This is a genomic window from Streptomyces sp. Isolate_45, from assembly GCF_024721315.2.
In the GTDB taxonomy this organism is placed as follows: Bacteria; Actinomycetota; Actinomycetes; order Streptomycetales; family Streptomycetaceae; genus Streptomyces.
In genome coordinates this window covers 1-57,074 of the sequence record NZ_JANFAK020000038.1, presented here as the reverse complement: position 1 = coordinate 57,074, position 57,074 = coordinate 1, and the positions used below count along the sequence as shown (strand labels likewise).

Below are 57,074 nucleotides of genomic sequence, written 5' to 3'. Positions count from 1 at the left end.
TGCCCCGTGGCGAACGCCCCGGGGCCCTTCCGTGTCCCTGGTACCGCCGGCCGGCGGCTACTCCGTTTTGATGGCGGTCAGCATGTTCAGCCGGGCGGCGCTGCGGGCCGGCCACATGGCGGCGAGGACGCCGACCACCGCGGCCAGCAGGAGGAAGATGCCGATCCGGTCGTAGGGCATGACCAGCTCGTAGTTCGGTACCGACTTGGTGAGCGTGGTGCCCACGGCCCAGGCGAGGAAGACACCGATGGCCACGCCGAGGACCGCGCCGAAGAGGGAGATCACCACGGCCTCCAGGCGGATCATGTTCTTGACCCGGCTCCGGTCGAGGCCGATCGCCCGCAGCATGCCGATCTCCTGCGTCCGCTCGAAGACGGACATCGCCAGGGTGTTGACCACGCCCAGCACCGAGATGATCAGCGCCATGCCGAGCAGGCCGTACATGATGTTCAGCGCGGTGTTGACCATGCCGCCCATCTCGTTGCGCATGTCCTGCTGGGTGGCGACGCTCATCGCCGGGTTCTTGCCGAGGGCGTCGACGACGGCCTGGTGGTTCGCCTTGGTCTCGCCGCCGGTGGTGTTGACGTACACCTCGCGGATGTACTGGTCCTCGCTGTGCTGGGCCAGGATCTTGTTGTCGAGGACGTACGGGGACAGCAGGCCCTCAAGGTCCTTGTAGACCGCGCCGACCTTCAGCGTGCCCTTCCGGCCGTCATCGAACTTGACGTCCAGGGTGGAGCCGGCCGTCAGCTTCTGCTCCTTCGCGGTGCTCTCGGCGACCGCGACCTCACCCTTGACGAGGCTGTCCAGCGAACCGCTGGTGACCTCGATGTTCAGCAGCCGGCCGATGGTGGCCGGGTTGACGCCCGAGGCCGACCGGAAGGACTCGCCGACCTTGAAGAAGCCCTCGGCCTGCGCGGAGACGGCCTCGACACCGGGGGTCCCGGCCAGCGTGTCGGCCACGGTCCTGTCCAGGCTGCCGATGCCGCCGGACATGGTGACCTTGTAGTCGGCCTTCAGCTTGTCCGTGCTCATCCGGTCCACGGCCTTGCCCATGGTGACGCCGAGCACCGACATGGTGGTGACGAGGGTCAGCCCGATGGCCAGCGAGGCGGCGGTGACGGCGGTGCGGCGCGGGTTGCGCACCGCGTTCTGCGCGGCCAGCTTGCCGGGGACGCCGAACACCTTCTGCAGCGCGGGGCGGACGGAGGCGATGACCGGCTTGGAGAGCAGCGGCAGCAGCACGATCATGCCGAGGAGCATGAAGAACGCGCCGCCGCCGATGATCATGCGGCCGTCGCTCTTCATGGAGACGCCGAGGAACACGACGCCGATGCCGAGGGCGCTGATGACGCAGCCGAGCACGTTGCGCAGCACCAGCGACTTGGCGCTCGCCGGCAGGTGGGCGCTGCCCATGGCGGCGACGGGGGCGATCCGGCCGGTGCGCCAGGCGGGCAGCAGGGCGGCGACGACGGTGACCACGATGCCGATGACCAGCGCGGCGACGATGGTGCCGGGTGCGATCACGAGCTCGCCGCCCGGGATCTTGGCGCCGATCGAGTCCATCAGGGACCGCATGCCGGCCGCCAGGCCGATGCCGCTGACCAGGCCGATGGCGGCCGAGAGGGCGCCGACGACCAGGGCCTCGGCGAGCACCGAGCGCATCACCTGGCCGCGGTTGGCGCCGACGGCGCGCAGCAGGGCCAGTTCCTTGGTGCGCTGGGTGACCAGCATGGTGAAGGTGTTGTAGATGAGGAAGACGCCGACGAAGAGGGAGATGCCGGCGAAGGCGAGCAGCATGGTGCTCATGCCGCTCATCTGCTTCTTGATGTTCTCGGCCTCCTCGGCGGCGAGCGCGACGCCGGTCTGCGCCTTGGCGTTCTTGGCGAGGAGGGGCTTGACGTCGGCCAGCAGTCGGTCGGCGGAGGTGCCGGCCTTGGCGGCGATGGAGAGCTCGTCGTAGAAGTCGGGCTGGAGGTAGAGCTCCTGGGCGACCTTGGTGTCGAAGAGCACCAGGCTGCCGCCCGCGTTCACGGCGCCGTCCTCGGTGGTGAAGACGCCGGTGAGGGCGAACTCCCGGACCGGGCCGTTGGTGGCGACGCGGACCTTGTCGCCGACCTCGTACCTGCCCTTGGCGGCGGTCTCCTTGTCGAGGGCGATCTGGTCGTCCTTGGTGGGGCCGGTGCCGCCGGTGAAGGTGTAGCGGGGGTCCTTGCCGTCCTTGACGGGGGCGTAGTTGGAGCCCTTGTTGGCCCAGCCCGAACCGATCAGCTTGCCGTCCTCGTCGCCGACGCCGGCGAAGCCGGACACGCGGCCGGAGACGGAGTCGACGCCCTTGACGGCCTTGACCTTGTCGAGGGTCTCCCGGCTGATGCCCGGGTCGCCCTCCTTCTGGCCCTCCTCGTTGCGGCCCTGGCCGTACGAGGTGACGGAGACGGCGACGCCGTCGTAGCTCTTGGCCGACTGGCCCGACAGGGCCTTGCTGAGCGTGTCGGTGAAGATGAGGGTGCCGGAGACGAAGGCGACGCCGAGGGTGACGGCGAGCACCGTCATCAACAGCCTGGCCTTGTGCGCGAGGACGTTGCGCAGGGCGGTACGGAACATGGGGATATCAGTCCTGGTGGGCTGGAAGTCTGGAGGAGGTCTTCGTGGGCTGCGGGGGCCCGGGCCGTGCGGGCTTCGCGGGGCGCGCGGGCTTCGCGGGGCGCCCCCGGGTTCAGCTGGTGCGGCCCTTGGCGTCGAAGGCCTTCATCCGGTCGAGCACGCCGTCGGCGCTGGGGTGCGGCATCTCGTCGACGATCTCGCCGTCGGCGAGGAATATGACGCGGTCGGCGTAGGAGGCGGCGACCGGGTCGTGGGTGACCATGACGACGGTCTGCCCGAGCTCGCGCACCGAGTTCCGCAGGAAGCCGAGGACCTCGGCGCCGGAGCGGGAGTCGAGGTTTCCGGTCGGCTCGTCACCGAAGATGATCTCGGGACGGGAGGCCAGGGCACGGGCCACGGCCACGCGCTGCTGCTGGCCGCCGGAGAGCTGGGTCGGCCGGTGGGAGAGCCGCTCGGAGAGGCCGACCATGGCGATCACGGTGTCCAGCCACTGCTTGTCGGGCTTGCGGCCCGCGATGTCCATGGGCAGCGTGATGTTCTCCAGGGCCGTCAGGGTCGGCAGCAGGTTGAACGCCTGGAAGATGAAGCCGATCTTGTCCCGGCGCAGCTGGGTCAGCTGCTTGTCCTTGAGGGAGCCGAGCTCGGTGTCGCCGATGCGGACCGAGCCGGAGGAGAAGGTGTCCAGTCCGGCGACGCAGTGCATCAGCGTGGACTTGCCCGAGCCGGAGGGGCCCATGATCGCGGTGAACTCGCCCCGCGCGAACTCGACGGAGACGTTGTTCAGGGCGACCACCCGGGTCTCGCCCTGGCCGTACACCTTGGACAACTGCGTCGCACGGGCGGCCGCGGCCCGGAGGGTGTGCGGGGCGTAGTTCATGGCGGTCAAGGGGTGACTCCTGTCGGGCGGACTGCGGAACGGCGGGACGGTTCCATCCTCACGGCGACCACCCGGGTTCCGGATCAGCCGAGGTGCCCGTTCGCAGGCCCACTGGAGTCTGACCGGGCGTCGGTCGGACTCCTCCTTTGGTATGACACCCCGTCCTGGGTGTGCGCATGTCACCCAGGCCGGCCGGGGGCGGCCCGGGGTGGCGGAAGGGGTGGCGGGAGGCGGCGAAATCACGTCAATCCCACCCGGACGAAGGGCGTCCCCCGGAACGGTGCCGACCGTGACTTATCAGCCCTGACGCTCCCTCAATCACCAATAAAATCAGACAACATCGGATAGACGGCCGTCTGGGGCGGAGGGTGTTCCGGATAGGCTCGCGTCAGCGTTCAAGGCTTTTAACGGGGGCCCGCGGCGCCTTGCCCGGATGGTGGAATGCAGACACGGCGAGCTTAAACCTCGCTGGCCCTCGGGCCGTGCCGGTTCAAGTCCGGCTCCGGGCACTCAAGCAGCCGTTCCGCTTATCCTCTGCGCCCGACCGCGCCTTCTCCTAAGATCCTCCTCCAGCGGTAGGGTGCTTTTTTTGCGAGCGCATTACTCTTGAAGACAAGGCTGCGCACGGTGGCCATGGAGGAGTGAGATGAGGAGCAGTAACCCGGTCTTCTCGCGACGGGGGTTCAGCCGCGACAACGGCGGCTACGCGGGCTTCGAGGCGCAGCACGCGCAGGCCGGGACCGCGACCAACCCGTACGCGACGAACCCCTACGCCACCGACCCCACCACGGGGATGCCGGCGGCGCCGGTCAACAGCAACGCGATGACCATCGACGACGTCGTGAGCCGTACGGCCATGACGCTCGGCACCCTGGTGGTCACGGCGGCGATGGCCTGGATCTTCCTCCCGGTCGACGCCGCCAACCTGAACGTGTCGTACGGCATCGCCATCGGCGCGATGCTCGTGGCGTTCGTCTTCGCGATGATCCAGTCGTTCAAGGCCAAGGCCTCGCCGGGTCTCATCCTGGCGTACGCCGCCTTCGAGGGCGTCTTCCTCGGAGTCATCAGCTCGGCCACCAGCACGTACTTCGGTGCCGGTGTGGTCATCCAGGCCGTCATGGGCACGATGTGCGTCTTCGCGGGCGTGCTCTTCGCCTACAAGATGCGCTGGATCCGCGTCACCCGCCGGTTCACCGGCTTCGTGATGGCCGCGGCCGTGGGCTTCATGCTGCTGATGCTGACCAACCTGCTCGTCACGCTCATCGTGGGCGGTGACGGCCTGGGCCTGCGCAGCGGTCCCCTGGGCATCCTGTTCGGCGTCATCGGCATCATCCTCGGTGCCTGCTTCCTCGCCCTCGACTTCAAGCAGGTCGAGGACGGCGTCGCCTACGGCGCCCCGCGCGAGGAGGCCTGGCTGGCCGCCTTCGGGCTCACCACCACCCTCGTGTGGATCTACATCGAGATGCTCCGCATCTTCCAGATCCTCTCGGGCAACGACTAGCCGGAACGCCTCACGGCACCCCGGCACCCCAGTACCGCGAAGGCCCCGCGAGCACACCGCTCGCGGGGCCTTCCCGCGCTTCAGGACGGACGGGGAGTCGGGGATCGGGCTTCGGGGGGACGGGAGGCCGTGACGGCGGCCTCAGCCGAACCGGCGGGCGGCTCTGCGCAGGTCGTGCTCGTGGATGATCGCCTTGGCCTGGCCGTGCGACAGTTCGTGCGCGCCGCGCAGCCAGCTGACCTTCTCCTCGAACCGGAGGAGGGACGGGCCCTCGTCGACGGCACGCAGCCAGTCGGAGATCTCACGACCGGTGCTCTGCGGGATTCTGTCGATCATGTTGCGGTGGGTCTGCTCGGAGAACTCTACGGACATGGGCGCCTCCGGAGGTGTTGCCGTGCTGTTCTCTTCACGCCACCGTGCCGGAGAGTTCGCCCGTTGGCAATGGCGCCGCAGCGGCGCGTAAGGTCGGCCGGGTGCTCGATACCTCACCCCTGACCGTGGCCGTGGAACGATTCGCCGACCGCCTGAGGGCGGCGCCGCAGAGCCGTCTCCAGCGCGGCGCGGCGGCCGAGGCGCTGGCCCTGGCCCGCGAGCTGGCCGTACGGGCACAGCGGCTGGAGGAGCCCGACCGGCAGGCCCCGCGGGGGGCGGCTCCGGCGCCCGAACGCGAGGTGCCGGACGCGGGGATCTTCGTCGTGGGGGACCAGCTGTCGGTGACCGGCCTGGACCTCGCGGAGGCCCTGCGCACCTGCCCGGACACCGGAACGGCCCCGTCCGTACTGCTGGACGAGGCCGTGGCGCTGGTGGGGCTGGCGGAAGTCAGAGCGATGCGATGACGCGGTCCGCCAGGATGTAGACGTTGCTGTCCGGGTCCTCGGAGTCACCGCAGGAGAAGGTCAGCGCGTACGCGCCGGAGATGCCGGAGCCGCCCAGCAGGACCGGAGCGGTGCCCGCCCGCAGGGCCTCGGAGAGGCGCTCGGCCGTCTCCCGGTGCCCCGGGGTCATGCAGAGCGTGGTGCCGTCCGTGAAGACGTAAACGTCCAGGGTGCCCAGCGGGCCGGGCCGGACGTCCGCGAGGGCCGTACGGGCCTCCGCGAGCTCCTCCAGGCGGCTCACCGTGCGCTCGTGGTCCGCGCCGTGGTGCGACTGGACCGGTACGAAGTCGGGGTGAGAGGGGTGGCGCCGGCGGGCGGCGGCCAGTTCGGCCGAATCCTCCGGGTACTCGTCGGCGAATTCCTCGCCGAGCACCGGCTCCAGCCCGACCAGGTCCGCCTGCCGGGGCAGGAAGACGGGGCTGTCCTCGCCGAGCCCGGGCAGACCGCCGAGCAGCGAGGGCGCGTCGGCGGCGTCACGGGCCTCCTGCGCGGCCCAGAAGGCCCGCGCCTCGGCCAGCTCGCGCTCGCGCTCCTCGGCGAGGGCCTCGGCCACGGCGGCTCGTATCTCGGCGGCGGGGGACTCCACGGCGCTGCGGGCGTGCGGGACGGCTGCGGTGCGCGGACGGGCCGGCAGGGCCAGCTCACCGCGCAGGGCGGTGACCTGCTTGCGCAGCCCGTGTACGGCGTGCAGCGCAGCAGCGCCCACGGCCGTGGCAGCGGCCGTGGTCAGCAGCAGGGCAAGAGACATGGCGCTCACTGACTAACTCCCGATTGATTCGATCCCCCGACTTCCTACATCAGCTTGTCCTCTGCTGGGAATGGCGTGCAGTGCATTACGTCATGAATTGGACAGGTCTTTCGTCCTCGGGGCACCGGGGGGAGGGTGCCTGAGCTGGGCAAATACCGATCCCCCAGGACAAAGGTCACATCCTGGGGGAGATTCGGTCACAGGTCGGCCGCGACGGGGTTAGATCCGGCGTCAGTAGAGCGCACTCATCTGGAGTATCCCTTGCGGCATCAGGGGTTCCGCCTTGATCGCCACCAGCGGGCGACCAATCGTGACGAAACCCCTACCCTCCGCTGTGGCTCGGCTCAGCCGCTCGTTTCTTCGGTCGCGTTCCGCTTCGCCGTCGCTGCGGGCGGGTGCCGTCCCTCGTTCCTCGGGGCGGCCCCCACCCTCCGCTGTGGCTCAGCTCAGCCGCTCGATGACCATGGCCATGCCCTGGCCGCCGCCCACGCACATCGTCTCCAGGCCGAACTGCTTGTCGTGGAACTGGAGGCTGTTGATCAGGGTTCCGGTGATGCGCGCGCCGGTCATCCCGAACGGGTGACCGACGGCGATGGCCCCGCCGTTGACGTTCAGCTTGTCCAGCGGGATCCCCAGGTCCCGGTAGGACGGGATGACCTGGGCCGCGAAGGCCTCGTTGATCTCGAACAGGTCGATGTCGTCGACGGTCAGGCCGGCCCGCTTCAGGGCCTGCTTGGACGCCTCGACCGGGCCCAGGCCCATGATCTCGGGGGAGAGGCCGGTGACGCCGGTGGAGACGATCCGGGCCAGCGGGGTCAGACCCAGGTCCCGGGCCTTCGTGTCGCTCATGATGACCAGCGCGGCGGCGCCGTCGTTCAGCGGGCAACAGTTGGCCGCGGTGATCCGGCCGTCGGGGCGGAAGACCGGCTTCAGGCCCTGCACGCCCTCCAGGGTGACGCCGGCGCGCGGGCCGTCGTCCAGGGAGACGACCGTGCCGTCGGGCGTGGTGACCGGGGTGATCTCGCGGGCCCAGAAGCCGTTCTTGATGGCTTCCTCGGCCAGGTTCTGGGAGCGGACGCCGAACTCGTCCATGTCCTGACGGGTCACGCCCTTCAGGCGGGCCAGGTTCTCGGCGGTCTGGCCCATCGAGATGTACGCGTCCGGCACCAGGCCGCCCTCGCGCGGGTCCTGCCAGGAGGCGCCCGTGCTCTGCGCGACCTCGGCCGTACGGGCCTCCGCGTCGGCGAAGAACGGGTTGTGGGTGCCCGGCATGCCGTCCGAGGAGCCGTTCGCGAACCGGGAGACGGTCTCGACGCCCGCGGAGATGAAGACGTCGCCCTCGCCCGCCTTGATCGCGTGCAGGGCCATCCGGGAGGTCTGCAGGGACGAGGAGCAGTAGCGGGTGACGGTGAGGCCCGGCAGGTGGTCCATGCCCATCTGCACGGCCACGATGCGGCCAAGGTTGTGGCCCTGCTCGCCGCCCGGGAGGCCGCAGCCCAGCATCAGGTCGTCGATCTCGCGCGGGTCCAGCCCGGGGACCTTGGCGAGCGCGGCCTGGATGATCTGCGCGGTCAGGTCGTCCGGGCGGACGTCCTTGAGCGACCCCTTGCCGGCGCGCCCGATGGGGGAACGGGCGGTGGAAACGATGACGGCTTCGGGCATCGGGACTCCAAGGGGTGCGTCGTTGCGGGACCGCATGCGAAGTTACCGCCCCGTACGGTCGAGGTCACGGGCCTCGGCGTGTGATGCGGGTCGCTCCGCGGGGCGTCGCGGCCGCGAAGCCCGTCCGGACTACCGGGACTCCGGGACCGGGGCCGCGGGAGTCGTGGGTGCGTCGGCCGGTGTCGGGGCGAGTTCCTCGCCCGCGACCCGCCGCCGGCGCCGGTGCTTGAGCAGGGCCCACGGGCCCCGCGCGCCCGTGACCTCGGTGCCGGCCTCCCCCGCCGCCGCGGACGCCGCCTTGGCGACGGGCAGCATGTCCTCGTCCCGCGAGACGTCCAGCCGGTCGGACTCCGGCCACAGGCCCAGCGCCGCGCACATCGTGGGCAGCATGGCCATGGCGGCCGTCGCGTACCCCTCCGCCGACGGGTGGTAGGAGTCGGGGCCGAACATCTCCCGGGGGTTCGCCGCGAACTCGGGTCCCAGCAGGTCGCCCATCGAGATGGTGCGGGCCCCCAGGGCCAGCACGCCGATCGTCTGGGCCGCCGCCAGCTGCCGCGAGACCCGTCGGGCCATCCAGCGCAGCGGCTGGTAGACCGGCTCGATGGTGCCCAGGTCCGGGCAGGTGCCCACGACGACCTCGGCCCCGGCCAGCCGTAGCCGCCGGACCGCCGAGGTCAGCAGCCGGACGGACTGGGTCGGCGGCATCCGCCGCGTCACGTCGTTCGCGCCGATCATGATCACGCACACGTCCGGCGGTGGCGCGTCCCCGTCGAGGAGGAGCCCCACCTGACGGTCGAGGTCGTCGGACATGGCCCCGGACAGCGCGACGTTGCGCAGCTCCACCGGCCGTTCGGCCACCGCGGCCAGCCCCGACGCCAGCAGCGCGCCCGGTGTCTGGCGGGCCCGGCGCACCCCGAGCCCGGCCGCCGTGGAGTCGCCCAGCATGCCGAGGCGCAGGGGCCCCGGGCTCAGCTCGGGGCCGCCGAACTCGCTCCCGTACAGGCCGTCGGCCCGCGGCGGGTCCGGCAGGCCCGTGCCCACGGTTCGTTTCGCGAACTGGACCTCGGCCAGCACCAGACCCACCGCGGCGACCCCGACGAGCCCCAGCCCGCCGCCGCCGTACGCCGCTCCCGCCGCGATCCGGCGGGCCGTCCTCGCCCTGGACACCCTTCAAGCCACCTCGATCCGCGCTCTGGTCCCGATGACCTACCTGCCCCGTAGTGCGGGTCGGCCAATCCCTTTCCGCATAGTCTGGCCGGACCTCCCGGAGAACCCGTGGAGTCCCCTCCTTGGAGAACATGGTGCAATTCCACGACTCGATGATCAGCCTCGTCGGCAACACCCCGCTGGTGAAGCTCAACCGTGTGACCGAAGGCCTGCAGGCCACCGTCCTTGCGAAGGTCGAGTACTTCAACCCGGGCGGGTCCGTGAAGGACCGGATCGCCGTCCGGATGATCGAGGCCGCCGAGCAGAGCGGTGCCCTCAAGCCCGGTGGCACCATCGTGGAGCCCACCAGCGGCAACACCGGTGTAGGACTCGCCATCGTGGCCCAGCAGAAGGGCTACAAGTGCATCTTCGTCTGCCCTGACAAGGTGTCCACGGACAAGATCAACGTAATGCGCGCGTACGGCGCCGAGGTCGTGGTCTGCCCGACCGCCGTCGACCCCGAGCACCCGGACTCGTACTACAACGTGTCCGACCGCCTCGCGCGCGAGCCCGGCGCCTGGAAGCCCGACCAGTACAGCAACCCGAACAACCCCCGTTCGCACTACGAGACCACCGGTCCCGAGCTGTGGGAGCAGACGGACGGGAAGATCACCCACTTCGTCACGGGCGTCGGCACCGGCGGCACCATCTCCGGCACCGGCAACTACCTCAAGGAGGTGTCCGGCGGCAAGGTCAAGGTCATCGGCGCCGACCCCGAGGGTTCGGTCTACTCCGGCGGCAGCGGCCGTCCGTACCTCGTCGAGGGCGTCGGCGAGGACTTCTGGCCCACCGCCTACGACCCCAACGTGACGGACGAGATCATCGCGGTGTCCGACAAGGACTCCTTCCAGATGACCCGCCGCCTCGCCAAGGAGGAGGGCCTCCTCGTCGGCGGCTCCTGCGGCATGGCCGTGGTCGCCGCGCTGCGCGCCGCCGAGGGCCTCGGCCCCGACGACGTCGTCGTGGTCCTGCTGCCCGACAGCGGCCGCGGCTACCTCAGCAAGATCTTCAGCGACGAGTGGATGGCCGGGCACGGCTTCCTGGAGGAAGCGGGCCCGTCGGCGCGCATCGGTGACGTCCTCGCGGACAAGGAGGGCGGTATCCCCTCCCTCGTGCACATGCACCCCGAGGAGACCGTCGGCCAGGCCATCGAGGTGCTGCGCGAGTACGGCGTCTCCCAGATGCCGATCGTCAAGCCGGGCGCCGGCCACCCCGACGTGATGGCCGCCGAGGTCATCGGCTCCGTCGTCGAGAAGGAGCTCCTCGCGGCGCTCTTCGCGCAGCGCGCCTCCCTCGGCGACCCGCTGGAGAAGCACATGAGCGCGCCGCTGCCGCAGGTCGGCTCCGGCGAGCCCGTCTCCGAGCTGATGGCGGTGCTCGGCGAGGCCGACGCGGCGATCGTGCTGGTCGAGGGCAAGCCCACCGGCGTCGTCAGCCGCCAGGACCTGCTCGCGTTCCTGGCCAAGGGCGCCAAGTAGTCGCCGCGTCCCCCGGCCGGAGCGTTTTCGGCCGGGGGACGTTCGGTCCGCGCCGGGGGCGGGGCCGTTCGCGCCGGGCGCCGTACTGTTTCCGGCCGGTCGTGCAAACGGTACGGGCCCGTCACGTCACGGCAGCACCGGCTTAACACGCGTTCGGCACAGTGGTGGTCGTCGGCAGGGAGGACCGGGTGACCGGAAATCCCGACCGGCACCCAGAACGGCGTCGGCGCGCCTCCGGAGCGGCTCCCGGACCGCGCGGACGCCCAAGGACGCGGACGGCCCTGACCCGGCCCGTGTCCCACGCGGGGACCGCCGTCGTCCCGCCCCCCGGGAAACCGGGGGTGCGGCGGTTCCCGCGCAAGCTTCCCTCCGGATCGCCGGTGCGGCCCGGAGCCGTCGGGGCGGCCCGCCGGTCAGCCGGCGGGGCCGCTCACTCGGCGGGGCCCTTCCCGCGGCTCCCGAGGCCCTTCCTGGACGCGTGGATGAAGTTCACGCCGAGGATCCCCGCCCAGGCGACGAGCAGCCCGCTCAGGTGGGCCTGCGTCGCGGCGATGGCCGACAGGGGGATGGCCAGCACGAGGGTGATCACGGCGAAGCCGAAGCGTTCCCCGAAGTTCCCGACGGCCGTCACGGCCGGGTCGGGGGAGCCGCCGCGGGCCGCGCTCAGGCGTTCCTCCGCGAGTCGGCGTCGCACCTGGGTGTCGACCTTCTCCACGAACGATTCCACGAGCGCCGCCTCGTACTCCGGCCCGAGCTCCCGCCGGGCGTCGAGGGTGGCGCCGAGTTCCTTCTTCAGGTCTTCGGCCTGGGGGGAATGGGCTGTCATACCCCCACGGTAGGAACCGGAGCGCGTTCCGGCACTGGGGCTATCCCCCGTATCGGAGGGTCCGGATCGCGGGCGCGGCTTGCCGAGCTGCATAACCACATGCAGAGTGCACCGTGACTGAATATCTCACCGGTGACGGGACGGAACGGAGGGGACGGCGATGAGCGACGGCCCGGCCGCACGGCTGCAGAAGCTGTTCGAGGGGCACCGGCTGACGCCGACCCAGCGGCGGATCGCCCACTGCATGGTGCGCGGGGCGGCCGACGTGCCGTTCCTGTCCAGTGTGGAACTCGCCGAGCTGGCCGGGGTGAGCCAGCCGTCCGTGACCCGGTTCGCGGTGGCCCTCGGGTTCGACGGCTACCCGGCCCTGCGCCGCCACCTGCGCGAGGTGGCGCCCGCCGCCGGGCAGGAGCCGGCGCCGCGGGAGGACTCGTACAACGAGTACCAGCAGGCCGTCCGGGGCGAGATCGAGAACCTGACGCGGCTCGCCGAGATGCTGGCCGACCCCGCGCCCGTCGAGGAGGCCGGCCGGCTGCTCGCCGAGTCGGCGCCGCTGCCGGTGCTGGGGCTGCGGGCGGCGTCCTCGCAGGCCCGCGGCTTCGCGTACTTCGCGGCCAAGGTGCACCCCGACGTGCGGCTCCTCGACGAGGCCGGTTCGATGCTCGCCGACCGCATCGACGCGGCCGCCACGGCCGGGGCCACGGCCCTGCTGTGCTTCGCGCTGCCCCGCCACCCGCGTGAGGTCGTCGAGGCGCTGGACCACGCGCGGGCCGCCGGGCTGACCGTCGTGACCGTCGCCGATTCGGCGTTCGCGCCCGTCGCCCGGCACTCGGACCTGCTGATCCCGGCGCCCGTCGGCACCGGACTCGCCTTCGACACGGCCTGCGCGCCGATGCTGCTCGGCCGGGTGCTGCTGGAGGCAATGGCCGACGCCCTGCCCGACGCCCAGGCCCGCCTGGAGGCCTTCGACACCCGGGCCGCCGCCCGCGGGCTCTTCGTCGAGTAGCCCGTACCGGCGCGCGGCCCCGTACCGTCGAGTGGCCCCGTACCGGCGCGCGGCCCCCTACAGCAGGGCGTCCCGCAGGCCGCCGCCCGCCTCCGCGACGATGTCCGCGAGGGACTGCGCGGCGCGGAGCGGGGTGAAGCGCACCGCCCCCGCCGCCGTGATCGTGAACCCGTGCACCGGCGGCCGGGGCAGGCTGTTGTAGCCGTAGTGGGCCGTGAAGAAGTACGCGCCGGTGTCCGGTACGGCGATCAGGTCGCCCGGCGCCAACTCCGGCAGCTCCCGGGCGGTGGCCAGCAGGTCGCCCGCGAAGCAGGCGGGGCCCGCGACGTCCTGGGCGACGAGGGGCCCCGCCTTCGGGGCGCCCTTGGCGTCGTGGGCGAGGATCCGCAGCGGCCAGACCTCCGGCGCGTACACGGTCCGGGTCGCCAGTTGGACGCCGGCGTGGGTCAGCGCGACGGGCCGGCCCCCGGTCGTCTTCGTGTACTCGACGCGGGCCAGCACGAGCCCGTGCTTCGCGAGCAGGGACCGGCCGAACTCCGTCACCAGCCCGTACGAGCCGTCGAACAGGGCGGGCACGGCCCCGCGCAGGGCCGCGACGTACTGCCCGTAGGTCGGGGTCGGCTCGTCCGAGGCGAAGTTGACCGGCAGGCCGCCGCCGATGTCGAGGGTGTCGACCTGCCGGCGCCCGGCCGCCCCGTTGATCTCCTCGGCGAGCGCGTGCAGCTCCCGCACGCCTTGGGCGATCCGTTCCAGTGGCACCCCCTGTGAACCCGAGTGGACGTGCAGCCGCGTCAGCCACGGCCGGTCCAGGAAGGCCCGTACCAGCCATGCGCGCGCGCCCGGGTCGCGCAGCGGCACCCCGAACTTGGAGGTGGCGGTCGCCGTGGACAGGGCGTCGATGCGGCCCGCCCCGGTCTGCGGGTTGATCCGGACGCCGACCGCGGACCCCGTCGGGGCCGCCGGTACGAGGGCGTCGAGCCGCTCCAGCTCCTGGCGGTTGTCGGCGTTCACCGCGACCCCGAGGGCCAGCGCCTCCCGCAGCTCGGCCACCGTCTTGGCGGGGGAGTCCAGGACGATCCGGTCCGCCGGCAGCCCCGCCGCCCGGGCCAGGGCCAGCTCGCCCGGACCGGCCACCTCGCAGCCGATCCCCTCGGCGGCGAGCAGCCGCAGGACCGGGACGAGCGGGGTCGCCTTGGCCGCGAAGGTGTGCAGGACGGGCGTGCCGGGCGCCACGGCGGCGGCGAACGCGCCGGTCAGCGCGGCGGCGGAGGCGCGGATCCCGTCGGCGTCGAGCAGGCACACCAGCGGCTCCGCGCCCTCGCCCCCGCCGATCAGGCCCTCCTCGACGGCGGCCCGTACGGCCAGGTCGCGGCGGGCGGCGGGGTCGTGCGCGGGGAGCGGCGTGCGGGTCGGGGGATGCGTCTCGGCGGCCATGTCCGCCATCCCACCACCGGGCGGCTCCGCCCGCAGCTGTTGACTGGATCTATTCATGACGCGAGGATGTGAATGGATTGACCAACATCGGAGGAGGCACCCGCCATGTCAGGACCCCGCCCCGTACGGGCAGCGCGAGGCACCGAGCTCAGCACCCTGGGATGGCAGCAGGAGGCCGCCCTGCGGATGCTGCAGAACAACCTCGACGCCGAGGTCGCCGAGCACCCGGACAAGCTGGTGGTCTACGGCGGCACCGGCAAGGCCGCCCGTGACTGGCGCTCGTACGACGCCATGGTCCGCACCCTGCGCACCCTCAAGCAGGACGAGACGATGCTCGTCCAGTCCGGCCGCCCGGTCGGCGTCATGCAGACGCACGAATGGGCGCCGCGCGTCCTGCTCGCCAACTCCAACCTGGTCGGCGACTGGGCCAACTGGGAGGAGTTCCGCCGCCTGGAGCACCTCGGCCTGACCATGTACGGCCAGATGACCGCCGGATCGTGGATCTACATCGGCACCCAGGGCATCCTCCAGGGCACCTACGAGACCTTCGCCGCCGTCGCGGCGAAGAAGTTCGGCGGCACCCTCGCCGGCACCATCACCCTGACCGCCGGCCTCGGCGGCATGGGCGGCGCCCAGCCGCTCGCCGTCACGATGAACGACGGCGTCGCGATCTGCGTCGACGTCGACCCCCGCGCCATCGACCGCCGCATCGAGCACCGCTACCTCGACGTCAAGGCCGACAACCCGCGCCACGCCCTCCAGCTGGCCGTCGAGGCCCGCGACGCCCGCAAGCCGCTGTCCATCGGCCTCCTCGGCAACGCCGCCGAGCTGCTTCCCCAGCTGCTCGCCGAGGGCGCGCCGATCGACATCGTCACCGACCAGACGAGCGCCCACGACCCGCTCGCCTACCTGCCCGTCGGCGTCGCCTTCGACGACATGGCCGACCTGGCCGCCAAGGACCCGGCGGGCTTCACCACCCGCGCCCGTGAGTCCATGGCCAAGCACGTCGAGGCGATGGTCGGCTTCATGGACGCGGGCGCCGAGGTCTTCGACTACGGCAACTCCATCCGCGGCGAGGCCCAGCTGGCCGGCTACGACCGCGCGTTCGCCTTCCCCGGCTTCGTCCCCGCCTACATCCGCCCGCTGTTCTGCGAGGGCAAGGGCCCCTTCCGCTGGGCCGCGCTGTCCGGCGAGGCCTCGGACATCCACAAGACCGACAAGGCGATGCTGGAGCTGTTCCCGGAGAACGAGTCCCTGCACCGCTGGATCAAGATGGCGGGCGAGCGGGTCCACTTCCAGGGCCTGCCCGCGCGCATCTGCTGGCTCGGCTACGGCGAGCGCGACAAGGCCGGCGAGCGCTTCAACGAGATGGTCGCCGACGGCACCCTCGCCGCGCCCCTGGCCATCGGCCGCGACCACCTCGACTGCGGCTCGGTCGCCTCCCCGTACCGCGAGACCGAGGCCATGCTCGACGGCTCCGACGCCATCGCCGACTGGCCGCTGCTCAACGCCATGGTCAACGTCGCCTCCGGCGCCTCCTGGGTCTCCATCCACCACGGCGGCGGCGTCGGCATGGGCCGCTCGATCCACGCCGGCCAGGTCACCGTCGCCGACGGCACCCCGCTCGCCGGCGAGAAGATCCGCCGCGTCCTGACCAACGACCCCGGCATGGGCGTCATCCGACACGTCGACGCGGGCTACGACATCGCCGAGACCGTCGCCGACGAGCGCGACGTCCGCGTCCCGATGCGGGAGGGCGATTCCGCGTGAGCCACGGTTCCTTCCCCGGCCCCCGGGGCGAGACCCCGGGGGCCGGGGGGGCCGGTTTCCACACCATGTGGGCCGACCTCGCCCCCATCGGCCGCCACCCGGACTCCGGCGGCTACCGCCGCTACGCCTGGACCGGCGCCGACGCCGACTGCCGCACCTGGTTCCAGGAGCAGGCCCAGGCGCGCGGCCTGACGTACGAGACCGACCGCAACGGCAACCAGTGGGCCTGGCTCGGCGACCCCCTCGCGGGCGACGCCGTCGTCACCGGCTCCCACCTGGACTCCGTCCCCGACGGCGGGGCCTTCGACGGCCCGCTCGGCGTGGTGTCCTCCTTCGCCGCCCTCGACGAGCTCCGCGCCCGCGGCGCACGCCCCACCCGGCCGCTGGCCATCACCAACTTCGGTGACGAGGAGGGCGCCCGCTTCGGCCTCGCCTGCGTCGGCTCCCGGCTCGCCGCCGGACAGCTGACCAAGGAGAAGGCGTACGAACTCCGCGACGCGGACGGCATCAGCCTGCCCCAGGCCATGGAACAGGCCGGCTACGACCCGGGGACGATCGGCGCCGACCCCGAACGCCTCGCCCGGATCGGCGCCTTCGTCGAACTCCACGTCGAACAGGGCCGCGCCCTCGACCTCTCCGGCGACCGCGTCGGCATCGCCTCCGCGATCTGGCCGCACGGCCGCTGGCGGTACGACTTCCACGGCGAGGCCAACCACGCGGGCACCACCCGCCTGGTCGACCGCCGCGACCCCATGCTCACCTACGCGGCGACCGTCCTGGCCGCCCGCCAGGAGGCGACCCTCGCGGGCGCCGTCGCCACCTTCGGGAAGATCTCCGTCGAACCCAACGGGGTCAACGCCATCCCCTCCCTCGTCCGGGGCTGGCTCGACTCCCGGGCCGCCGACCAGACCACCCTCGACACGGTCGTCAACGCCATCGAGAAGGCCGCCCGCGAACGCGCCGACCAGGACGGCATCGACCTCGCCGTCGTCCGCGAGTCCTTCACCCCGGTCGTCGAGTTCGAGCACGCCCTGCGCGACGAGATGAACCGGATCCTCGGCGGAGCGGTCCCCGTCCTCGGCACCGGCGCGGGACACGACGCCGGAATCCTCTCCGCGACCGTCCCGACCGCGATGCTGTTCGTACGCAACCCCACCGGCGTCTCGCACTCCCCGAAGGAGTTCGCCGCCGAGGACGACTGCGAGGCCGGGGTCCTCGCCCTCGCCGACGTACTGGAAGGACTGGCGTGCAGGTGACCGCGCCCACGACGTACTGGCTGGAACACGCCTGGCTCGGCACCCACGTCGAGCCCGGCGTCATCCTGACGACCGGTCCGGACGGCCGGATCACCGACCTGCGCACCGGCGTCGACAGCCCGCCCCCCGGGGCGGAGGTACTGCGCGGGCTGACGATCCCGGGCCTGGCCAACGCGCACTCCCACGCCTTCCACCGGGCCCTGCGCTCCACCGTCCAAGTCGGCTCCGGCACCTTCTGGACCTGGCGCGACTTCATGTACAAGGTCGCCCAGAACCTCACCCCGGACACCTACTACGCGCTCGCCCGCGCCGCGTACGCGGAGATGGCGCTGGCCGGCATCACCAACGTCGGCGAGTTCCACTACGTCCACCACGCCCCCGGCGGCACCCCCTACGCCGACCCCAACGCCATGGGCGAGGCCCTCATCGAGGCGGCCGCCGCGGCGGGCATCCGCATCACCCTCCTGGACACGGCCTACCTGTCGGCCGGCTTCGGCGAGGCACCCGAGGCACACCAGCTGCGCTTCTCCGACGGCACCGCCGACGCCTGGGCCGAACGCGCCTCCGCCCTCAAGGGCGGCGGCCACGCCCGCATCGGCGCCGCGATCCACTCGGTGCGCGCCGTCCCCGCCGACCAACTGGCCACCGTCGCCCGCTGGGCCGAGGAACGGCGGGCACCCCTGCACGTCCACCTCTCCGAGCAGACCGCGGAGAACGACGCCTGCCGGGCCGCCCACGGCCGCACCCCGACCCAGCTCCTCGCGGACCACGGCGTCCTGGGGCCGCGCACCACCGGCGTCCACAACACGCACCTCACCGACGCAGACATCGCCCTGCTCGGCGGCACCGGCACCGGCACCTGCATGTGCCCCACCACCGAACGGGACCTCGCCGACGGCATCGGCCCGGCCGCCCGCCTCCAGCACGCGGGCAGCCCGCTGTCGCTCGGCAGCGACAGCCACGCCGTGATCGACCTGCTGGAGGAGGCCCGCGCGATGGAGCTGAACGAGCGCCTGCGCAGCCGTACCCGCGGCCACTGGACGGCCAACGCCCTGCTGACCGCTGCCACCGCCGACGGCCACGCCGCCCTCGGCCTGCCCGACGCCGGCCGCCTGGAGGCCGGCGCGCTCGCGGACTTCACCACGATCGCCCTGGACTCCGTCCGGACGGCCGGAGCGGTGCCGCGCCTGGGCGCCGAGACGGCGGTGTTCGCGGCGACGGCGTCGGACGTCCGGCACACCGTGGTCGCGGGCCGCCACATCGTCCGCGACGGCGCCCACACCCTCGTCCCGGACGTCCCGTCCGCCCTGTCCGAGTCCATCGCGGCCCTCCGCGCCTGACTCGCCTTCCCGGCCCCGACTCCTGTCCAGCCACGCCCGCGCCCCCTTCCCGGCACCACGGGGCTCCGCCCGGGCTCCGCGCCATCCAGCCCAGCCGGCGCTTGAGGCGCGGGTCCGGGGCGGAGCCCGGGAAACGGCGAAAGGGCGGGGTGGGGAAAGGCACTCCCCGAGAGGAACCATGACCACCACCGTCATCACCAACATCGGCAGCCTCGTCACCAACGACCCCTCCGTGGGCGACGGCTCCCCCCTCGGCCTGATCGAGAACGCGGCCGTCGTCATCGACGGCGACCGCGTCGCCTGGGTCGGCCCCGCCACCGACGCCCCGGCCGCGGACACCGCGTTCGACGCGACGGGCCGCGCCGTCATCCCCGGCTTCGTGGACTCCCACTCGCACCTCGTCTTCGCCGGCGACCGCACCGCCGAGTTCAACGCCCGCATGTCCGGCCGCCCGTACTCCGCCGGTGGCATCCGCACCACCGTCGCCGCGACCCGCGCCGCCACCGACGCCGCGCTGGAGGTCAACCTGCTGCGCCACCTCCACGAGGCGCGCCGCCAGGGCACCACCACCTTCGAGACCAAGTCCGGCTACGGCCTGACCGTCGCCGACGAGGCCCGCGCCCTGCGCATCGCCGCCGCGCACACCGAGGAGGTCACCTACCTCGGCGCGCACATCGTCTCCCCCGACTACGCCGACGACCCGGCGGCCTACGTCGACCTCGTCACCGGCGAGATGCTGGAGGCCTGCGCCCCGTACGCCCGCTGGGTGGACGTCTTCTGCGAGAAGGGCGCCTTCGACGGCGACCAGGCCCGCGCCATCCTCACCGCGGGCGCCGCCGCCGGGCTGATCCCGCGCATCCACGCCAACCAGCTCTCCCACGGACCCGGGGTCCAGCTCGCCGTGGAACTCGAAGCGGCCTCCGCCGACCACTGCACCCACCTCACCGACGCGGACGTCGACGCCCTCGCCCAGGCGGCCGCGACCACGGTGGCCACGCTGCTGCCCGGCGCCGAGTTCTCCACCCGCGCGCAGTGGCCCGACGCCCGGCGGCTGCTGGACGCGGGTGCCACCGTCGCCCTGTCCACGGACTGCAACCCCGGCTCCTCCTACACCAGCTCCATGCCGTTCTGCATCGCCCTCGCCGTACGGGACATGGGCATGACCCCCGACGAGGCCCTGTGGTCGGCCACCGCCGGCGGCGCCCGCGCCCTGCGCCGGGGCGACATCGGCACGCTCACCCCCGGCGCCCGCGCCGACCTGGCCCTCCTCGACGCCCCCAGCCACGTCCACCTCGCCTACCGCCCGGGCGTCCCGCTCGTCTCCGCGGTGTGGCAGCGCGGGGTCCGCGCGGCCTGAGGCGCGCGCCGACGCCCCGCTCGCGACGGCCCGGACGGGGCTTCGGACGGCCCCCGACCGGGCCGTCACCGCCCGCCGGCCGGGCCGTCCCGCCCCCCGACCGGGCCGCGACGGCGCTCCGACCAGGCCGTCACGGCACCCCGAACGGCCGGAAACAGTACGGCCGAAAGGGCCCCGATCCGGGCCGTCCCGTGTCTTCCCTCCGTAAGGCCCCGGGCGTACCTTGAGCCACCAATCTGATGTGTCGTCAGTAACTTGTGGCCGAGGGGAAGACGAAGGTGTCCGACCGGAAACGTTCCACCGCGCTCGCGCTGGCCTCCGCGGCGGCCGCATCGGCGGTCCTGCTCGCCGCCCCCGCGGCCCACGCCGACGTGATCGACGTCGAGTACAACTGCCAGACCCCGATCGGGGACAAGTCGGCGGTCTCGCCCATCGACATCAAGGCCGTCAAGGAGGGCGACGGCTACAAGCTGACGATGTCCTTCCAGAAGGGCGTCTCCTCCAGCCCCATCGAGCTGGGCAAGGGCGCCATGAGCCCCAGCGCGGCCATCCTGGCCGACGGGGCGGAGAAGGTCTCGGTGCCCGTCTCCGGCGCGCCCAACTCCGAGGCCGTGCCCGCCAACACCCCGATCAAGATCACCGACCTCTCGGGCACCTACACCCCGAAGAAGAGCGGCAAGGTCACCTTCACCGCCGGGGTCCTCACCATCAAGGCCATGGGGACCACCACCACCTGCACCCCCGGCAACAGCCCCAAGCCGTCCCTCGAACTGGAGGTCACGGCGGCAGGCGGCGCCAAGGACCCCGCCCCGCAGCCCGGCAACGGGCAGAGCTCCGCCCCGAGCACCCTCCCGCAGACCGGCCCCGCCGAGTCCGCCATCGCGCTCGGCACCCTCGGCGCCACCGTCGTGCTCTCGGGCGCCGCCGGCGTGCTCTGGCTGACCCGACGCGGCCGGCAGGCCCAGCGGACCCGGCCCTGAACGGAGCAGCCCCGGCCATGCCCGTGCTCCCCGTCCCCCCACGGACCGGCACCCTCCGGCGGCTCGACGCCGTCGGGCGGTCCGGCGTCCTCGCGCGGCTCGGCGCCGTGCGACGGCCCGGCATCCTCGCGCGGATCGGCGCCGCGCTCCTCGCCGCCGCCGCGCTCCTGTGCGGCGCCCCGGCCGCCGCCGACGAGCCCGGTTGGACCGTCGAACCGGCGTCCGGCCGGGCCGGCGCCGCCCGCCCCTACTTCTACCTCGCGGGCGCCCCCGGAGCCGTGCTGGAGGACCGCCTCGCGCTGGCCAACACCTCCGACCGGGAGCGCACCGTCACCCTGCGCGGGGCCGACGCCGACAACACGGCGGACGGCGCCCTCGCCGTGCGCCCGGCCCGGGAGTCGACCGACGCCGGGTCCTGGATCAGCTTCGGCGGCTCCGCCACGGTGCGGATCCCGCCCCGCACCCGCGCGGTGGTCCCGTTCACCGTCACCGTGCCGCCCGGCTCGTCCCCCGGCGACCACCCGGCCGCCGTCATCGCCACCGGGGACGGCCGCGAGGCGGGCGTACGGGTCCATCTGCGGGTCGGCGGCCCGACGGTGGCGGCCCTCACCGTCGAGGACGTCGCCGTGCGCGGCGAGGGCGCGACCACCGTCGTCGCGTACACCCTGGTCAACCGGGGCAACGTCGCCCTCGCCCCCGAGCTCGCGATCCGCGCCGACGGCGGCTTCGGCGAGGTCCCCGGCCGCGCCGCGCGCGCCCTGCCGGTGGAGCTGCTGCCCGGCCGGCGGGTCGAGCTGACCGAACCGTGGCCCGGCGCACCGGTCCTCGACCGGGTCTCCCTCACCGTCACGGTCACCGCGCCCGGCGCCGTCCCGGCCACCGCCACCGCCACCGCCTGGTTCGTGCCGTGGGACATCGCCGCCCTCACCGGCGGCGGCCTGCTCCTGCTCGGCGCCACGGCGGCGGCCGCGCTGTTCCTCGTACGCCGCACCCGCGGCGGCCCGGCCGATCCGCCGCCCCCGGAACCCGCCGCCGCAGCACCGGGCCGGTCACCGCACCACGAGCTGACGGGAGCATCCAGGTGAGCCGCACCGCGGGCGCGAAGGCCCGACCCCTCCTCGCGGCGGTCCTGGCGGCCCTCGCCCTGGCCCTGCTCCCCGCGGCGGCGCCCGCCGTCGCCGACGAGGGCAAGGCCGCGGCGGCGCTCTCCCTCCAGGAGGCGGCCAAGGGCACCGAGATCACCGTCACCGGCACCGGCTGGCGGGCCAGGACCATGGTCATGCTGCTGGTCTGCGGCCAGAACATGATCGGCGGCACCAACAGCTGCGCCAACGCCGACGGGGCCGCCGTCGCGGTCGCCGCCGACGGGGGCTTCACCGCCCGGCTCCAGGTCGTCGCACCGCCCAAGCCCTGCCCCTGCGTGGTCAACGTGGCCTCCGTCAACGGGGACCGGTCCACCGTCGCGCTCCCGCTGAGGATCACCGACCACGAGAGCGCCCCCCTGCCCGCCGAGTCCGGGACGGCCCGGCTCGCGATCCTCACCGGAGTCCGGCTCCAGGGCGAGGACGGGGTGCTGACCTGGTTCGGCGCCCCGCCCGGCCGGCGGTTCACCGTCACCGTCGGGAACCTGGGCTCGGCCCCCGTCAAGGACCCCGTGTTCCAACTCGGAACCTCCCGCGGGGTGTTCGCCCCGACCTGGGAGGAAGCCCGGTGGAAGGGCACCATCGCGCCCGGTGGCAAGGCCGAGATCGGCCTCGACGTGGCCCTGCCCGCCGGGGCCCACGGCGACCACACCGTCTCCCTCAAGTACGGGGACACGGTGCTCGCCACCCAGCCGTGGGGCGTGGACCGCCCGTACGGGGTGCTGCTGTTCTGGGGCCTGCTCCTGGTGGTGGTCCCGACCGCGCTGTTCCGGGTCGGCATGGCCGTCGTCGACCGGCTCCGACCGCCCGCCACGACGCCCGGCGGCGGCCGCCACCGCGGCGCGAAGGCCCTCGACGCGGCCACCGCGGTGACCGCCCGGCTGCCGAGGATCCCCGCCGCGCGGGGCTCCGCGCCGGCCGCCCCCCAGACCCCCACGGCGGTCCTGCCGTGGTTCACCCCCGAGGAGCAGGTGCCGGCGCGGGACGCGCCGGCGGAGCAACCGCAGACATCCGCACCGTCCGATCAAAGTCCGACAACGAAGGGACATTCGTGAACACCCAACGGAGGGCGAGCGCGGCCCTGGTCGCGCTGCTGCTCGGCGGCGCGGGCATCGCCATGGCGGCTTCCCCCGCCCAGGCCGCCGATGCCACCTACAAGGTCAAGTGCGTACCGCCCGCGGGCGGCGGCGACCCGGTGGAGGGCGAGAGCACCGTCAAGATCACGGCCCCGGCCACGGCCAAGGTGGGCGACGAGGTCGACGTGTCGTGGGAGACCGTCAAACCCGCCTCCAACAACACCGACCTCATGGTGATCCCGAAGGACTCAGTCGTGCCCACCGGCTGGTTCACGGTGGGCGGCGCGGGGGGCGAGCTGAAGGTCGTCGGGGAGAAGAAGAACCCGGAGATCCCGAAGAAGGCCCCCATGGTCATGTCGACGATGAAGGGCAAGCTGAAGCTGACCAAGGCGGGCAAGGTCACGCTGACACCGGGCCGGTACGAGGTCGCCGTCTCCTTCCCCTTCGGCACCTTCGTCACCAAGTGCGCCCCGGTGGGCACCGTCTCGGGGGGCGCCACCATCGACGTCTCCGAGGGCTCCACGGGCGGCGCGACGACCGGCGGCGCGACGACCGGTTCCACGACGGGCGGCGCGACCACGGGCGCGACCACCGGCGGCGCGACCACCGGCTCCACCACCGGCGGCGCGACCACCGGCGGCGCGACGACCGGCTCCACCACCGGCGGCGGGGGAGGACAGACCGACTTCCCGGGCAAGGCCGTCGAGGTCGCCTTCGACTGCGGTCCGGTCGTCCCCGGCGGCATCAAGACGCCGGTGACGATCAACGCCAAGAAGAGCGGCGGCGACTACCAGCTCACCGTCAAGACCGCCAAGGGGGCGATGGCCGCTCCCATGGCGCTGCCGGCCGGCGCGCTCAAGCCGTCGATGAACGTCAAGCTGGGCGGCGCCGACTCCGGCACGGTCAAGGTCACCGGCCCGGCCAACGCCGACCCCATCCCCGACAAGGCCCCGGTCAGCCTCAGCGACATGACCGGCACCTACAAGCCCGGGAAGTCGGGCAAGGTGACGCTGAGCCCCGACCAGCTGACGATCGACGTCACGATGGCCCCGGGATCCACCCCGATCAACGTGCCCTGCAAGGCGACCAGCAGCGGCGTCTCGCTGGAGCTGGACACCGCCGCCCAGCCGGGCGGCAGCGGCTCCACCACGGCCGGCACCACCGGAGCCACCACCGGCGGTTCGTCCGCCGCCTCGGGCGGGCTCGCCGAGACCGGCGCGGAGGACGAGGGCGGCATCAAGGCCCTCGCCCTGGTCGCCGGCACGGTGATCCTCCTCGGCGGCGCCGTGTTCGCCTTCACCCCGTGGCGCCGCCTGCGCGGCACGAGGTAGCCCCCCCCGGCACAGCGCAACGGCCCGGCACACCTTCCGGTGTGCCGGGCCGTTGGTCCTACGGGGCGGGGACGCCTCAGTTCACGTCGCCCATCAGCGCGTTGACCTTCTTGCGGTACATGTAGATCGCGACACCGGCGAGCACGGCGGCGGCCGCCTGGAAGAGGATCACCCCGACGCCGTTCAGCTTCACATCGGCCAGGCTGAGCAGACCGGTGATGCAGTCACCGGCGGTGACGGCCAGGAACCAGACGCCCATCATCTGGGACGCGTACTTCTGCGGCGCCATCTTCGTCGTGACCGACAGGCCGACGGGGGAAAGGAACAGCTCGGCGATCGTGTGCATCAGGAAGATCAGCACCAGCCACCACATGGTGACCTTGGTGTCGTTACCGGCGACCTGGCTCAGCGGCACGGCGAAGACGAAGAACGAGGCTCCGACGATGACCAGGGCCACCGAGAACTTCACGATGGTGCTGGGCTCACGCTTCCGGCGGGCCAGGGCCACCCACGCGGCGGCGAAGATCGGGGCCAGGGCCACCACGAAGAGCGGGTTCAGCGACTGGAAGAGGACGGTCGGAACCTCCCAGCCGAACAGGCTGCGCTCGGAGCTCTTGTCACCGAAGAGCGAGAGGGTCGAACCGCCCTGGTCGTAGATCATCCAGAAGACGGCGGCGGCCACGAAGAACCAGATGTAGGCACTCATCCGGGTCTGCTCACCGGCGGACAGGTCCTTGTCCCGCTTGATGCGCACGAGGACCGCGACCGGGATGATCAGGCCGGCGATCGTTATCGGGTACAGCGCCCACTTGATGGTGAACATGTCCGCCGAGACCACGGCGGCATAGAAGACGGCGACGACGGCCAGGACCGCGAGGGCCTTGACGCTCACGGCCTTGCGCTCGGCCGGGGTCAGCGGGTTCGGGACGATGCTGCTCTTCGGGCTCAAGGTGCTGCCGGCAAGCAGGAAGATGACCAGGCCGACGCCCATGCCGACAGCGGCGAGGAAGAAGCCGAGGTGCCAGTTGATGGTCTCGCCGATGGTGCCGATGGCGATCGGCGCCGCGAAGGCACCCACGTTGATGCCGATGTAGAAGATCGTGAAGCCACTGTCACGGCGCGAGTCGTCCGCGTCCTTGTACAGGTGGCCGACCATCGTGGAGATGTTGGCCTTCAGCAGACCGGAACCGACCGCGACCAGCAACAGGCCGACGAAGAACGCCAGCTGCCCGGGCACGGCGAGCGCCACGTGGCCCGCCATGATCACGAAGCTGGCGATGGCGACCGTCTTGCGGGCGCCCCAGACCCGGTCGCCGAACCAGCCGCCCGGCATGGCCATGAGGTAGACCATGGCCACGTACACGGAGTAGATCGCCGTGGCCGTCGCAGCTGTGAAGCCGAGCCCGCCGCCCTGGCTCCCGGTCGCGGCGTCCACACCGCCGGAGACCAAGTACAGAACGAGAAGCGCACGCATGCCGTAGTAGGAGAAGCGCTCCCACATCTCGGTCATGAACAGCGTGGCCAGGCCGATCGGGTGGCCGAAGAGGGTCTTCTCGTGAGCTGGGCTCGGAGAAGCCGTCGTCAGGCTGGAAGCCATGGTCGATCCTTGCTTGCTCGGGACGCTCGGCTTCGTGAGCCGAACTGCGCCCGGTGGGGGGTGGCCGGCACCGGCGACGGATGTCCCACCCCACGCCCGGGGGTCTCGCCCTCCGGGATGCCGGAGTCGAGGGGTCAGCCGTAACCGGGATCCACGCCCGGCGCGCACCTTCGCGCGCAGGGCCCGGCCCACAGGTCATTCACTGTCATCTGGGTCGGAGCAATCCGACCAGAGCAGAATTTGAGGTCCTTGGCTCGCTTTTCGGCACAAGGATCCCCGGAGTAGTGCATGAGGCGTCTCGCCACCATACGACACGACACTGCGGCATATGGAAGGACTTGAGATATGGATCACAGGTTCCGAGGGAACCGATCGACCATATTCGAAGGTGCCGGGCCGTACGCAAGCACAGATAGCGAGGGGCCCGCAGGAGGGCCTCTCCTTTGACCCGCCGCGGACTAACATCACCCACATGACGCGTGTACTGCTCGCCGAGGACGACGCATCCATCTCGGAACCCCTGGCCCGCGCCCTGCGCCGGGAGGGGTACGAGGTCGAGGTCCGGGAGGACGGCCCCACCGCCCTGGACGCCGGACTCCAGGGCGGTATCGACCTCGTCGTCCTGGACCTGGGTCTGCCCGGAATGGACGGCCTGGAGGTCGCCCGCCGGCTGCGCGCCGAAGGCCACGGCTTCCCGATCCTGGTCCTGACCGCCCGGGCCGACGAGGTCGACACGGTCGTCGGCCTCGACGCCGGCGCCGACGACTACGTGACCAAGCCCTTCCGGCTCGCCGAACTGCTCGCCCGCGTCCGGGCCCTGCTGCGGCGCGGCGCCGCCGAGACCGTCCAGCCCCCCGCCACCCACGGCGTGCGGATCGACGTCGAGTCGCACCGCGCCTGGATGGGGGAGGAGGAGCTCCAGCTCACCGCCAAGGAGTTCGACCTCCTGCGCGTCCTCGTCCGTGACGCCGGCCGGGTCGTCACCCGCGACCAGCTGATGCGCGAGGTCTGGGACACCACCTGGTGGTCCTCCACCAAGACCCTCGACATGCACATCTCCTGGCTCCGCAAGAAGCTCGGCGACGACGCGGCCAACCCCCGCTACATCGCCACCGTCCGAGGCGTCGGCTTCCGCTTCGAGAAGAGCTGAGGCCGCCCTCCGGGCGACGACGGGAGTTCGACGCCGGGCCCTGGGGCATCCTCTAAGGCATGCGCCGCCGCCTGATCAACTCCACGCTCGCCGTGGTGCTCGTCGTGATCGCCGTGTTCGGGGTCTCCCTGGTCATCGTGGAGACCCGGACCATCACCAGCAGTGCCCAGGACCGCATCGGGTCCGAGGCCCTGCGGCTGCTGGGCATCGTCGAGGCGGACGCCCTGGAACGCAAACCCGTCGACGCCGCCGCGCTCGCCGAGCAGCTGGACCTCGGCACGTACGCCCGCATCACCGTCCCCGGACAGCAGGTCGTCGAGGTCGGCCACCGCATCGAGGGCAGCGTCATCCGGGGCACCGCGCGCGGTGAGCAGGGCGAGACCGTCCTGGTGGAGGAGACCCGCTCCACGGTCACCAGGGAGGTCGGACGGACCCTGGCCGTGGTCGGCGCGGTGGCCCTGCTGGCCGTCGTGGCGGCCGTCCTGCTCGCCGTACGCCAGGCCAACCGACTGGCCTCCCCGCTCACCGACCTCGCCGAGACCGCCGAGCGCCTGGGATCGGGCGACCCGCGCCCCCGCCACAAGCGGTACGGAGTCCCCGAGCTGGACCGGGTCGCGGACGTGCTGGACGCCAGCGCCGAGCGGATCGGACGGATGCTCACGGCCGAACGGCGCCTCGCCGCCGACGCCTCCCACCAGCTGCGCACCCCGCTGACGGCCCTGTCGATGCGGCTGGAGGAGATCACGGTCACCGACGACCTGGAGACCGTACGGGAGGAGGCGACGATCGCCCTCACCCAGGTGGAGCGACTCACGGACGTCGTCCAGCGGCTGCTCACGAACTCGCGGGACCCGCGGACCGGCTCCGCGGTCCCCTTCGACCTGGACGAGGTCGTCAAACAGCAGGTGGAGGAGTGGCGGCCGGCCTACCGCAGCGCCGGACGGGCCATCGTGCGCTCCGGGAGGACGGGCATGCGCGCCGTGGGCACGCCCGGGGCGGTCTCCCAGGTCCTGGCGACCCTCGTCGAGAACGCGCTGATGCACGGGGGCGGCACGGTCGCGCTGCGCACCAGGGTCACGGGCAACCAGACCGTACTGGAGGTCACCGACGAGGGCCCCGGCGTTCCGCCGGACCTCGGCAACCGGATCTTCGAGCGGGCCATCAGCGGCCGCAACTCCACGGGCATCGGCCTGGCCGTCGCCCGGGACCTCGCCGAAGCGGACGGCGGCCGGCTGGAACTGCTCCAGACCCAGCCGCCGGTGTTCGCCCTCTTCCTCAGCACCACCGCTCCGGAAGGGACGGAACCGTCGCGGACGGTGCGGTGAGGGTTCGGGCGGTCGTACTAGTTGGTGGCCGCCGGCTCCGGGGCGAGCGCGGTCACCGGCGCCTCGTGGCCGTCACGCTGCTCCACGACCAGCGAGGGCACGGCCGGCGTGGGCAGGGCCTTGAAGACCCAGGTCCGGTAGGACCAGAAGCGGAAGACGGTCGCCACGCCCATGCCGAGGAACTTGAAGACGTTGTTCTGCAGCGAGCTGTCCCAGCCGAACCCGTACGTCGCCGCGTACAGCACACCGCTCTCGATGACCATGCCGATGCCGCTGAACAGCACGAACAGGAACATCTCGCGTCGACGGCCGCCGAGGTCGCGGTCACGGTAGGTGAAGTACCGGAAGCCGATGTAGTTGGTGATGATCGCCACCACGATGGCTATGACGTTCGCCCGCACGGTCTGGAGGTCGGTCGTGCTCCGGAGCAGGTTGAACACACCGAAATTGACCAGGACACCCAAGCCGCCGACCGCGCCGAACTTGATGATCTCCCGGGCGAGGCCGCGGAAGCGCTCGGTCAGCGGTGCTGCTTTCGGCGTGCTCATGTGATGGTTCAGTCCCTGTCCGTCGTCGTCGCCCCTCGCTGAGGCGTCACTCGATTTCGTCAACCCGTTCATGGTAAGTGTCGCCCGCGGGCTCCGTCCGTGCGTTGGCACCCCTTGCGACGCACGGCACACGGGCCCTCCGGCGGAACCGACGGGTCCGCCGGACGGGTCGTGCCGACGCGGGTCCGGATGGCGGAATACCGACGGATACCCTGGAGTGGTGACGTTCCCGGTAGTCGGCATGGTCGGCGGCGGACAGCTCGCCCGCATGACCCACGAGGCGGGTATCCCCCTCGGCATCAAATTCAAGATCCTCAGTGACACCCCACAGGACTCGGCGGCCCAGGTCGTGAGCGACGTCGTCATCGGCGACTATCGCGACCTGGAGACGCTCCGCGCCTTCGCGCGCGGCTGCGACGTGATCACCTTCGACCACGAGCACGTGCCCATCGCACACCTGCGGGCCCTGGAAGCGGACGGCATCCCCGTCCGACCGGGGCCCGACGCGTTGGTGCACGCCGCGGACAAGGGGGTGATGCGCGCCCGCCTCGACGAGATCGGCGCGCCCAGCCCCCGCCACCGGATCGTGAGCGATCCGGCGGACGCGGTGGCCTTCGCGGACGAGGTGGGCGGCTTCCCCGTCATCCTCAAGACGGTGCGCGGCGGGTACGACGGCAAGGGGGTGTGGTTCGTCCGCACCCCCGAGGACGCGGAGGCCCCCTTCAAGGCGGGCGTCCCGGTCCTCGCGGAGGAGAAGGTCGAGTACGTCCGCGAGCTCGCGGCGAACATCGTCCGCTCCCCGCACGGCCAGGCCGTCGCCTATCCCGTCGTGGAGTCCGTCCAGGTCGACGGCGTCTGCGACACGGTGATCGCCCCCGCCCCGAACCTCTCGGAGGAGCTGGCGGGCGAGGCCCAGGCGCTCGCCCTGCGCATCGCCAAGGAACTCGACGTGACCGGCCACCTGGCCGTGGAACTGTTCGAGACCGCCGACGGCCGCATCCTCGTCAACGAACTGGCCATGCGCCCGCACAACAGCGGGCACTGGACCCAGGACGGCGCGGTCACCTCGCAGTTCGCCAACCACGTCCGGGCCGTCCTGGACCTCCCCTTGGGCGACCCGCGCCCGCGGGCCCGCTGGACGGTCATGGCCAACGTGCTGGGCGGGGACTACCCCGACATGTACGCGGCGTACCTGCACTGCATGGCCCACGACCCGCAGCTGAAGATCCACATGTACGGCAAGGACGTGAAACACGGCCGCAAGGTCGGCCACGTCAACACCTACGGCGACGACCTGGACGATGTGCTGGAGCGCGCACGTCACGCAGCCGGCTACCTCAGAGGAACGATCACGGAATGAGCAACCCCACCGCCGGCCCCGTCATCGGCATCGTCATGGGCTCGGACTCCGACTGGCCGGTCATGGAGGCCGCCGCCAAGGCACTGGACGAGTTCGAGATCCGGTACGAGGTCGACGTCGTCTCCGCCCACCGGATGCCGCGCGAGATGGTCGCGTACGGCGAGCAGGCCGCCGACCGCGGCCTGAAGGCGATCATCGCCGGCGCGGGCGGCGCAGCCCACCTGCCCGGCATGCTGGCCTCGGTCACCCCGCTCCCGGTCATCGGCGTCCCCGTCCCGCTGAAGTACCTCGACGGCATGGACTCCCTGCTGTCGATCGTCCAGATGCCCGCCGGGGTTCCCGTCGCGACGGTCTCCGTCGCCGGCGCGCGCAACGCCGGGCTGCTCGCCGTCCGCATGCTCGCGGCCCACGACCCCGAGCTGCTGGCGCGGATGCGCGACTTCCAGCAGGAGCTGAACGACCAGGCCACCGAAAAGGGCAAGCGGCTCCGTACGAAGGTCGCCGGCGCGGACTCCTTCGGATTCGGCAAGTGAGCGCGGCGGACCTGCTCGGGCAGGCCCGGGAGCTGCTCGCCGCGCACCCGGTGGTCGACGGGCACAACGACCTGCCGTGGGCGCTGCGCGAGCAGGTCCGCTACGACCTCGACCGGCGGGACATCGCCGCCGACCAGAGCGGCCGGCTGCACACCGACATCCCCCGGCTGCGGGCCGGCGGCGTCGGCGCGCAGTTCTGGTCGGTCTACGTCCGCTCCGACTACGCCGGTGACCAGGCGGTCAGCGCCACGCTGGAACAGATCGACGCGGTCGGCCAGCTGATCGCGCGCTACCCGGGGACCCTACGGCTCGCGCTGACGGCGGACGACATGGAGGCGGCCCGCGCCGAGGGCCGGATCGCCTCGCTGATGGGGGCCGAGGGCGGCCACTCCATCAACAACTCCCTCGCCACCCTGCGGGCCCTGCACCGGCTCGGCGTGCGGTACATGACGCTCACGCACAACGACACCATCGACTGGGCGGACTCGGCGACCGACGAGCCCCGGCACGGCGGCCTGAGCGACTTCGGCCGCGAGGTCGTCCGCGAGATGAACCGGGTCGGCATGCTGGTGGACCTCTCGCACGTCGCCGCGACGACGATGCGCGACGCCCTCGCGGTGTCGGTCGCGCCGGTGATCTTCTCGCACTCCTCGGCGCGGGCCGTCTGCGACCACCCGCGCAACGTGCCGGACGACGTCCTCGAACTGCTGCCGGCCAACGGCGGCGTCGCGATGGCCACCTTCGTACCGAAGTTCGTCCTCCAGGCGGCCGTCGACTGGACCCTGGCCGCCGACGAGAACCTGCGCGCGCACGGTTTCCACCACCTCGACACCACGTCGGAGGCGATGGCCCTGCACCGGGCCTTCGAGGAGACGCACCCGCGTCCCATCGCCACGCCGGCCACGGTCGCCGACCACCTGGACCACATGCGCGAGGTGGCCGGTGTCGACCACATCGGCATCGGCGGCGACTACGACGGCACGGCCTTCACCCCGGCCGGCCTGGACGACGTCTCGGGCTACCCGAACCTGATCGCGGAACTCCTCTCCCGCGGCTGGTCCACCCCCGACCTGGCGAAGCTGACCTGGTCGAACGCGGTACGCGTGCTGCGGGACGCGCAGGACGTGGCCCGCGAGCTCTCGGCGACCCGGGGCCCGTCGAACGCCCACCTCTGACCGGGCCGCCCCGGCGCCGATCGGCGTCGGGGCGCCGGGCACCGGGAACCCCGTGCCCCGGCCGGCCGGCCGGCCGGCCGGACGAGCCCGGGGGCGGGGTGGGAAGACGACGGGGAACACCCGAACGCCACATCCGCCGGGCGGCTCACACACCCCACGTGTCACGGTGGCACCAGCCTCCCCCTGCTGCCGCCGAGACCGGAGCCAAAGCCATGGCCGACCTGCAGGAAGAACCCCACACCGTGGGCATCGGTACCCAGGAACCACCCGCCCCCGCCCCCGCCCCGGCGAGGCCCGCCGGAGCCCTGGACCGCGCAGCCGCGCTGCTCGCCGTCCATCCCGTCGCGGACGGGTGCAACACCCTCGTGTGGACCCTGCGCCAGAGCCCGTACCACGACATCGAGACCCCCGACACGGGCGTCGACACCGACATCCCCCGGCTCCGCTCCGGCGGCGTCGGCGCGCAGTTCTGGTCGCTGCTGGTACCCCCGGACCCGGCGGGCGCGGACACCGACCCCGACCAGGTCGTGTCCGACACCCTCGAACAGATCGACGCGGCGCTGGCCCTGATGCGCCGCTACCCCGACGGCCTCTGCCTCGCGCTCGGCGCCGACGACATGGCCGACGCCCGCAACCGGGGCCGGATCGCCTCGTTCCTCGGCCCCGTCCCCGGCCGCACGCTGACGGACTCGCTGGGCGCGCTGCGCGCCTTCCACGCCCTGGGCGTACGCATCGTCGCGCCCGCCGGAGCCCCCTGGGCGGCGGACGAGCTGACGGCCTTCGGCCACGAGGTGGTCCGCGAGACGAACCGGCTGGCCATCCTGCTGGACCTGACGGGCTGCGCGCCGAACGTGGCCTGCCGGATCACGGCGGCCTCGAAGGCCCCGGTGGTCGTGTCGAACACCGGCGCCGCCGCCCTCAACCCGCATCCGGACAACGTCACGGACGAGGTGCTGCTCGCCCTGCGGGCGGCGAACGGGCTGGCGATGGTCACCTTCGACACGGAGCGCACGGGCGACTCCCTGCACGCGGTCGCGGACCACGTGGAACACGTACGGGCGCTGGCCGGCCCGGAAGGCGTCGGCCTCGGTGCCGCCTTCGGCGCGGAACGGGGACGTCCCCGCCCCGCCGGCCTGACGGATCCCTCCGGCTACCCGAGGCTGATCGCGGAACTCCTGGACCGCGGCTGGTCCGAGACCGACCTGGCCCTGCTGACCTGGGGCAACGCCCAGCGGGTGCTGCGCGGCGTGGAGTTCACCGCCCGAGCGGCACAGCACCGCAGAACCGCCTAGTGCTCCGACCCGGGGAACCCATCCGGTCCCGGCACTAAACGACGGCCGCCCGGAGCGCGGGCTCGGGGGCGACGGTCGCCCTCCACAGCCGCAGGCCGGACCACACGGTCGCGTACAGCAGGGTGCCGTTGCGGGCGCACAGCAGGAGCGTGCCGAGCGCGGTGTTCCCCAGGATGTCCGGGCCGTACCAGACCGGGAAGATCAGCGAGGTGAGCGCGGTGGCGACCGCGAGCAGCCACGCGATCGGGCGCTGGGTGGTGTGGCGCGAACTCAGGCAGACGGCCGCGAGGCCGAGCAGCCAGATCATGTACTGCGGGCTGATGACGCGGCTGGTGACCGTGAACATCATGAGGGCGCACAGCGCGGCGTCGCACGGGGTCGCGTGCGACCACCGGTTGGCCCTGACGCGCCACAGCAGCAGCAGGAGGAAGCCGATCAGGGTCAGCGCGAGTGAGGCCCGCGCGATGTCCGGCACGTACGGGCCGACGTACTCGTAGGCCCCGTACTGGAAGCGGATCCAGCCGGGCCAGACGTCGGCGAGGCGGGCGGCCATCAGCACGGAACCGCCGAGGGACTCGATCTGGACGCCGCGGTCGCCCTGGTGGCCCAGGAAGCTGAGGGAGTCGCGGAACAGCGCGGCGAAGACGGCCAGCAGCGCGACGCACGACAGGGCGGCCGCGGTGACGGCATCGCGGGTGGACCTGCCGCGCGGGGTGCCGAGCAGGGTCAGCAGGGGCCACACCTTGACCATGCCGCCGATTCCGGCGATGACGCCGCCGAGCCGCGGCCGGTGGCGCAGGCAGAGCAGCGAGCCGACGGCGAGCAGGGTGACCTGGACGTCGTAACGGGCGAACGGGGTCGCCATCAGCAGCGGCAGCGAGACCAGCCACAGGACCGCGCCGGCCATGCTGCCGTCGTCGCGGCGGGCGGCCCGTACCAGGCCGAGGAGGATCAGGCCGTCGCACAGCACGGTCAGGGCGACGAAGGCCTCGAAGTAGGTGAGGAACGGCAGCAGGTCCGGCGAGAGGAAGACCGCAGCCGCCGCCGGGGGGTACTGCCACATGATGTCGTTCTGCGGCACCGTCCACGTGACGAGGATGTCGTACCAGTCGTGGTAGGTCTCGGTGACCTCGACCCGGACGATGTTCGAGGCGAAGAAGTCGTTGACGAGCATCCAGAGCATCGCCGCCCGGGCGGCCGCCCAGAGTGCCGCGATGCCCAGAAGGGCGCCGCGTCCGCGTATGGCCGCTTCGAAGGACCACTTCCGATCACGGATGCCGGGGGCCGGCGGCGCGTACGCGGTCGCCTGGGTCGGGGGACTGCTGGTCGTGGTCATCGGCCCGAACTCTACTCAGTCGATTTGTTCGCATATTTCACTGAACGCCCGCAAGTTGGGCGGTGAGCCACGCGGTGCTCGTCCTCCACCGCCCGGCCGGGGTCACGCGTGCGGCCGACCCATGGCGCGGTACGTCCATCCCGCCGCGCGCCAGCGCAGCGGGTCGAGGGCGTTGCGGCCGTCCAGCAGGAGCCGATCGGTGACGACCTCGCCGAGCGCGGCGGGGTCGAGGTCGCGGAACTCGCGCCACTCGGTGAGGTGCAGGACGACCTCGGCGCCGCGGGCCGCGGCGAGCGCGGAGTCGGCGTACGCCAGGGTCGGGAAGACGCGGCGGGCGTTGTCCATCCCCTTGGGGTCGTAGACGGTGACCTGGCCGCCCTGGAGGTGGATCTGACCGGCGACGTTCAGGGCGGGGGAGTCGCGGACGTCGTCCGAGTCGGGCTTGAAGGTGGCGCCGAGGACGGCGACCCGCTTGCCGAGGAAGGAGCCGCCGACGGCCTCGCGGGCCAGCTCGACCATGTGACCGCGGCGCCGCATGTTGATGGAGTCGACCTCGCGCAGGAAGGTCAGGGCCTGGTCGGCGCCGAGTTCACCGGCGCGGGCCATGAAGGCGCGGATGTCCTTGGGTAGGCAGCCGCCGCCGAAGCCGATGCCGGCGCGCAGGAACTTCGACCCGATGCGCTCGTCGTGGCCGATGGCCTCGGCGAGCTTGGCGACGTCGCCGCCCGCGGCCTCGCAGACCTCGGCCATCGCGTTGATGAAGGAGATCTTCGTCGCGAGGAAGGAGTTCGCGGCCGTCTTGACCAGCTCGGCGGTCGGGAAGTCGGTGACCACCATCGGGCTGCCCTCGGACATGGGCGTTTCGTACACCTCGCGCAGCAGCTTCTCGCCCCGCTCGCCCCGGACGCCGATGACGATCCGGTCCGGGTGGAGGGTGTCCTGGACGGCGAAGCCCTCCCGCAGGAACTCCGGGTTCCAGGCCAGTTCGACGTCCTCGCCCGCGGGCGCCAGCGCGGTCAGCTTCGCGGCGAGGCGTTCGGCGGAGCCGACGGGGACCGTGGACTTGCCGACGACGAGCACGGGTCGGGTCAGGTGCGGGGCCAGGGACTCCATCGCGGAGTCGACGTACGACATGTCGCAGGCGTACTCGCCGTGCTTCTGCGGAGTGTTCACGCAGACGAAGTGGACGTCTCCGAAGGCGCCCACCTCCTCCCAGGAGGTGGTGAAGCGCAGCCGCCCGCTGGAGCCGGGCAGCCCGGCGACGTGCGCGGCGAGCAGGTCCTCCAGCCCCGGTTCGTACATGGGGACCCGGCCGGCCGCCAGCATCTCGATCTTCTCCGGGACCACGTCCAGTCCGAGCACCTCGAAGCCCAGCTCGGCCATCGCGGCGGCGTGCGTCGCGCCGAGGTAGCCGGTGCCGATCACAGTGATCTTGAGGGGGGCCATGAGTGCTCCAGAGGTGCGGGGCCGTTTGCGGCAACCGAGCATAGTCGCGCCCCGGGAGGGGGACGCTCCCGCTGTCACGCAGCTCACGTGCGCCGTACATATCGCTGCCGGGGCGCCGGACACTAAGATTTGGGTTACTTAACGGTAGTTAGCATCGTGCATCACCTTGGGGAGTGAGAGATCTTGGCGGGTTCTGCCGACTTCGACCTGTACCGCCCGGCGGAGGAGCACGACATGCTCCGCGAGTCCGTCCGCTCGCTCGCCGAGGCGAAGATCCTGCCGTTCGCGGCCGCGGTCGACGAGGAGTCCCGCTTCCCGCAGGAGGCCCTCGACGCCCTGGTCGCCAGCGACCTGCACGCCGTCCACGTGCCCGAGAACTACGGCGGCGCCGGCGCGGACGCGCTCGCCACCGTGATCGTGATCGAGGAGGTGGCCCGCGTCTGCGCGTCCTCCTCCCTCATCCCGGCCGTGAACAAGCTCGGCTCCCTCCCCGTGATCCTCTCCGGTTCCGAGGAGCTCAAGGCCAAGTACCTCGGCCCGCTGGCCAAGGGCGACGCGATGTTCTCGTACGCCCTCTCCGAGCCCGACGCGGGCTCCGACGCCGCCGGCATGAAGACCCGCGCCGTGCGCGACGGGGACTTCTGGGTGCTCAACGGCGTCAAGCGCTGGATCACCAACGCGGGCGTCTCCGAGTACTACACGGTGATGGCCGTGACCGACCCCGAGAAGCGCTCCAAGGGCATCAGCGCCTTCGTCGTGGAGAAGGGCGACGAGGGCGTCTCCTTCGGAGCCCCGGAGAAGAAGCTCGGCATCAAGGGCTCCCCGACGCGCGAGGTCTACCTCGACAACGTGCGCATCCCGGCGGACCGCATGATCGGCGCCGAGGGCACCGGCTTCGCCACCGCGATGAAGACCCTCGACCACACCCGCATCACCATCGCGGCCCAGGCGCTCGGCATCGCCCAGGGCGCCCTGGACTACGCCAAGGGCTACGTCCAGGAGCGCAAGCAGTTCGGCAAGCCGATCGGCGACTTCCAGGGCGTGCAGTTCATGCTCGCGGACATGGCCATGAAGATCGAGGCCGCCCGCCAGCTGACGTACTCGGCCGCCGCCAAGTCGGAGCGCGTCTCCGCCGGGGGCGACAAGGAGGACCTCACCTTCTTCGGCGCCGCGGCCAAGTGCTTCGCCTCCGACGTGGCCATGGAGGTCACCACGGACGCCGTCCAGCTCCTCGGCGGCTACGGCTACACGCGCGACTACCCGGTGGAGCGCATGATGCGCGACGCGAAAATCACTCAGATCTATGAAGGCACGAACCAGGTCCAGCGCATCGTCATGGCGCGCAACCTGCCGTAACCCCGTACCCGCGGGTCGACGTACGCGAGAAGGCCCCCGGCGGGATGCCGGGGGCCTTCTCGTGCGTTCGCGTCGGACGCCGCGCGGGTGGTGGGCCCGCCCGCTCAGCGCTCCAACAGGGTGAGGGTCATTCCGGGCACCTTGGTCACCGTCCGCCGGGGGAAGGCCTGGTCGAGCGCCTTCACCTCGGCCGGCTCCAGACCCATGAGCGGTTCGCCCGGGGGGGTGTCCTGCGTCACGGCCCATATCCGGCGCGTCGTACCGACGCAGGCCGCCGGATCCGCGCACATCCGCGCGTACAGGTCACCCCGCTCGACGGAGCTCTCGGCGACGAGGACGTCCCGCAGCCGGACGTCGGACGGGAGGTAGTAGTCGAGGGCGATGTTGAACTGCAGGTACTTCAGGTCGCCGCGGAGCGTCACGAGGCCGTCCCCGGGCCGGTAGTTCTCGGCGATGACGGAGGCCGCCGCGCGGGCGTCGAACTGCTCGCGGGAGAGCGGCTCGCGGATCAGGCGCTGGCCCGCCATGCCCACGACCAGAACACCGGCCAGGCCCACGACCGCCAACGCCCGGGGCCGCAGGGCCGTCAGGCCCGCGCCCGCGAGGACCGCCCAGGCGGGCAGGGTGAAGAGCAGGTAGCGGTCCAGGAAATAGGCCGTCGAACCCTGGGAGGCGATCCACAGGGCGAGGATCGGCAGGACGGCGGTGGCGCCCACCTCGAAGGCCGGGCGACGCCCCTGCCGCCACGCCAGGGGCAGGACGGCCATCGCCAGGACGCACATGCTGACCCAGGCCGATCCGTAGAGACCGCGCCAGAAGAAGTCGGCGACGTACTGGAGGCTCGGCCTCACCAGCCAGCCCAGTTGCCTGCCCACCTGCCGCCGGCCCAGGAGCACGAGCGGCAGCACGGGGAGCAGGGCCACGACCACCGAGAGGACGAACCCGGTGAGGATCCGCCGCTCGCGTCCGTCCCGCCAGCGTCCCAGGGCGATGAGCGCGTGAGCGGCGAGGAACACCAGCGCGACCATGTGGAAGATGCCGGCCACGGCGACGGCGACGGCGTAGAGCGCCCAGCGACCGGTCGTCGGTCGTTCGAGGGCGCGCAGCAACAGATAGGTCGCGGCGGCCGCCGCGAGCACGACGAACGCGTACCCGCGGGCCTCCTGCGCGTAGCGCGAGACGGACGGGATCACGGCGAACAGCAAACCCGCCACCAGGGCGGTACGGGTGTCGAACAGCTTCCTGGCGGTCAGCGCGACGAACGCGGCCGCCCCGGCCATCGCGAGGGCGGACGGCAGCCTGAGCATCAGCGGGGAGTGGCCCAGCAGCGACGTCCACTGCTGGATGAAGAGGTAGTAGAAGCCGGTGACCGCGTCGACGTTGTCCAGGAGGTGCAGGAGTTCGCGCGGGCTGCGGTCGATGGCGTTCCAGGTGGCCAGCTCGTCACGCCAGAGTTCGACGCGGCTGCTCCCGTGGACGCCGAGCGCGAGGGTCAGCAGGGCGGGCCACAGCCAGACCGGGCCCAGGAGGCGGGCGACGCCGCCCTTCTTCGCACGGCGGCGTCCGGGGTGCCGTTGCCCGCCGGCCGGATCACCGGCCGGGGGAGCACTGCTGGTTATGCTCACGCTCATTGCGGCAAAGCCCCTGATATCTCTCGCCGGGACCTGGCCGATCCCTGTGGGTACGAACTTCACGGATGACGCTCCCGCCGGACCCGAGAAGGCCCACGGCTGCGACGGCGGCCGTGCCACGGCGCCGGCGCTCCCTTGCCAGTATGGCCGCCCCCGAAGCCGATTCTCCCTGTCCCGATCGCGGCCGCCGAACCACGGGGAAGGTAACAAGTGGACTACGGTTGCTCGTCAGACCCTGGGCGGGGCCGCCGATACGAAGGGCCGCTCGATCTTCTGGGCTAGCCTGCACTGCTGTGACCGTGATTGAACAGCAGTCGGAGAGCCGGCCGACCACCACAGGCGCCGTGATCGCCGACCGGCCAGTGGTGCGACTGGGGTGGCTCGACGCCCTGCGCGGAATAGCGGCGCTGCTGGTGGCGGTGCACCACTTCAGGATTCTGGAGCTCATACCGGGCGGGAAGTTCGTCAACACGAACTTCGATCTCGGTATCTACTCCGTGATGCTGTTCTTCCTCGTCAGCGGATACATCGTGCCGGCCTCGCTGGAACGCCGCGGTGACGTACGGGGATTCTGGATAGGCCGGATCTTCCGGATCTACCCGCTGCTCATCGTCGTGATCGCCGTGTCCCTGATCGTTCTGCCCGCCAACCATTCCGCGGTGCCGGACGTCGTGGTGGACCACCCGGTCAGGTCGACCCTCGCCAACGCGCTGTTGATGCAAGAAGTGCTCAACGTGCCCAGCGCGATCGGTGTGATGTGGACCCTCTCCTACGAGATGGTCTTCTACTTCTTCGTCACCGCCCTCTTCGTGATGGGCCGCCACCGCCTGAGCGCCCAGGTCTCCCTGGTCTTCGCCACGGTGGGACTGCTCTTCGGGGCCGCCGTCGGTTCGCATCTGATCACCACGGACCGGGTCTCGACGCGCAACCTGATCCTCGCCTGCTGCATCGTCATGGTCATGGGCCTGTTCTGCGTGCTGAGCGGCCGCAAGGAACTCACGCGGATCGGCGCGCTGCTGCTCGGTGGACTCGGCCTGCTGCTGATCCTCGGCAACGCCCGGGCGCCGTTCTTCGAGACCATGGTCATCTTCGCGACGATGTTCGCCGGTACGGCCGTCTACCGGATCCAGAACCACCAGGGCGACCGCCTGCTCGGGATCATGTCCTGCGGGTTCGTGCTGGTCGCCGGCCTCGCGGCCGGATACATGTACAACCGCGGCGCGGCCAGGCACCAGACGTGGACCGAGGGTTGGGTGGGCTTCGTACTGCCCTACTTCGCCGCGTGGCTGACGTTCGGCATCGGCCTGCTGCTGCGCCGGGCGAGGTTCCCGCGGGTGCTCACCTGGCTCGGTGCGATCAGCTATTCCGTCTACGTCACCCACATTCCCGTTCTGCACGGTGTCCACTGGATGGTGGAGGGCATGGACATTCCCAAGTCCGGCCCCGGCAAATTCATCCCGTCCGTCATCTTCCTGGCGCTGGTCTTCGTCATGAGCCACCTCACCTACAAGCTGGTGGAACTTCCGGGACAGCGCCTCGGCAAGCGTCTGCTCACCAAACTGGGCCGCGGGCGCCGGGCGGACGAAACGGCGAATGTGTCGAAGAACTCCCCGAGTGGTGGGGAACCGTCGGCACCCCGGTATTGATCCCCGAGGGAGCGGGGGCCGGTACCGGCCGCAGCGCCTCGGCCCGGCCTTCGCAAGCCCTCCGATGGGCTAAATTTGACGCTTCGTACGCCTGAACCGTTTGGGGAGAAAATAATGACGGAAGCGATCCTGCTGGTCGGTGGGCAGGGGACGCGACTGCGCCCCGTGACGGTGAACACCCCCAAGCCGATGGTTCCGGCCGCAGGCGTCCCCTTCCTCGCGCACCAGATAGCCAGGGCCGCCGCCGCCGGTGTCACGCACATCGTGATGGCCACCTGCTACCTCGCCGAGGTCTTCGAGCCCTACTTCGGTGACGGCTCCGACTTCGGCATCACCCTTGAGTACGTCGTCGAGGACGAGCCCCTCGGCACCGGCGGCGCCATCCGCAACGCCGCGCAGCGCCTGACCGGCGGCCCGGACTCCCCCGTACTCGTCTTCAACGGTGACATCCTCACCGGCCTCGACATCGCCGGCCTCGTCGAGTCCCACCGGGCCGCCGACGCGGACGTCTCCCTGCACCTGGTGCGGGTCGAAGACCCGCGCGCCTTCGGCCTGGTGCCCACGGACTCCGAGGGGCGCGTGCTCGCCTTCACCGAGAAGCCGCAGACTCCCGCGGAGATCGTCACCGACCAGATCAACGCCGGCTGCTACGTGTTCCGCCGCAGCGTGATCGACTCCATTCCGGCCGGCCGATCGGTATCCGTCGAGCGCGAGACCTTCCCGGGTCTGCTCGCCTCCGGTGCCAAGCTGCACGGCGTGACCGAGGACACCTACTGGCTGGACCTCGGCAAGCCCGAGTCCTTCGTCCAGGCCTCGGCCGACCTGGTCCGCGGCATCGTGGCCTCCCCGGCCGTCCCCGGCCCGCGCGGCGAGGCCCTCGTCCTCCCGGGTGCGCACGTGGCCGACGGCGCCAAGCTGTCGGGCGGCACGGTGGTCGGCGCCGGCGCGCGGATCGAGGCCGGCGCGACCGTCAAGGGTTCGATCGTGCTGGACGGCGCGATCCTCGGCGCGGACACAGTGGTGAACGCCAGCCTCATCGGCGCGGGCGCTTCCGTCGGGTCGCGCACGGTGCTGAACGGCGCGGTCATCGGTGACGGCGCCGTCGTAGGGGCCGACAACGAACTTCGCGCGGGGGTGCGAGTGTGGTGCGAGGCGCAACTGCCCGCTGCCGCCGTCCGCTTCTCCTCGGACCGGTGACCAACTCCAGTGAGGCATAACCCTGTGATAGGCGAGCAGCAGACCCCCCGCGCGACCGACGTCGCGAGCACGAAGCTTCCGGACACCTGGGCGCACACGCCGCTCACCGTCGTCATGCCCACGTACAACGAGGCGGGCAACCTGCCGGGCATGGTCGAGCTGATCATGGGGCTCGACCAGCCGGGCCTTCGCCTGCTGATCGTCGACGACTCCTCGCCCGACGGCACCGGCAAGATCGCCGACGAACTCGCGGAGGGCTTCCTCACCGAGGACGGCAAGCCGCGCATGTCGGTCCTGCACCGCACCGCGAAGGACGGCCTCGGCCGCGCCTACGCCGCGGGCATGGCCAAGGCCGTCGAGGACGGCGCCGAGTACGTGCTCCAGATGGACGCGGACGGCTCCCACCCCGCCGGCAAGATCGCCGAGATGCTGGGCGTCGCCCGCTCCACCGGTGCCGGTCTCGTCGTCGGTAGCCGCTACGTTCCGGGCGGCACCCTGTCCGACGCCTGGGGCGCGCACCGCAAGCTGCTGTCCCGTTGGGCCAACGCGTACGCGAGCACCATCCTGGGCACCCGCGTCCGTGACATCACCGGCGGCTTCAACCTGTGGAGCGCGGACGCGCTCAAGGCCATCGACCTGGCGTCGATCGGCAGCGCGGGCTACAGCTTCCAGGTGGAGATGAAGTTCAAGGCGCTGCGCCGGAACTTCCAGGTCATGGAGGTCCCGATCCACTTCGAGGACCGCACCGTCGGCGAGTCCAAGATGAACCTCGCGGTCCAGCTGGAGTCCATCGCCATGCCGTGGAAGCTCCGCGCCCGCGCCGGCAAGTAACCGCGCGCGCCGGGCCCGTCGTACGCCCGGCCCGTCGTACGAAAGGGGCACCCCCTCGGGGGTGCCCCTTTTCGGTACGTCCGGCCCCCGGGCCGTTCACTGGCTCCGGACGGTGACCTTCTCGTCGTTCTGGATCTCCTTGACGAGCTGCTGCACCTTCGCCTTGTCCCAGACGAGGTTGCCGCCCCGCTGGCCGGAGATCGGCATGTTCATCGACACGCCGTCACCGCTGTTGACGCCCTTCATCGCGAAGAACATCTGGCCCATGTCCCACAGGCCCATGTCCTTGTCCACGATCAGGGTGTCCAGGCCCGACCCCATCACCGGGTAGAGCGAGAAGGGGTTGAGGACGGTGCTCGGCGTGGCCGCCTGGCTCGCGAGCGCCGCCAGGAACTTCTGCTGGTTCTTGGTGCGTTGGAGGTCCGACTCCGCGAAGGCGTAGCGGGTCCGTACGAAGGCCAGCGACTGCTCGCCGTTGAGGGTCTGGCGGCCCGCCTTGAAGTCGGCGCCCGACTTCTCGTCCTTGAACGCCTTCTCGATGTCCAGCTCGACCCCGCCGAGCGCGTCCACGATGTTCGCGAAGCCGGCGAAGCCGATCTCGGCGTAGTGGTCGATGCGCAGCCCCGTGTTGAACTCCACCGTCCGCACGAGCAGCTCCGGGCCGTCCTCCGCGTAAGCGGCGTTCAGCTTGACCCGGCGGCCCTGCGAGGGGAACTTCTTGCCGGACTGGGACCCGACGAAGGAGGGGATCTCCACGTCCGAGTCGCGCGGCAGCGAGATCATGGTGTTCCCGCTGGAGCACTTCGCCAGGATCATCATGGAGTCCGTGCGCTTGCCCTCGGCGGAGCCGGTGTGGAGCTTCTTCTTCTCCTCGGCGGACATGCCCTCGCGGCTGTCGGAGCCCACGATCAGGTAGGTCGTGCAGTCGCCCTCCTTCGGGCGCTCGATCACCTTGGCGAGGTCGACCTCGCGGCGCACCTTGGAGTCGGCCCAGAAGTAGGTGCCGATGGTGGTCACCACGAGCACGGAGGCCACGACGATCGAGCCGACCTTGATGCGCCTGCGCCAGTCGACGGCTCCCCGGGCCGGGCCGGGTCCCCCGGCGCCGGCGCCGGCCGGTGGCCGCTGCCCCGGGCCGCCGGGGCCCGACGGCGCACCGTAGACCTGGCCGGTGTTGTAGCCGCTGTCATAGCCGGGACCGCGTGTCTGCTGCGGCGGGACGCCGTACGCGGGCGGGCCCGCCGGGGGCGACGACTGCGGGGGGACCGGCGGGCCGGCCGGGCGCTGCGGAGGCTGCGGCTGCCGCTGGACGTGACGCATCCGCTGCGCGCCCTCCGGCTGGGCCTGCCCGCTGCCGTGTCCGTACCCGTCATCGCGGCGGCCGCGCCCGTCGCGCTCGCCGCTCCACCCGTCCCAGTCACTCATGCGGACAAGAATGCCTGCCCGGGCGTGTCGGACGACACCCCGGTGGGGGGTTCGTACCGGTGCTGTTGCACACCTGATGCCTCCGGTACCGATTTAAGGTGGCTGTATGACAGACATACCGGCCGAACCGCAGGGCAAGCCCGTCTCGGCCTCCCGTACGACCCTCAGCCACATCATGACCGCGAGCGACACCAACCTCCTCGGCACCGTCCACGGCGGTGTGATCATGAAGCTGGTGGACGACGCGGCGGGCGCCGTGGCCGGCCGGCATTCCGGCGGTCCCGCCGTCACCGCCTCCATGGACGAGATGGCCTTCCTGGCCCCGGTCCGGGTCGGCGACCTGGTCCACGTACGGGCCCAGTGCAACTGGACCGGCCGCTCCTCCATGGAGATCGGCGTACGGGTCCTGGCCGAGCGGTGGAACGAGTCCACCCCCGCCACCCAGGTCGGCAGCGCCTACCTCGTGTTCACGGCGGTGGACGCCGAGGGCAAGCCCCGCCAGGTTCCGCCGGTGCTCCCGGAGACCGAGCAGGACGAGCGCCGCAACCAGGAGGCCCAGATCCGCCGCACGCACCGGCTCGCCCGCCGCCGGGCGATCACCGAGCTGCGCGAGCGGCGGTCCGCAGAGGGCCTCGACGACTGACCGGCCCCGCCCGGCCGGGCGGGGTCACCTCCCGCACACCACCTGGTCGCCGGTGACCACCCCGAACGCGCCCTGGTAGGGGTCCTCCGCCCGCACCGGCACGACCTTCTTGTAGTCCGTGCCCGCGATCACCAGCACCGTCCGGCCCTGCCGCGGTACCGCGCGCAGCTCGCTGCCGGGCAGGGCCGTCGCGACCGTGCGCGCGGAGCGGTCCCACCTCGGGTCGTACGCGATCACCGTGCGCCGCACGTCCCGGCCGGCGCCGTTGCCCGGGGTCCCGGTGGTGTTGAAGCCGGTGGCGCGCAGCGCCGAGTCGACCCGGTTGCCGAGCCCGTCGATCCGGGTCCCGTTCTCCACACGCACCTTGATCTGGTTCGGCGGCACGTCGACCGGTACCGCGGCGGGCCGGCGGGTCCCCCCGGCGCGGGCGGGGGCCAGCGGGCGGTCCTGACGGACCGACTCGAACAGCTTGGCGGCCTTCGCCGCGTCCCACTTCACCGTCGACCCGATGCCCTTGACGGCGTACGAGGCGTCACCGACCGGGACCGAGGCGAACTCGGACGACGAGGGGGTGAAGTCCCGCATGGCCTGACCCAGGGCCAGCATCTGTTCCGAGCCGAAGTCCTTGTCGGCCCGGACCGAGCCCAGCAGCGTGGAGCTGACCTCCTTGAACTTCACCGGGTTCAGCAGCACCCCGCTCCCGGTGGCCTGCTTGATCAGCGCGGCGACGAACCGTTGCTGGCGTTGCATCCGGCCCAGGTCGGAGGCCCCGTCGATGTGGCGCGAGCGCACGTACTGCAGGGCCTGGCCGCCCGTCAGCCGGTGCGTGCCGGGCAGCAGGTCGAGGCCGGTGTAGGTGTCGCGCATCGGCTTGGCCGTGCAGATCTCGACGCCGCCCATCGCGTCGACGGTCTTCATGAAGCTGGTGAAGTCGACCTCCAGGTAGTGGTCGATCTTCACCCGGGTCATGTTCTCGACCGTGCGCACCGTCAGGTTGGGCCCGCCCTCGGCGTATGCGGCGTTGAGCTTCACCGGGTGGGCCTTGTGGGGTTTGCCGGTCACCAGGTCGTGGTGGGCGGGGACCTCGGCGTAGCTGTCGCGGGGCAGGCTGATCACGCTCGCCCGCTCCTTGTCGGCGGACAGGTGCACCAGCATGATCGTGTCGGTGCAGCGGCAGGGCGCGCCACCGAGCCGGTACTCCCGCTTCTCCTCCTTGGTGATCCCGTCCCGGCCGTCGGTGCCGACGAGGAGGAAGTTGAGGCCGTGCCCGGCCTGGGGGCGGTTCTTCATGTCCTTGAAGGGGTCCACCCGCTGGATCCCGGTGTCCAGGCCGGTCATCACCGCGTGCCCGACGGCCCCGGATCCGAGCACCACGACCGACACCCCGGCCGCGATCCGCACCCCCCACCGCGGCTTGTCGCCCGGGCGCCGGGCCTGCGGGCCGCCCCGCCGCGCACGCTGTGGCTGGGGCGGCCTGGCGGGTCGGGTGGGACGGTGCGGCTGGGGCACGAGGGACACCTCCGCGGGGGAACAGCAGGGCAACGGTCGGCTGATTCTTCGGATTCGTCAGAACAGTAGGCCCATACGATCAGCCTCTGTCCGTACCGGCTGTCCGGCGCGCACCCGTTTCCCCCGTACGCGGTAACGTGACACCGATACCCGACCTTGAAGGACCACATGCCCGCGCAGCAGCCCGCAGTCTCGGTGATCATGCCGGTGCTCAACGAGGAGCGCCATCTGCGTGACTCCGTCCGGCACATCCTCGGACAGGAGTACGCAGGCGAGATGGAGGTGGTGATCGCACTCGGGCCGTCCACGGACCGCACCGACGAGATCGCCGCCGAGCTCGTACGCGAAGACCCGCGTGTCCACACCGTCCCGAACCCCACAGGCCGTACGCCCGCCGCCCTGAACGCCGCGATCAAGGCCTCGCGCCACCCGATCGTCGTCCGCGTCGACGGCCACGGCATGCTCTCCCCGAACTACATCGCCACCGCCGTCCGGCTCCTGGAGGAGACCGGCGCGCAGAACGTCGGCGGCATCATGCACGCCGAGGGCGAGAACGCGTGGGAGGAAGCCGTCGCCGCCGCGATGACCTCGAAGATCGGCGTCGGGAACGCGGCCTTCCACACGGGCGGGCAGGCCGGCCCGGCCGAGACCGTCTACCTGGGCGTGTTCCGCCGCGAGGCCCTGGAGCAGCAGGGCGGCTACAACGAGGAGTTCATCCGCGCCCAGGACTGGGAGCTGAACTTCCGCATCCGTGAGGCCGGCGGTCTCATCTGGTTCTCGCCCGAGCTGAAGGTCCAGTACCGCCCCCGCCCGTCCGTACGGGCGTTGGCCAAGCAGTACAAGGACTACGGCCGCTGGCGGCACGTGGTGGCCCGCTACCACTCCGGCTCGATCAACCTGCGCTACCTGGCCCCGCCCACCGCCGTCTGCGCCATCGCGGCCGGTCTGGTGGCGGGCGCGACGCTCACCCCGTGGGCCTTCGCGGTTCCGGCCGGCTACCTCGCGGCGATCACCGCCGGTTCCGTGCCCGCCGGCAAGGGGCTCCCGCTCAAGGCCCGGGCGCAGATCCCGGTGGCCCTGGCCACCATGCACATGTGCTGGGGCTTCGGCTTCCTGACCAGCCCGCGCTCGCTGGCGGCGAAGGTCATCGCCAGCCGCCGCCCGTCGGTGCGACGGGACTCCTCGGAGGTCTGAGCGGTACGCGAAAGGGGTGACCCGGTCCCTCGCGGGACGGGGTCACCCCTTTCGCGTCGCCCGACCGCCGGAGCTACCAGCGGTACGGCTTGTACACCTCCATGCAGGCCCCGCTGTCGGAGCCGTTGAGGGCGTCGGCCGTGTCCGGTACCGAACCCGCCTCGGGCGGCGCCTGCTGCGGGTACGCGGCGCCCTCGCGCCAGTCGGCGCCCACGATCAGGGTGATGCGGGAGACCTGGGCCGACTGCTGCGCCGCGCTCGCCGGGATCCCCAGCGCGGCCGCGACGCTCTGCGCCTCGTCGGCGAGGTCAGCGGTCGGGTAGCGCACGACGGTGGTCTTCTCCGGGGTCAGCGCACTGTCCGCGCGGGCCGAGGTGAAGCCCTTCGCGACCAGGGCCTCCGTGACCGCGCTCGCCCGCTGGGGGGCCAGTGGCATCCCGGCCGCGGTTCCGTTGACCACGTGGACGGCGATCTTGTCGTTGGGGGTGACCGGCGCCTTGGACGACTCCTGGACGGGCGCTCCGGACTGCGTGGGGCTCGCCGCCGGCTGCGGGGAGCCCGCGGAGGGCTGCGCGCTCGGGGAGGCGTCGGGGGCCTTCGGGGCGCCGTTCTTGTCGAAGGCGATGTCCTTGCGGAGCATCGTCCACAACTTCTCGGCGTCCGCGGTGTTCACCACGAGCCGGTTCACGTCCCGCGGGTCGGGGAAGGTCGGCATCGTCGTCATCGTGATGCGGTTGGTCGGGACGTGCTTGAGCTCCATCGTCAGGTTGAAGAGCTTCTTGACCGACCCGATCTCCTCGGAGACCTCCAGCGCCTTGGTGCCCGCCTCGGCCAGGGCCGTGATCCGGCCGACGTCGGTGAAGGCGTTCTGGCCCTTGAGCTCGCGCATCATCGAGTTCATGTACATGTGTTGGGCCTGGGCCCGGCCCAGGTCGCTGCTGAAGGCGTGGCGGGTGCGCAGCCACTGGAGGGCCTGCTCGCCCTTGACCTTGGTGGTTCCGGCGGGGAGCTTGAGGCCGGAGCCGCCGCCGTCGGTGCCGAGGGCACGGTCCCAGACGTTGTCCTTGACGCAGACCGGGACCCCGCCTATCGCGTCCGCCATCTGCACCACACCGCTGAAGTCGATCGTCATCCAGTGGTCGATGTAGACGTTGGTCAGCTTCTCCCACGTGGCCAGGGTGCAGCCCGGACCCCCGCGACCGAGGGTCTCGTTGATCATCGCGGTGGTCTTCTTGAACTTCTCGCCGGTCTTCGGGTCCGTGCACTCGGGTATCTCGACCCGGGTGTCGCGCGGGATGCTCACCACCGAGGCGTTCTCCCGGTCGGCCGACACGTGGAGCAGCATCTGCACGTCCGCGAGCGGAGGCGCCCCGACGCTGTCGTGGCTGCCGCCCAGCTCCAGGTTCTCCGGCTTGTTCCGGCTGTCGGAGCCGAGCAGCAGGATGTTCAGCGGGCGCTGGCCCTTGGCGTTGGCGCGGGACTTCTCGACGCTGCTGTCGCCGCTCAGGCGCTGGCCGCTGCGGATGTTCCCGTCGAGGTGCCGGTAGTAGAGGTACCCGGCCGCAGAGGTGCCCAGGACCAGGAACGCCATGACGGACGCCACCCAGAACAGGGTCCGGCGTCTGCGCCGCCGCACCGGACCCCCGCCGCCCGCGGCCCCGGAACCCCGTCTCTGCGGGGGTACCGTGCCGGCTGCCTCCGCATCGCCGGATATGCCGTCGGCGGCCCGGTCGGGCGCCCCCTCCCCCCGCACGCTGCTGTGCCTCACGCGTACCCCCCTCAAGATCACTATCGTCGGTGTGGTGCCGGTCCTACCGGCTACCGCCCGCTATTTTCGGCGGTCTTCCTGTGCGTGCCGCCACTGAGTGCCGTTCACGTGCCGTTCCCCGGTCCGCGCCCCGTGTCGGCCGGGCCGGCGCCGTCGCCGGACCGGTCGGTCGAGTGGTCACTTCGCGCAGACGGCCTTGTCGGCCTCCAGCCGCTGGAGCCCCTCGGGCGCCTGCTGCGGAGTCGCCGCGGCCGGGTTCAGCGGGGCCCCGGGCTCCTTGAAGTCGGCGCCGAGCGTCAGCTTCATCGGGGCCTTCGGCGCGGCGTCCGTCGTACCGATCTTCAGCGCGGACGCGGACAACCCCATCATGTCCGCCAGCGCCCGGGCCTGGTCCGCCTGATTGGGGGCGTACTCCAGCTGGGTGCTGCCGAGCTTGACCGAGGCGTTGCCGTGGTTGCTCGCCCGGTAGACGCCCTTGCTCTGCTGGAGCCAGGTCAGGGTGGTGGAGGCGGATCCCGAGGGCCCGCCGCCGTTGTAGACCTCCACGCGGACGTCCCCGGCGGGTGCGCGGTTGCCCTGGAGCAGCGCGTCCTGCTTGGTCTTCGCCTCGGTGTCGGCCGCCTCCTTGGCGGCCTCCTTCTGCTTCTCCACCTCGGTGAGCGAGACGTCCCCGCGGATCATCTCCAGCAGCGGATCGGCCTGGGTGGAGTTGACGACGACGGTCAGGTTCTGGTTCGGGGGATCGTTCGGGTTGTCGATCACCGGCAGCGTCGTGAAGGTGACGTTCTTGAGGTCGATGTCCTTCAACTCACCGGCCAGGTCGGTGAGCTTGCCGATCGAGCCGAGCCCCTGGTCCACGGTCAGCGACTTGGTGGCGGCCTCGGCCAGCGAGAAGAACTTCTTCGGACTGGTCAGGGTTTCCTTGGACTTCATCTCGCGCATCATCGAACCCAGGAACTGCTGCTGGGTCTTGATCCGGTCCAGGTCGCTCTTCAGACCGAAGGCGTGCCGGGTCCGTACGAAGGCCAGCGCCTGCTCGCCCTCCAGCCGGTGCTCGCCGGCCTTCAGGTCGAGCTTGGAGGCCTCGTCCTTGACGTCCTTCTCCACGCACACCGGAACCCCGCCGACCGCCGTGCTCAGGCTCTTCACGGCGTTGAAGTCGACCATCATGAAGTTGTCGACGGGGACACCGGTGAGCTCCTCGACCGTCCGCATCGTGCAGCCCGGGTCCCGCCCCTCCTGGCCCAGGCTGTTGTTGAAGCGGGTGTTCTTGCTGCCGGGGATGTCCTTGACCGACCCGTCCACCTTCGTCGGGCAGGTCGGGATGTCCGTGATCAGGTCGCGGGGGATGGACAGCGCGGTGGCGTTGGAGCGGTCCTTCGACACGTGGAAAAGGATCGTGGTGTCGGCGTGGCCGACGCTGTTCGCGTCGCCGTAGCCCTGGTTGCCCGAGCCGCTGCGCTTGTCGGTGCCGATGACCAGGATGTTGATCGGCTGGTCCTTCTTGAAGCTGCCCGCCTTGCGCCCCGTGTCGATGACGTTCAGGTTGCTGTTCAGGTGCTCGAAGTACAGGTACGCCCCCACCGAGCCGCCGACCAGCAGGAACGCCAGGGTTCCGCCGGTGACCGCCAAGCGCTTGCGACGCCGGTTCGAGGCGCCGCCGGCCTTGCGCGAGCGTCCGCCGCCGCGCCGTCCGCCGGGCGGTCCTTCGCCCCGACGGGGCTTCGGGACGGCGGGGGAGGGAGCCGCGGGCGCCTCGGGGGCGGCAGGGGTTCTACGGCGGGATCTGCGCGGCGGCGCGACGGTGGGCGGCTGCGCAGGGGAATGGCCCAGTTGCAGTTCGTAGTTGCCAGTGCGGGGATTGAGGACCCACTGGTCTGCGGGGTCGATCTCGTCCGCCCGCCCACGGCTTTGCGCATCCACGGTTGCTCGAATCCTCCGTCGGTGCTTCGCGACGCGCCTCCCCCCAGGCGCGCGGTCAACGATCCGGCTGCTGGTGCACGGCCTCTTGGACGGCCGGTGCACCGGATCGCTCACCTTATCCGGCCAGGTCGGCAGCAAACCATGCCGGGGACAAAATCCACTCCCCTTATAACGGCTCAAAACCCCCAAGCGGCGCGGTCGGATCCCGGCTTTTTGGATTGCTTTACCGGCAATCGGCCTGACCTGCGGTCGTTCCCGTGAAAGTGGGGACGGGACCGGGGGTGGCGCCGGTTCCGATTTTCCCGTCCGCTTCGGCCGCGCTTTCGTCCTCCGGCTGCGCGTCCGTACGTTCCCCCGGCTCCTGAGCGTCCTCGCGGTCCGATTCCTGCTCGGGCGGGGCGACCGTCAGCGGCCGGTCCTCGCGCAGTTGCCGGAACAACCGGTCCGCGTCCGGCTCGACCAGTTCGTCCCGGTTGGGGTTGCTCGGGTACGGACGGCGCGGCACCGTCAGGAACTTGACCTCCTCGGTCGGTATGTCCCTCACGCTCCGCACGAGTTCGTACAGGCCGCGCAGCGAGGCCAGCCCCGGGTCGGTGGTCACCGAGGAGGTCGCCGCGTCCAGCACCGGATACAGCCGCGCCGGGTTCAGCAGGACCCCGTTGCCCTGCACCTTCTTCACGAGCGAGCCGAGGAACTGCTGCTGACGCTGCATCCGTTGGGTGTCGCTGCCGTTGCCCAGGCTCTGCCGGGCCCGGACGAAGCCGAGGGCCTGCTCGCCCCGGAGCAGGTGGCGCCCCGCCGTGAGCCGCAGCCGCGCCTCCGTGTCGTCCACCGGCTCCTTGAGGCACACCTCCACCCCGCCGACCGCGTCGACCATCCTCTTGAACCCGCCGAAGTCGACCACCATGTGGTGGTCGATCCGGATCCCGGTGAGCTTCTCCACCGTACGGATCGTGCAGGCGGCCCCGCCCCACTCGAAGGCCCAGTTGAACTGGACGAACCGCTCCCCGGTGCGGGAGCCGTCGGGCTTCAGGCAGCTCGGGACGTCCGTCATCAGGTCCCGCGGTATCGACACCGCCGTCGCGCTCCCGCGGTCCTTCGGCAGGTGCAGCAGGATCGTGGTGTCCGAGCGCTGGGTGCCCCGGTCCTGGCCGTAGCCGGAGTTGCCCTTGCCGGCGCGCGTGTCCGAGCCGATCAGCAGGATGTTCTGCGCACCCGTCCCGAGGTGGGCCGGGCGCTCGCGCTCGTAGCGCTCCAGCTCGGCGGCGGCCGAGGCGTCCGCCGTTATGTTCCCGTCGAGCTTGACGTACAGCCACCACCCCACCGCGGTCCCCGTGAGCACGAGGAGGGCCAGACCGAGGCCGATCCAGCGCAGCATCCGGCGCCTGCGGCCGGCCGGGGGCTTCGGGGAGCCCCCGGCCGGCTCGGCGCCGTCAGGTATGCCCGCGCGGTCCGTCACTCGCGTTCCGTCCCCTCGGCCGCCGTGGATGATCGGGCCGTGCGGATGAGCACGACCTGGAGCCGAGTCTCCCCCCGGGCGACGGGACCGGCCCGGGGACGGGGGGCCGTCAAGGGCCGTGCGGGTGACAAATCGCGTGAAATCGCACGGCACGGGTCGCGGGAGGGGCCGGGGCGGGCGCCCCGACCGCCGGTCAGACCGTGTGCGTGACCCGCTCGCTCTCCACCCGCTGCGCCAGCCCGGCCTCGGACAGGGCGTCCAGGTTCCGGCACAGCACCACGGACCCGCCGGTGGCCAGCGCCCCGAAGAGCCCCGCCGACAGGCCCTCCCAGGTGTCGTAGCCCAGCCCCGACAGCACCCGGGAGCCGTCCCCGCGCCCGGCCGCGTCCGCGCGGGCCCGCGCCACGAGCTCCGCGTACGAGAACTCCTCGCCGCCGACCACCAGGCCGGGGCCGTCCGCATCCACGGGGGCGAACGGCGCGAACCGGTCGCCCTGCCCCGGCACCTCCACGGCGTAGTCCGCGAACCCGGCGGGCGGCTGCGGGAAGCGGCCGCCCAGCGGGCGCAGCGCGAGCGCGACCCGTTCGCCCTTGCAGGCGCGGGCCTCCTCCAGGGTGTCGGGACCGCTCACCACGAGGTCCGCGTCGGCCGGATCACCGCCGACCTCGGCGACCACTCCGACCGAGGCGCAGGCGAGCAGCCACACGGCGCTCTGCCAGTGCGCGGGCAGCAGCAGCGCGAGCCGGTCGCCCGGCTCGGCGGCCAGGTCGCCCTGGAGCAGATTGGCGGTCTTGGCCACCCAATTGGCGAAGGTGGCGACGGACAATTCCACGCGCTCGCCCGTGGCGTCGTCGTAGAAGGTGACGAGCGGGCGGCCCGGATCCGCGGCCAGAGCGGATCGCAGCAGGTCGGCAGGGGTGCGGTCAGTGGCGTTCACCCGCCCCAGCGTACGCGGGGCCTTCCCCCGTACGGAGGGCAACGGCTCGGCCGTCCAGGGGAGGAGGCTCCCGCCGCCATCGGACGGATCGTCAGTTCTCCGATGGCGGTTCGTGGTGACTGAGTTCAGCATCGCTTCCATGCGTGGATTCCTTGCTTCCTCGATCGGCGTCGCGACGGCTGCCGCCCTGGTCCTGCCGCTCGCCCTCACCACTCCGGCCCTGGCCGCCCAGTCCGGCACGGTCGCCCCCGAGACCCCGGCCGGGTCCACCCAGTCGCTGCCGCTCGTCCCCCTGGGACCCTCGGCCGGCCGGATCCCCGGCGTCCCCGGCATGAGCGCATCGCCCGGCCTGCCCGAAACGCGGGACCTGCCCGAAACACAGGGCCTGGACGCACCCGAGGTCAAGACGTTCTCCCTGGTCGGCGTCGTCTGGGACGACGCCGCCACCCAGCTCCACGGGGCCGTCCAGGTCCGCACCCGCTCCGTGGAAACGGCCGCCTGGTCCGACTGGCAGGACGTGGAGACGCACAACAGCGAGCACGCCGCCGACCCCGACGCGGCGGAACGCGGCTCCGGCCGCGTCCGCGGCAGCACCGCACCCCTGTGGGTCGGCCCGTCCGACGGCGTCGAGGTACGGGTCCAGGCGGAGTCGGCCGCGGAGGCCGGTGGGAAGGCCGGTGGGGCGGGAACCCGGGCCGCGTCCCGCCGTCTTCCGTCCGGCATGCGCATCGAACTCGTCGATCCCGGGGCGGACCGGCCGCCCACGGTCATCGACGGCAAGAACGGCATGCTCGGCGGGGTCGGAGGTCGTCCCGTCGAGGACGACAAGGGTCAGGTGGGCGCCCTGCCCGGCATGACCATGGAGATGACGGAATCCTCCTCCGCCAACCTCCCGCACGCCCCGCTCGGCGCCCACGAGATCGTCGCCCTCGACAAGGCCGACTCCACCGCCGACGCGATCCTCGCCGGGGAGGGCACCGTCGGGAAGGCAGCCCCCTACATCGGGCCGCGCCCGCGCATCGTCACCCGGCAGGGGTGGGGCGCCGACGAGAGCCTGCGCGAGAAGGGCTTCGTCTACACGAACACCGTCAAGGCCGCCTTCGTCCACCACAGCGCCTCCGGCAACAACTACGCCTGCAAGGACGCCCCGGCGGTACTGCGCAGCCTGTACCGCTACCACGTGGTCAGCAGCGGCTGGCGGGACGTCGGCTACAACTTCGCCGTCGACAAGTGCGGGACCGTCTACGAGGGACGGGCGGGCGGAGTCGCCAAGGCCGTCCTGGGCGCGCACACCATGGGCTTCAACACGGACAGCATGGGCATCGCGGTGATCGGCTCCTACTCGACGACGGCCCCGCCTGCGGCCGCCGTCAACGCGGTAGCGCAGCTCACGGCGTGGAAGCTGGGCCTGTTCGGCGTGGACCCGCGGGCCAAGGCCACCCTGAAGTCGGGTGGCGGCAACCTGTACAAGAAGGGCAGCAGCGTCAAGCTGAACGTCATCTCGGGCCACCGCGACGGCTTCGCGACGGAATGCCCGGGCCGGCTGCTGTACGGGGAACTGCCGCCGACACGGACGTCCTCGGCGAAACTCCAGGGCCGCCCTTGACCTGGCCGGTCGGGGGTGGGGGCGGGGCGGTTCGGGGGCTGCGGGTGGGTCGGGGCCGGTGCGGGTGGGGGCTTGGCTGCGGGTGGGTCGGGGCCGGTGCCGGGGTGGGGTGTCGTCCGGGACGGGCATGATTTATGGCGCCCCGTCCGAGCCGGATTCGCCGGGCGGTACCGCGCGCCAACAAATCACGTTTTAGTCCCGGACGACACCCCACCCCGTCCCCGACCCCGACCTACGGCACACCGCCCCGTTCCGGCCCCCGCCTCACATTCAGCCTCGCCACACACCGAGTCCCGCCGCACCATCAGCCTCACCGGCGTTTGAGGCGCGGGGTCCGGGGCCGAGCCCCGGGGGTTGTGCCCGCAGGTTCGACTTAACGAGCCCCGGCGGCGCTGGAGCCGCCGATCCAGCCCCGCCGGCGTTTGAGGCGTGGGGTCCGGGGCGGAGCCCCGGGGGTTGTGCCCGTACGGTTCGTTCCCGCCGGCGGGTCCGGTGCCCCGATTCAGCCCCGCCGGCGTTTGAGGCGCGGGGTTCGGGGCGGAGCCCCGGGGGTTCGGACAGGCGGGGCGGGTCCGGGCGGCGGGCGGTCGGGGCCCGGTCGACCCGCGGCCGGGGGATAGGCTCGGGGGGTGGCCTCACCCCGGGAACCCGTGACGCGCGCCGGCGTGCGCGGCGGCCGTACCGCCGTCCCGCAGGGCCCCGGCACGCCGGCCGGAGCCGGCTCCAAGGCCCGGATCTGGGCACCCGGAGCCCCGCTGGACCTCGGGCTCACGCTCGGCCCGCTGCGCCGCGGCCCCGCCGACCCCACCTTCCGCACCACCCCCGACGGCTCCGTCTGGCGCGCGACCCGGACCCCCGAAGGCCCCGCCACCCTCCGGGTGGCCCTCCGCGGGGAGGCGGTGGACGCCGAGGCGTGGGGGCCCGGCGCCGACTGGGTCCTCGCGCGACTGCCCGAACTGCTCGGCGCCGGTGACGACCCGGCCGCGTTCGTGCCCCGCCACCGGCTCCTGCACGCCAGCCATCGCCGCCGCCCCGGGCTGCGCCTGACCCGTACCGGGCTGGTCCTGGAGTCGCTGGTGCCGACCGTGCTGGAGCAGAAGGTCACCGCCGACGAGGCGTACCGCGCCTGGCGCCGGCTCGTGCGTCAGCACGGGGAGCCCGCCCCCGGGCCGCTGGACATGTACGTGATGCCCGACGCCCGCACCTGGGCGCTGATCCCGTCCTGGGACTGGCACAGGGCCGGGGTCGACGCCAAGCGGTCCGCGACCATCGTGCGGGCCGCCCGGGTGGCCGCCCGGCTGGAGGAGGCCGCCACGATGGAGCTGCCGGAGGCGGCGCGCAGGCTGGAGGCCGTGCCGGGCATCGGCCCGTGGACCTCGGCCGAGACGCTCCAGCGCAGCAACGGCGCCCCCGACGCGGTGACCACGGGCGACCTGCACCTGCCGGGCATCGTCGGCTACGCCCTGACGGGCGACCGGGACGCCGACGACGCCGTCATGCTGGAGCTCCTCGCCCCGTACGCGGGCCAGCGCCACCGCGCGGCCCGTCTGATCCTGCTGGCGGGCCGCACCCCGCCGCGCCGGACCCCGCGCATGCCGCGCGGGGACATCGGCCTGATCTAGTGCGGTCACGGCCCTAGGGCCTGTCGTCAAACTCCCGTCTGCCTCGTGGCGGCCGGCACGCGCTCCCGCCGCACCGGGCGAAAGCCCGAGTACGTC

At 72.0% G+C, this 57,074-nt stretch carries 45 protein-coding genes and 1 tRNA gene; 27 read left to right on the top strand and 19 right to left on the bottom strand.

The window, feature by feature from the left end:
• Positions 1 to 57: 57 nt before the first annotated feature.
• Together NOD94_RS15240 and NOD94_RS15235 are read right to left on the bottom strand one after the other, a co-directional pair.
• A complete protein-coding gene (locus NOD94_RS15240; protein WP_281206445.1) occupies positions 58 to 2,604 on the bottom strand; it encodes an ABC transporter permease in 2,547 nt (848 codons plus the stop codon).
• A gap of 112 nt (positions 2,605 to 2,716) precedes the next feature.
• On the bottom strand, positions 2,717 to 3,481 hold the full coding sequence (locus NOD94_RS15235; protein ID WP_281206456.1) for an ABC transporter ATP-binding protein: 765 nt from the start codon (positions 3,479 to 3,481) through the stop codon (positions 2,717 to 2,719).
• 427 nt (positions 3,482 to 3,908) lie between these two features.
• Here NOD94_RS15235 and NOD94_RS15230 point away from each other — a divergent pair.
• Positions 3,909 to 3,990, top strand: a tRNA-Leu gene (locus tag NOD94_RS15230).
• 137 nt (positions 3,991 to 4,127) lie between these two features.
• Positions 4,128 to 4,982 (top strand): Bax inhibitor-1/YccA family protein, encoded by an 855-nt coding sequence (locus NOD94_RS15225; protein ID WP_281206444.1) that lies wholly within the window; start codon positions 4,128 to 4,130, stop codon positions 4,980 to 4,982.
• 141 nt (positions 4,983 to 5,123) lie between these two features.
• On the opposite strand, the gene NOD94_RS15220 is transcribed toward NOD94_RS15225, so the two are convergent.
• On the bottom strand, positions 5,124 to 5,354 hold the full coding sequence (locus NOD94_RS15220) for a DUF4287 domain-containing protein (protein WP_281206443.1): 231 nt from the start codon (positions 5,352 to 5,354) through the stop codon (positions 5,124 to 5,126).
• Between the two features lie 101 nt (positions 5,355 to 5,455).
• On the opposite strand from NOD94_RS15220, the gene NOD94_RS15215 reads away from it, so the two are divergent.
• Positions 5,456 to 5,818 (top strand): hypothetical protein, encoded by a 363-nt coding sequence (locus tag NOD94_RS15215; protein ID WP_281206442.1) that lies wholly within the window; start codon positions 5,456 to 5,458, stop codon positions 5,816 to 5,818.
• Here NOD94_RS15215 and NOD94_RS15210 read toward each other — a convergent pair.
• The 3 genes from NOD94_RS15210 to NOD94_RS15200 form a co-directional block, all read right to left on the bottom strand.
• Positions 5,802 to 6,605, bottom strand: coding sequence for a hypothetical protein (locus NOD94_RS15210; RefSeq protein ID WP_281206455.1), 804 nt, complete (start codon positions 6,603 to 6,605; stop codon positions 5,802 to 5,804). The genes NOD94_RS15215 and NOD94_RS15210 overlap by 17 nt on opposite strands.
• A gap of 441 nt (positions 6,606 to 7,046) precedes the next feature.
• The gene (locus NOD94_RS15205) at positions 7,047 to 8,267 is read right to left on the bottom strand and encodes an acetyl-CoA C-acetyltransferase (RefSeq protein WP_281206441.1); all 1,221 of its coding nucleotides are present in this window, start codon (positions 8,265 to 8,267) and stop codon (positions 7,047 to 7,049) included.
• A gap of 129 nt (positions 8,268 to 8,396) precedes the next feature.
• Positions 8,397 to 9,434, bottom strand: coding sequence for an SGNH/GDSL hydrolase family protein (locus tag NOD94_RS15200; protein ID WP_281206440.1), 1,038 nt, complete (start codon positions 9,432 to 9,434; stop codon positions 8,397 to 8,399).
• Positions 9,435 to 9,568: 134 nt separating this feature from the next.
• Between NOD94_RS15200 and NOD94_RS15195 the strand changes: the two genes are divergently transcribed.
• On the top strand, positions 9,569 to 10,951 hold the full coding sequence (locus tag NOD94_RS15195; protein WP_281206454.1) for a cystathionine beta-synthase: 1,383 nt from the start codon (positions 9,569 to 9,571) through the stop codon (positions 10,949 to 10,951).
• 430 nt (positions 10,952 to 11,381) lie between these two features.
• Here NOD94_RS15195 and NOD94_RS15190 read toward each other — a convergent pair whose 3' ends face one another.
• Entirely contained in the window at positions 11,382 to 11,777 is a 396-nt protein-coding gene (locus tag NOD94_RS15190) for a hypothetical protein (protein WP_281206439.1), read from the bottom strand.
• Positions 11,778 to 11,937: 160 nt separating this feature from the next.
• On the opposite strand from NOD94_RS15190, the gene NOD94_RS15185 reads away from it, so the two are divergent.
• Positions 11,938 to 12,783 carry a MurR/RpiR family transcriptional regulator gene (locus NOD94_RS15185; RefSeq protein ID WP_281206438.1) on the top strand — a complete coding sequence of 282 codons (846 nt, stop codon included), beginning with the start codon at positions 11,938 to 11,940 and terminating at the stop codon, positions 12,781 to 12,783.
• Positions 12,784 to 12,840: 57 nt separating this feature from the next.
• Here the strand turns inward: NOD94_RS15185 and NOD94_RS15180 are convergent, their stop codons facing one another.
• Positions 12,841 to 14,217: a diaminopimelate decarboxylase gene (locus NOD94_RS15180; protein WP_281206453.1), complete on the bottom strand. Its 1,377-nt coding sequence runs from the start codon at positions 14,215 to 14,217 to the stop codon at positions 12,841 to 12,843.
• 105 nt (positions 14,218 to 14,322) lie between these two features.
• On the opposite strand from NOD94_RS15180, the gene hutU reads away from it, so the two are divergent.
• From hutU to NOD94_RS15140, 8 genes are all read left to right on the top strand, one after another.
• Positions 14,323 to 15,987 carry a urocanate hydratase gene (gene hutU / locus NOD94_RS15175; protein ID WP_281206437.1) on the top strand — a complete coding sequence of 555 codons (1,665 nt, stop codon included), beginning with the start codon at positions 14,323 to 14,325 and terminating at the stop codon, positions 15,985 to 15,987.
• Positions 15,988 to 16,052: 65 nt separating this feature from the next.
• On the top strand, positions 16,053 to 17,243 hold the full coding sequence (locus NOD94_RS15170; protein WP_281206452.1) for an allantoate amidohydrolase: 1,191 nt from the start codon (positions 16,053 to 16,055) through the stop codon (positions 17,241 to 17,243).
• Positions 17,240 to 18,583 (top strand): formimidoylglutamate deiminase, encoded by a 1,344-nt coding sequence (locus NOD94_RS15165; RefSeq protein WP_281206436.1) that lies wholly within the window; start codon positions 17,240 to 17,242, stop codon positions 18,581 to 18,583. The genes NOD94_RS15170 and NOD94_RS15165 overlap by 4 nt, the downstream gene beginning before the upstream one ends.
• 178 nt (positions 18,584 to 18,761) lie before the next feature.
• Positions 18,762 to 19,940, top strand: a complete 1,179-nt coding sequence (hutI, locus tag NOD94_RS15160; protein WP_281206435.1) for an imidazolonepropionase — start codon at positions 18,762 to 18,764, stop codon at positions 19,938 to 19,940.
• 278 nt (positions 19,941 to 20,218) lie between these two features.
• Positions 20,219 to 20,920, top strand: coding sequence for an LPXTG cell wall anchor domain-containing protein (locus NOD94_RS15155; RefSeq protein ID WP_281206434.1), 702 nt, complete (start codon positions 20,219 to 20,221; stop codon positions 20,918 to 20,920).
• A 17-nt stretch (positions 20,921 to 20,937) separates the two neighbouring features.
• Entirely contained in the window at positions 20,938 to 22,005 is a 1,068-nt protein-coding gene (locus NOD94_RS15150; RefSeq protein WP_281206433.1) for a hypothetical protein, read from the top strand.
• Positions 22,002 to 23,117 carry a neocarzinostatin apoprotein domain-containing protein gene (locus tag NOD94_RS15145; protein ID WP_281206432.1) on the top strand — a complete coding sequence of 372 codons (1,116 nt, stop codon included), beginning with the start codon at positions 22,002 to 22,004 and terminating at the stop codon, positions 23,115 to 23,117. Before NOD94_RS15150 ends, NOD94_RS15145 begins: the two co-directional genes overlap by 4 nt.
• A complete protein-coding gene (locus NOD94_RS15140) occupies positions 23,114 to 24,469 on the top strand; it encodes a hypothetical protein (RefSeq protein WP_281206431.1) in 1,356 nt (451 codons plus the stop codon). Before NOD94_RS15145 ends, NOD94_RS15140 begins: the two co-directional genes overlap by 4 nt.
• A 76-nt stretch (positions 24,470 to 24,545) precedes the next feature.
• Here NOD94_RS15140 and NOD94_RS15135 read toward each other — a convergent pair whose 3' ends face one another.
• Entirely contained in the window at positions 24,546 to 26,066 is a 1,521-nt protein-coding gene (locus NOD94_RS15135) for an oligopeptide:H+ symporter (protein ID WP_281206430.1), read from the bottom strand.
• A 472-nt stretch (positions 26,067 to 26,538) separates the two neighbouring features.
• On the opposite strand from NOD94_RS15135, the gene NOD94_RS15130 reads away from it, so the two are divergent.
• Positions 26,539 to 27,216, top strand: coding sequence for a response regulator transcription factor (locus NOD94_RS15130; RefSeq protein ID WP_281206429.1), 678 nt, complete (start codon positions 26,539 to 26,541; stop codon positions 27,214 to 27,216).
• A gap of 59 nt (positions 27,217 to 27,275) precedes the next feature.
• The gene (locus tag NOD94_RS15125; protein WP_281206428.1) at positions 27,276 to 28,541 is read left to right on the top strand and encodes an ATP-binding protein; all 1,266 of its coding nucleotides are present in this window, start codon (positions 27,276 to 27,278) and stop codon (positions 28,539 to 28,541) included.
• A gap of 17 nt (positions 28,542 to 28,558) precedes the next feature.
• Here the strand turns inward: NOD94_RS15125 and NOD94_RS15120 are convergent, their stop codons facing one another.
• Positions 28,559 to 29,089 carry a GtrA family protein gene (locus tag NOD94_RS15120; protein ID WP_281206427.1) on the bottom strand — a complete coding sequence of 177 codons (531 nt, stop codon included), beginning with the start codon at positions 29,087 to 29,089 and terminating at the stop codon, positions 28,559 to 28,561.
• Positions 29,090 to 29,309: 220 nt separating this feature from the next.
• On the opposite strand from NOD94_RS15120, the gene NOD94_RS15115 reads away from it, so the two are divergent.
• From NOD94_RS15115 to NOD94_RS15100, 4 genes are all read left to right on the top strand, one after another.
• Positions 29,310 to 30,449 (top strand): 5-(carboxyamino)imidazole ribonucleotide synthase, encoded by a 1,140-nt coding sequence (locus tag NOD94_RS15115; RefSeq protein ID WP_348652330.1) that lies wholly within the window; start codon positions 29,310 to 29,312, stop codon positions 30,447 to 30,449.
• Entirely contained in the window at positions 30,446 to 30,982 is a 537-nt protein-coding gene (purE, locus tag NOD94_RS15110; RefSeq protein ID WP_281206425.1) for a 5-(carboxyamino)imidazole ribonucleotide mutase, read from the top strand. The genes NOD94_RS15115 and purE overlap by 4 nt, the downstream gene beginning before the upstream one ends.
• Positions 30,979 to 32,157: a dipeptidase gene (locus NOD94_RS15105; RefSeq protein ID WP_281206424.1), complete on the top strand. Its 1,179-nt coding sequence runs from the start codon at positions 30,979 to 30,981 to the stop codon at positions 32,155 to 32,157. The genes purE and NOD94_RS15105 overlap by 4 nt, the downstream gene beginning before the upstream one ends.
• Positions 32,158 to 32,369: 212 nt before the next feature.
• Positions 32,370 to 33,449: a membrane dipeptidase gene (locus NOD94_RS15100; RefSeq protein WP_281206423.1), complete on the top strand. Its 1,080-nt coding sequence runs from the start codon at positions 32,370 to 32,372 to the stop codon at positions 33,447 to 33,449.
• Between the two features lie 34 nt (positions 33,450 to 33,483).
• Here the strand turns inward: NOD94_RS15100 and NOD94_RS15095 are convergent, their stop codons facing one another.
• Together NOD94_RS15095 and NOD94_RS15090 are read right to left on the bottom strand one after the other, a co-directional pair.
• Positions 33,484 to 34,785, bottom strand: a complete 1,302-nt coding sequence (locus NOD94_RS15095; protein WP_281206422.1) for a glycosyltransferase family 87 protein — start codon at positions 34,783 to 34,785, stop codon at positions 33,484 to 33,486.
• 102 nt (positions 34,786 to 34,887) lie between these two features.
• Entirely contained in the window at positions 34,888 to 36,231 is a 1,344-nt protein-coding gene (locus tag NOD94_RS15090) for a UDP-glucose/GDP-mannose dehydrogenase family protein (protein ID WP_281206421.1), read from the bottom strand.
• 183 nt (positions 36,232 to 36,414) lie between these two features.
• Here NOD94_RS15090 and NOD94_RS15085 point away from each other — a divergent pair, with 183 nt between their 5' ends.
• On the top strand, positions 36,415 to 37,587 hold the full coding sequence (locus NOD94_RS15085) for an acyl-CoA dehydrogenase (RefSeq protein WP_281206420.1): 1,173 nt from the start codon (positions 36,415 to 36,417) through the stop codon (positions 37,585 to 37,587).
• Between the two features lie 104 nt (positions 37,588 to 37,691).
• Here NOD94_RS15085 and NOD94_RS15080 read toward each other — a convergent pair whose 3' ends face one another.
• Positions 37,692 to 39,218, bottom strand: a complete 1,527-nt coding sequence (locus NOD94_RS15080; RefSeq protein ID WP_281206419.1) for a glycosyltransferase family 39 protein — start codon at positions 39,216 to 39,218, stop codon at positions 37,692 to 37,694.
• Positions 39,219 to 39,511: 293 nt separating this feature from the next.
• Between NOD94_RS15080 and NOD94_RS15075 the strand changes: the two genes are divergently transcribed.
• The 3 genes from NOD94_RS15075 (at position 39,512) to NOD94_RS15065 (ending at position 42,892) form a co-directional block, all read left to right on the top strand.
• Positions 39,512 to 40,864 carry an acyltransferase gene (locus NOD94_RS15075; RefSeq protein ID WP_281206418.1) on the top strand — a complete coding sequence of 451 codons (1,353 nt, stop codon included), beginning with the start codon at positions 39,512 to 39,514 and terminating at the stop codon, positions 40,862 to 40,864.
• Positions 40,865 to 40,978: 114 nt separating this feature from the next.
• Entirely contained in the window at positions 40,979 to 42,061 is a 1,083-nt protein-coding gene (locus NOD94_RS15070; protein WP_281206417.1) for an NDP-sugar synthase, read from the top strand.
• Positions 42,062 to 42,175: 114 nt separating this feature from the next.
• Positions 42,176 to 42,892: a polyprenol monophosphomannose synthase gene (locus NOD94_RS15065; protein ID WP_281206451.1), complete on the top strand. Its 717-nt coding sequence runs from the start codon at positions 42,176 to 42,178 to the stop codon at positions 42,890 to 42,892.
• Between the two features lie 96 nt (positions 42,893 to 42,988).
• Here the strand turns inward: NOD94_RS15065 and NOD94_RS15060 are convergent, their stop codons facing one another.
• The gene (locus tag NOD94_RS15060) at positions 42,989 to 44,317 is read right to left on the bottom strand and encodes an LCP family protein (RefSeq protein WP_281206416.1); all 1,329 of its coding nucleotides are present in this window, start codon (positions 44,315 to 44,317) and stop codon (positions 42,989 to 42,991) included.
• Between the two features lie 106 nt (positions 44,318 to 44,423).
• Between NOD94_RS15060 and NOD94_RS15055 the strand changes: the two genes are divergently transcribed.
• The gene (locus NOD94_RS15055; RefSeq protein WP_281206415.1) at positions 44,424 to 44,960 is read left to right on the top strand and encodes an acyl-CoA thioesterase; all 537 of its coding nucleotides are present in this window, start codon (positions 44,424 to 44,426) and stop codon (positions 44,958 to 44,960) included.
• Between the two features lie 24 nt (positions 44,961 to 44,984).
• Here NOD94_RS15055 and NOD94_RS15050 read toward each other — a convergent pair whose 3' ends face one another.
• Positions 44,985 to 46,469 (bottom strand): LCP family protein, encoded by a 1,485-nt coding sequence (locus tag NOD94_RS15050; RefSeq protein ID WP_281206414.1) that lies wholly within the window; start codon positions 46,467 to 46,469, stop codon positions 44,985 to 44,987.
• 168 nt (positions 46,470 to 46,637) lie between these two features.
• On the opposite strand from NOD94_RS15050, the gene NOD94_RS15045 reads away from it, so the two are divergent.
• A complete protein-coding gene (locus NOD94_RS15045; RefSeq protein WP_281206413.1) occupies positions 46,638 to 47,663 on the top strand; it encodes a glycosyltransferase family 2 protein in 1,026 nt (341 codons plus the stop codon).
• Between the two features lie 73 nt (positions 47,664 to 47,736).
• On the opposite strand, the gene NOD94_RS15040 is transcribed toward NOD94_RS15045, so the two are convergent.
• The 4 genes from NOD94_RS15040 to NOD94_RS15025 all read right to left on the bottom strand — a co-directional run bounded on the left by NOD94_RS15040 (position 47,737) and on the right by NOD94_RS15025 (position 53,750).
• Entirely contained in the window at positions 47,737 to 49,266 is a 1,530-nt protein-coding gene (locus tag NOD94_RS15040; RefSeq protein WP_319197955.1) for an LCP family protein, read from the bottom strand.
• A 342-nt stretch (positions 49,267 to 49,608) separates the two neighbouring features.
• Positions 49,609 to 51,354 (bottom strand): LCP family protein, encoded by a 1,746-nt coding sequence (locus NOD94_RS15035; protein WP_281206412.1) that lies wholly within the window; start codon positions 51,352 to 51,354, stop codon positions 49,609 to 49,611.
• Between the two features lie 223 nt (positions 51,355 to 51,577).
• The gene (locus NOD94_RS15030) at positions 51,578 to 52,813 is read right to left on the bottom strand and encodes an LCP family protein (RefSeq protein ID WP_281206411.1); all 1,236 of its coding nucleotides are present in this window, start codon (positions 52,811 to 52,813) and stop codon (positions 51,578 to 51,580) included.
• Between the two features lie 193 nt (positions 52,814 to 53,006).
• Positions 53,007 to 53,750, bottom strand: a complete 744-nt coding sequence (locus NOD94_RS15025) for a TIGR03089 family protein (protein ID WP_281206410.1) — start codon at positions 53,748 to 53,750, stop codon at positions 53,007 to 53,009.
• A 139-nt stretch (positions 53,751 to 53,889) separates the two neighbouring features.
• Here NOD94_RS15025 and NOD94_RS15020 point away from each other — a divergent pair, with 139 nt between their 5' ends.
• A complete protein-coding gene (locus NOD94_RS15020; RefSeq protein WP_281206409.1) occupies positions 53,890 to 55,356 on the top strand; it encodes a peptidoglycan recognition protein in 1,467 nt (488 codons plus the stop codon).
• A 629-nt stretch (positions 55,357 to 55,985) separates the two neighbouring features.
• Positions 55,986 to 56,978, top strand: coding sequence for a DNA-3-methyladenine glycosylase 2 family protein (locus tag NOD94_RS15015; protein WP_281206408.1), 993 nt, complete (start codon positions 55,986 to 55,988; stop codon positions 56,976 to 56,978).
• Positions 56,979 to 57,074 lie beyond the last annotated feature (96 nt).

Excerpts from the sequence above, each read along its gene's own strand:
- NOD94_RS15220 (WP_281206443.1), bottom strand. The coding sequence starts at position 5,354 with ATGTCCGTAGAGTTCTCCGAGCAGACCCACCGCAACATGATCGACAGA.
- NOD94_RS15120 (WP_281206427.1), bottom strand. The coding sequence starts at position 29,089 with ATGAGCACGCCGAAAGCAGCACCGCTGACCGAGCGCTTCCGCGGCCTC.
- NOD94_RS15045 (WP_281206413.1), top strand. The coding sequence starts at position 46,638 with ATGCCCGCGCAGCAGCCCGCAGTCTCGGTGATCATGCCGGTGCTCAAC.
- NOD94_RS15060 (WP_281206416.1), bottom strand. The coding sequence starts at position 44,317 with ATGAGTGACTGGGACGGGTGGAGCGGCGAGCGCGACGGGCGCGGCCGC.
- NOD94_RS15095 (WP_281206422.1), bottom strand. The coding sequence starts at position 34,785 with ATGACCACGACCAGCAGTCCCCCGACCCAGGCGACCGCGTACGCGCCG.
- NOD94_RS15225 (WP_281206444.1), top strand. The coding sequence starts at position 4,128 with ATGAGGAGCAGTAACCCGGTCTTCTCGCGACGGGGGTTCAGCCGCGAC.
- NOD94_RS15135 (WP_281206430.1), bottom strand. The coding sequence starts at position 26,066 with ATGGCTTCCAGCCTGACGACGGCTTCTCCGAGCCCAGCTCACGAGAAG.
- hutU (WP_281206437.1), top strand. The coding sequence starts at position 14,323 with ATGTCAGGACCCCGCCCCGTACGGGCAGCGCGAGGCACCGAGCTCAGC.
- hutI (WP_281206435.1), top strand. The coding sequence starts at position 18,762 with ATGACCACCACCGTCATCACCAACATCGGCAGCCTCGTCACCAACGAC.
- NOD94_RS15190 (WP_281206439.1), bottom strand. The coding sequence starts at position 11,777 with ATGACAGCCCATTCCCCCCAGGCCGAAGACCTGAAGAAGGAACTCGGC.
- NOD94_RS15210 (WP_281206455.1), bottom strand. The coding sequence starts at position 6,605 with ATGTCTCTTGCCCTGCTGCTGACCACGGCCGCTGCCACGGCCGTGGGC.
- NOD94_RS15070 (WP_281206417.1), top strand. The coding sequence starts at position 40,979 with ATGACGGAAGCGATCCTGCTGGTCGGTGGGCAGGGGACGCGACTGCGC.
- NOD94_RS15240 (WP_281206445.1), bottom strand. The coding sequence starts at position 2,604 with ATGTTCCGTACCGCCCTGCGCAACGTCCTCGCGCACAAGGCCAGGCTG.
- NOD94_RS15100 (WP_281206423.1), top strand. The coding sequence starts at position 32,370 with ATGGCCGACCTGCAGGAAGAACCCCACACCGTGGGCATCGGTACCCAG.
- NOD94_RS15080 (WP_281206419.1), bottom strand. The coding sequence starts at position 39,218 with ATGAGCGTGAGCATAACCAGCAGTGCTCCCCCGGCCGGTGATCCGGCC.
- NOD94_RS15065 (WP_281206451.1), top strand. The coding sequence starts at position 42,176 with ATGCCCACGTACAACGAGGCGGGCAACCTGCCGGGCATGGTCGAGCTG.
- NOD94_RS15125 (WP_281206428.1), top strand. The coding sequence starts at position 27,276 with ATGCGCCGCCGCCTGATCAACTCCACGCTCGCCGTGGTGCTCGTCGTG.
- NOD94_RS15020 (WP_281206409.1), top strand. The coding sequence starts at position 53,890 with ATGCGTGGATTCCTTGCTTCCTCGATCGGCGTCGCGACGGCTGCCGCC.
- NOD94_RS15090 (WP_281206421.1), bottom strand. The coding sequence starts at position 36,231 with ATGGCCCCCCTCAAGATCACTGTGATCGGCACCGGCTACCTCGGCGCG.
- NOD94_RS15205 (WP_281206441.1), bottom strand. The coding sequence starts at position 8,267 with ATGCCCGAAGCCGTCATCGTTTCCACCGCCCGTTCCCCCATCGGGCGC.
- NOD94_RS15180 (WP_281206453.1), bottom strand. The coding sequence starts at position 14,217 with ATGGCCGCCGAGACGCATCCCCCGACCCGCACGCCGCTCCCCGCGCAC.
- NOD94_RS15170 (WP_281206452.1), top strand. The coding sequence starts at position 16,053 with ATGTGGGCCGACCTCGCCCCCATCGGCCGCCACCCGGACTCCGGCGGC.
- NOD94_RS15150 (WP_281206433.1), top strand. The coding sequence starts at position 20,938 with ATGCCCGTGCTCCCCGTCCCCCCACGGACCGGCACCCTCCGGCGGCTC.
- NOD94_RS15055 (WP_281206415.1), top strand. The coding sequence starts at position 44,424 with ATGACAGACATACCGGCCGAACCGCAGGGCAAGCCCGTCTCGGCCTCC.
- NOD94_RS15235 (WP_281206456.1), bottom strand. The coding sequence starts at position 3,481 with ATGAACTACGCCCCGCACACCCTCCGGGCCGCGGCCGCCCGTGCGACG.
- purE (WP_281206425.1), top strand. The coding sequence starts at position 30,446 with ATGAGCAACCCCACCGCCGGCCCCGTCATCGGCATCGTCATGGGCTCG.
- NOD94_RS15130 (WP_281206429.1), top strand. The coding sequence starts at position 26,539 with ATGACGCGTGTACTGCTCGCCGAGGACGACGCATCCATCTCGGAACCC.
- NOD94_RS15185 (WP_281206438.1), top strand. The coding sequence starts at position 11,938 with ATGAGCGACGGCCCGGCCGCACGGCTGCAGAAGCTGTTCGAGGGGCAC.